The organism is Pseudomonas sp. GM25, from assembly GCF_000282255.1.
Lineage (GTDB): Bacteria > Pseudomonadota > Gammaproteobacteria > Pseudomonadales > Pseudomonadaceae > Aquipseudomonas > Aquipseudomonas aphyarum.
Genome location: NZ_AKJQ01000037.1, coordinates 1 through 57254 on the forward strand (window position 1 = coordinate 1; position 57254 = coordinate 57254).

Sequence of the window (57254 nt, forward strand, 5' to 3'; positions counted from 1 at the left end):
GGTCGCTGCGCTCCCACCCCCGGATAAATCCCTCCACTCAGCCTTCCGATGGGGCCGGCACGTCAAAAGCCTTACTCGAGCTAACGCTCATCGTGTTGAGTGGTGGGGAGCGAGAGCAGAAGCCCCTCCACCCATCGATTCAGAGGTCGCCCTAAACCTTGGCACTCACCTCACTCCGATTGACCAACCCCTCCAGCGCCGTACTCAAGCTCTGCGCCCGCTCACCCACCAGCAAGTGCCAAACACCATCTTCCAGCGCGCTCACGCCCAGACATCCAAGCTCTTTCAACCGGCTTTCCGAAAGCACCTTGCCATCGGCCAGTTGCAGGCGGATCCGGCTCATGGCGATGCAGTCGAGTTGCAGCACGTTGTCGCTGCCGCCCAGAGCGGTCAGCCATTGTTGGGCCTGGGGTGTGGAGACTGCGACGGGTTCGCTGGTTTCGACAACAGCGACAGGGGCAGCCACCACGGCTCGGCCCAATGCGGGCATCGCCAGGCGGATTTCGTCGGCAATGCTGTCGGCCATCGGCCCGACGACCACCTGCAAACTGCCGCCCTTGCCCGGGCGTACCACGGCCATTGCGCCCAGTGCTTTCAAGTCCGCATCGGAGGCTTTGTTGCGATCGACCATTTCCAGTCGCAGACGCGTGGTGCATGCGCCAACCGTAACCAGATTTTCCGCACCACCGAGTGCCTTGATGTAAGCCCCGGCGCGTTCGTTTTCGGTCAGGACCGCTTTGTCGGCGGTGGCGACGTCTTCGCGCCCCGGGGTTTTCAGGTTGAAGCGGCGGATACAGAAATCGAACACCGCGTAGTAGATGACCGCATAAACCAGTCCTACCGGTACCACCAGCCAGCCGTTGGTCGAGCGTCCCCAGCCCAGCACCATGTCGATGAAGCCGCCGGAGAAGGTGAAGCCCAGATGAATGTTCAGCGCGTTGGTGATCGCCATCGACAACCCGGTCAGCAGCGCATGCAGCAGAAACAGCAGCGGTGCGAGGAACATGAAGGCGAATTCGATGGGTTCGGTGACGCCGGTGAGGAAGGCGGTCAGGGCCATCGACAGGAAGATCCCGCCCATGACTTTGCGGCGCTCCGGCAGGGCGTTGCGGTACATCGCCAGGCAGGCGGCGGGGAGGCCGAAGATCATGACCGGGAACATGCCGGTCATGAATTGGCCGCCTTTCGGGTCGCCGGCGAAGTAGCGGGACAGGTCGCCGGTGACCAGCGCGCCGGTGGTCGGGTCGGTGAAGTTGCCGAACACGAACCACGCCATGTTGTTAAGGATGTGGTGCAGGCCGGTGACGATCAGCAGGCGGTTGAACACGCCGAAGACGAACGCGCCGAAGCTGCCGCTTTCCATCAGCAGGGTGCCGAAGCTGTTGATGCCGTGCTGGATCGGCGGCCAGATGTAGCCGAACAGCACGCCCAGGCCAACCGCGCTGAAACCGGTGACGATGGGCACGAAACGCCGGCCGCCGAAGAATGCCAGGTACTCCGGCAGCTTGATGTCCTTGAAGCGGTTGTACAGCGCGCCGGCCATCAGGCCGCTGACGATCCCGGCGAGCATGCCCATGTTGATGCTCGCGTCGAGCACCTTGAGGGTGGAGATCATCACCAGGTAACCGATCACCCCGGCGAGGCCGGCGGTGCCGTTGTTGTCCTTGGCGAAACCGACCGCGATGCCGATGGCGAAGATCATCGCCAGGTTGGCGAAGATCACCTGGCCGGCGTCGTGGATGATCGCGATGTTCAGCAGGTCGGTGTCGCCCAGGCGCAGCAGCAGGCCGGCGATCGGCAGGATCGCGATCGGCAGCATCAGTGCCCGGCCGAGGCGTTGCAGGCCTTCGATGAAGAGTTGGTACATGGCGTTTGTCCTTGTTGTTTTTGTTAGCGCAGAGGCCAATGTTGATGACAGGCATGACGCACCGCGGCGGCGCTGCTCAGCTTGAGCAAGTCCCGGGCGAGGCGTTGGCATTCGGCTTCGTGCAGCTGGCGCACGCGGTCCTTGATTTCGCCGATCTGTACCGGGCTCACCGACAGTTCGGTCACGCCCAGGCCGATCAACACTGGCGTCGCCAGCGGATCCGAGGCGAGGGCGCCGCACACGCCGACCCAGCGTTTATGCACCGCCGCGCCTTCGCAGGTCATGGCGATCAGGCGCAGCAGCGCCGGATGCAAGGCATCGACCCGCGCGGCGAGCCCGGCGTGGTCGCGGTCCATGGCCAGGGTGTATTGCGACAGGTCGTTGGTGCCGATGGACAGGAAGTCCGCGTGTTCAGCCAATTGTTCGGCCTGCAACGCGGCGGCCGGGACTTCGATCATCACGCCGATTTCCGGACGTTGATTGATGCCCAGTTCCAGGCACAGCGCATCGACCCGCTGACGGATGTGCAGCAGTTCCTCGACCTCGGTGACCATCGGCAGCAGGATCCGGCAACGCTGCAACGGGCTGACTTGCAGCAGCGCGCGCAGTTGCTGATCGAGGATTTCCGGACGGGCCTGGGCCAGGCGAATACCGCGCAGGCCGAGCACCGGGTTGGCCTCCACCGGCAGCGGCAGGTAGTCGAGTTGCTTGTCGCCGCCGACGTCGATGGTGCGGATGATCACTGACTTGTCGCCCATGGCATCGATCACCGCTTGGTAGGCGGTGCGCTGTTCTTCGACGTCCGGCGCGGTGTGGCGATCGACGAACAGGAACTCGGTGCGCAACAGGCCGACGCCGTCGGCGCCGTTGGCAAATGCATCCGCCGCTTCGTGGCTGGAAGCGACGTTGGCGACCACTTCGATGGCCACGCCGTTGCGGGTTTCGGCTGGCAGATGGGCCTGGGCCTGCTGGGCGTCACGACGTTGTTGGCGGTCGATTTGCGCCTGGCGGACTTCGGCCAGACGCTCGGCATTCGGCGTCAGTTCGAGACGACCGCCGTCGGCGTCGAGGACCACCGATTGGCCTTGCGCTTGATCGAGCAGCGCCGAGCCCAGTGCGACCATGCAAGGCAAGCCTTTGCCCCGGGCCAGAATCGCCACGTGGGAAGTTGCGCCACCTTCGGCCATGCACAAGCCGGCGACGCCTTGCGCGCTGAGTTGCAGCAGGTCCGACGGCGTCAGTTCGTGGGCGGCGACGATGGCACCGGCCGGCACTTCGTAATGCCAGGCTTCGCCGAGCAGGGCGCGCAGCACTCGTTGCTTGAGGTCGCGCAGATCGTTGGCGCGTTCGGCCAGCAGCGGGCTGCCGGTGTTTTGCAGCACTTCGCATTGCGCATCGATGGACTGACTCCAGGCATGGGTCGCAGCCGTGCCGGTTTCAATCGATTGTTGGGCGGCGTCGAGCAGGGCCGGGTCTTCCAGCAAGGCCAGATGCGCGGCGAAGATCGCTTCTTCGTCGGCATTGCGGTGTTTTTTCGCCTGGGCGAGGGTGCCGTCGATTTCGCTGCGAACCTGATTCAGCGCGGTGTCGAGGATCTGCAATTGGTGCTCGGGCTGATGATTGCCGCTGTCGGTCGGCAGGCTGATCGCGTTCAAGCGAAACAGCGGCCCGCCGACCAGACCCGGTGCGGCGCAAACACCGTGCAGCACGCCAGCCTCGGCCGGGCGATTGCGTGGGGCGGTGGCAACCGGTGCGGCGGCGTGATGATCCTCGGGCAGGGCGGTGGCCAGTGCGGTGAGCAAGGCTTGCAACGCAGCCTGTGCGTCCGGGCCCTGGCAACTGACCTGCACTTCGTCCTGCTCGCCAATCGCCAGGCCCATCAAACCGATGAGGCTGTTGCACGGCGCCGATTTTCCGGCGAAATGCAGCTGTGACTGGCTCTTGAACCCTTGCGCGGTCTGGCGGATCAACGCCGCCGGGCGTGCATGCAGACCGCCGCGATGGGCGACCTGCACGTGACCGTGAACTTCCGGGCCGCCAAGTTCTTCTGTGTTCGCCGCTGCGCTGTGACGAGCGACGATGTGCAGCAGCGGTTCGCCCACCTTCACCGTTTTCAGGGTGATGGGGCGCGCCTGGAAATCCTGGCTGTTGGTCAGGATCAGCAGGCTGACCAGGCTTTTGCACTGGCGGCCGACCTTGTCCAGGTCATAGCGCAGCAGCGGCTGGCCATTGCTGACCCGCGCGCCTTCCTTGACCAGCATCGAGAACCCTTCGCCCTGCAACTCCACCGTGTCCAGACCAAGGTGCAACAACAGCTCGGCGCCGTTGTCGGCGCGAACGGTCAGTGCATGGCCGGTGCGGGCGACGTGAATCACCACGCCGGCGCAGGGCGAATACAGGGTGTCGTTCAGCGGATCGATGGCAATGCCGTCGCCCATCGCGCCGCTGGCGAACACCGCGTCCGGAACTTTGGCGAGCGTGAGCACCGGGCCGCTGAGCGGGGCGCTTAAAGTCAGCTCTTTATTGTTGTTGTGCATGGCTCGGTCTCATCAGGAAAACGTTCGGTTCGGACTCAGTGCGTACGAGTGACTTTGCTCAGGTGTCGCGGCTGATCCGGGTCCATGCCACGGGCCACGGCCAGACCGGCCGCCATCACGTAGAAACTCTGGATCGCCAGGATCGGATCGAGCGCCGGATGCTCCGCGCGGCTGAGGGTCAGGTCGCGTTCGCTCACGTCATCCGGGGCGGCCAGCAGCACGCGGGCGCCGCGCTGGCGCATTTCGGCCGCCAGGCTCAGCAGACCGGCCTGTTCGGCACCGCGCGGGGCGAACACCAGCAACGGGTAATGTTCGTCGATCAAGGCCATCGGGCCGTGACGGACTTCGGCGCTGCTGAAGGCTTCGGCCTGGATCGCCGAGGTCTCCTTGAATTTCAGTGCGGCTTCCTGGGCAATGGCGAAACCGGCGCCACGGCCGATCACCATCAACCGCTCGCAATCGCGCAGGGCGTCGATGGCCGGGCTCCAGTCCTGTTGCGCGGCTTCGCGCAGGCCCTCGGGCAGGGCGTTGTGCGCTTCCAGCAATTCGCTGTCTTCTTTCCAGTGGGCGATCAGACGGGCACTGGCGCTGAGGGTGGCGATGAAGCTCTTGGTCGCGGCGACGCTGCTTTCGGTGCCAGCCAGCAACGGCAGGCTGAATTCACAGGCAGCTTCCAGCGGCGAATCGGCGGCGTTGACCATCGACACGCTCAAGGCGCCACGTTTGCGCAGCAGACGCAGGCTGTTGACCAGATCCGGGCTCTGGCCCGACTGGGAAAACGCGAACGCAACCTGACCGCTGACCTTCAACGGCGCCTGTTGCATGGTCACCACCGACATCGGCAACGACGCCACCGGTACGCCGAGTTGCTGCATGGTCAGGTAGGCGAAGTAGCTCGCCGCATGGTCGGAGCTGCCACGGGCAACGGTCATCGCCACTTGCGGCGGCTGACGGCGCAGGCGCCCGGCGATCTCGATCATTTGCGGGTCGAGCTGTTGCAGTTGGGCTTGCACGGCCTCGAACGAGGACAGCGCCTCCTCAAGCATTTTTGAAGTCAATGTCTTCTCCTTCGACCATGACGGCGGTCAGTGTGAGTGAGCGATCCAGCCGCACGCAGTCGGCCCAGGCGCCAGGTGCAAGGCGCCCGCGTTCGGTGATGCCGAGGTAGTCGGCGGGGAATTGCGAAAGACGTTGCGAGGCCTCGCTGATCGGCAGACCGATCTTCACCAGGTTGCGCAGGGCCTGATCCATGGTCAGGGTGCTGCCGGCCAAGGTGCCGTCCGGCAGGCGCACGCCGCCCAGGCATTTGGTGACGGTGTGGCTGCCGAGCTTGTACTCGCCATCGGGCATGCCGGCGGCGGCGGTGGAATCGGTGACGCAGTACAGGCACGGAATCGAGCGCAGGGCCACGCGGATCGCGCCGGGGTGCACGTGCAGCAAGTCCGGAATCAGTTCGGCGAATTTTGCGTGGGCCAGTGCTGCACCGACGATGCCCGGCTCGCGGTGATGCAGCGGACTCATGGCGTTGTACAAATGCGTGAAACTGGTGGCGCCGGCTTCAAGGGCGGCGACGCCTTCCTCGTAACTGCCAAGGGTGTGGCCGATCTGCATGCGGATGCCACGGCGGCTCAGTTCACGGATCAAGCCGTCATGACCGGCGATTTCCGGCGCGATGGTGATTACCCGGATCGGCGCCAGTGCCAGATAGTCTTCGACTTCGGCCATCAGCGCGGTGTGGGCGAAGTTCGGCTGGGCGCCGAGCTTGCCGGGATTGATGTACGGACCTTCGAGGTGAACGCCGAGGACCCGGGCGGCGCCTTTCGGACGCTGTTCGCAGAACTCGCCGACCTCCTTGAGCACGCTGGCGATCTCGGCACTCGGCGCGGTCATGGTGGTGGCCAGCAGCGAGGTGGTGCCAAAGCGCACGTGGGTCTTGGTGATGGTTTCGAACGCGCTGGCGCCTTCCATGATGTCCTTGCCGCCACCGCCGTGGACGTGCAGGTCGATGAAACCCGGCAGCAGATACGGCAAGTCATTGGTCGCCGGATCGCAAGGCACGCCTTCGATCGACACGACTCTGCCGTGTTCGTGGATCAGCCGGCCGCGAATCCAGCCGTCAGCGGTGAGGATGTTGTCTTCAGACATTTCGCTTCTCTCGTTTGGCCTGGCTGCTGATCAGCGGCGAAGCTCTGCAACAAAGTCGTAGTAGTCGTTGCGGCAATAGGTGTCGGTGACTTCGATCGGCGTGTTGTCTTCCAGGTAGCCGACCCGGGTCATCAGCAGCATCGCGGTGCCGGGGGCGATGCCGACCAGCGCGGCGAACTCGTCCGAGGCGTTGATTGCCTGGATGTGCTGCAAGGCGCGCACGATCGGTTTGCCGATGCTGTCGAGGTGTTCGTAGAGGGAATCGCCCACTACCTGTGGCTTGGGCATGATCGAGGCGGGCAGGGTGCTCATCTCGATGGCCATCACGGTGTCGTCGGCTTTACGCAAGCGTTTCATGCGCGCGACCTTGTCGTTCGGCGACAGGCCGAGGCGGATCAGTTCTTCGTGGGTCGGCAGGGTGATTTCCCGCTCCAGCCATTGCGAGCTGGGCACGAAGCCCTTGAGGCGCAGCATCTCGCTGAAACCCGACAGGCGCGACAGCGGTTGTTCGAGGCGTGGAGTGATGAAGGTGCCGGAACCTTGCAGGCGGCGGATCAAACCTTGATCGAGCAGGACTTCCAGCGCCTTGCGGGCGGTGACCCGGGAAATCCCCAGCATCTCGCTGAGATTGCGCTCCGACGGCATTGCCTGTTCGGCTTTCCACTGGCCGGCATGGATCGCCGCTTCCAGATTGCGCGCCAGTTGCAGGTACAGCGGCGTCGGCTGGGAGTCGTCAGGGCGCAGGGCGTGGAGATCGTTCATGCAAGGCACTTCCGGAGCTGATATTGGTTTGTTGTCGCTCGCTGTTTCGGCGAAAACTAATACCACTTGCATACCATGTCAACGCAGCGGAAAGGCCTGTAGTCCTTTGGAATCGGGTGTTTCAGGGCGGGTGGTTTCAAGTGGTATTAGCGGTGGGCTATGGAAAGCAAAAGATCGCAGTCTGCGGCAGTTCTGGCGGGTGAAAGTGGTATCACCGTTCAGACGTTGCCGCAGGCTGCGATCTTTTTGATTTATTTTTTGCGGGCGACCAATGGTCGGGAGAAAGGGCCGTTTGCGGCCCCTCGGGAGCGTGCTCCCTGGATGACAGAATCAGGGGCGGATTTCGATCATCGTGCCGTCCGGCACCAAGTTCCAGACTTCGCGCATGTCGACGTTGCGCATGGCGATGCAGCCATCGGTCCAGTCCAGGGTGTGGAACAGTTGTTCCGGGTTGTCTTCGGAGTCCGGCGTGCCGTGGATCATGATCATGCCGCCAGGCTCGACGCCTTCGCGGCGGGCGCGGGCGGAGTCGCTGATGTTCGGGTAGGAGATGTGCATCGACAGGTTGAATTTGTCGCTGGTCTTGCGCCAGTCGATCCAATAGAAACCTTCCGGTGTGCGTTTGTCGCCTTCAATCAGCTTCGGGCCTTTTTTCGCGCCCTTGCCCAGGGAAATGCGATAGCTCTTGAGGGGCTTGCCGTCGGCGATCAACTGCAGTTGATGGGCCGATTTCAGCACCAATACTTTTTCGATGAGCGGGGTGTTCGAAGGCGTCACGGTGGTCACGAATGACGCTTGGGAGACGGTGACGAACGACAGGCAGAACAGGGCAAGCAACCAGCGCATTGAAACGATTCCCCAGAAATGAAGCAGATACTTTATTTATAGATAGTGTGCAGGCGCTGTCGCGGGCTGCGTTAGCCGGTTATCGGCCGGCCGCCGTCGAAATCAAGTGATGGCCGGTTGAGCGAGCGGCGGGATCGATTCGGAGCGAACCGGATAGACCTCGACGCGCCGGTCAGCGAAGAAACATTCCAAGGTACGGCCCACCGTACGGAAAGCCAGTTCGTCCCACGGAATGTCCGCTTCTTCGAACAGTTGCACTTCCAGGCTTTCGGGGCCGGCGGCGAAGTCCAGATCCGTCAGCTCGGCGCGGAAAAACACATGCACCTGACTGATGTGCGGCACGTCGATCAGGGTGTAGATGCTCAGGTTGCGCACCCGGGCGCAGGCTTCCTCGGCGGTTTCGCGGATGGCGGCCTGTTCGATGGTCTCACCGTTCTCCATGAACCCGGCAGGCAGCGTCCAGTAACCGAGGCGTGGCTCGATGGCGCGGCGACACAGCAGGACTTTGCTGCCCCAGGTCGGCACGCAACCGGCCACGATATTGGGGTTCTGGTAGTGAATCGTCTGACAGCTGTCGCAGACGAATCGCAGCCGCGAGTCGCCTTCGGGAATGCGCTGGGTCACCGGGTTGCCGCACTGGCTGCAAAATTTCATGCTGGGGTTCCTGAATGCTGCGCCTATCTTGGCGTGCAGCGGTGTCAGTCGGCAAGTTGTCGTTTCGCGACATGACGCCTGTTCGGGGCTTGGGCGGTCGCAATGATTGGTGCATGATGCAGGGTAAGGCACCGATCGAGAACACTTATGCTGGACGAGCTACTGCACCGGGTAAGCAATCACACGCCGCGCACGCTGGAGACCGACACGCGTTTCCCCGAGGCCGCTGTCCTGGTGCCGATTACTCGCAGTGACGAACCCGAACTTGTCCTCACCCTGCGCGCCAGCGGGCTCTCGACCCACGGCGGCGAAGTCGCCTTCCCCGGTGGACGACGGGATCCGGAAGACCCGGACCTGATTTTCACCGCGCTGCGTGAAGCGGAAGAGGAAATCGGCCTGCCGCCGGGACTGGTCGAAGTGGTCGGTCCGCTCAGCCCGCTGATTTCCCTACACGGCATCAAGGTCACGCCGTATGTCGGGGTGATTCCCGATTTTGTCGAATACCAGGCCAATGATGCCGAGATCGCTGCGGTGTTCAGTGTGCCGCTGGAGTTCTTCCGCAAGGATCCGCGCGAACACACCCATCGCATCGACTATCAGGGTCGTAGTTGGTACGTGCCGAGCTATCGTTACGGCGAATACAAGATCTGGGGGCTGACGGCGATCATGATCGTCGAGTTGATCAACTTGCTCTATGACGCCAAAATCAGCCTGCATCAGCCGCCTAAAAGCTTCATCAATACCTGAAGCCATCGCTCGAATGGCCAGCCATCGTGAGCCCTGAGGAAAACAAGATGAAATACCGCCTGGGCGACGCCCGTGTCGAAACCCATCCGCAGAGCTGGGTCGCCCCCAACGCCGTGCTGGTGGGTAAAGTCAAACTGGAAGAGGGCGCCAACGTCTGGTTCAACGCCGTGTTGCGCGGCGACAACGAACTGATCCTGATCGGCAAGAACAGCAACGTGCAGGACGGTACCGTGATGCACACCGACATGGGCTACCCGCTGACCATCGGCACCGGGGTGACCATCGGCCACAACGCCATGCTCCACGGCTGCACGGTCGGCGACTACAGCCTGATCGGTATCAACGCGGTCATCCTCAACGGCGCGAAGATCGGCAAGAACTGCATCATCGGCGCCAATTCGCTGATCGGCGAAGGTAAGGAAATTCCTGACGGTTCGCTGGTGATGGGTTCGCCGGGCAAGGTGGTGCGCGAACTGACCGAGCCGCAGAAGAAGATGCTCGAAGCCAGTGCCGCGCACTATGTGCATAACTCCCAGCGCTACGCGCGCGATCTGGTCGAGCAGGAAGAATGACAACCCCGGAAAGACCTGTCGCCTCGCCGTGCGTGAGCATTTGCGCGCTGGATGAGGATGATATTTGCACCGGTTGCCAGCGCACGGTCGAGGAGATCACTCGCTGGAGCCGGATGACGAATGATGAACGCCGGGTTGTACTCGGGCTCTGTCATGAGCGGGCGAAGGCCAGTGGCCTGGTCTGGATGATCGGAAAAACGCCAGGGCAATAACCGATTTGATTGGCGTCATCGAAGGGCTGAAGTAACCTGTGCGCCAAATTGACAGGTCACGCCCATGATTTTCCTCATCGCTTACATCAGCAGTGTCGTGCTGATCAACTTCGCCTTCTCCACCGCGCCGCACCTGGACATCATCTGGTCGGCCTGGGGTGGGCTGGTGTTTGTGCTGCGCGACATGGTGCAGATCCGCTTCGGCCACGGTGCGATCGTGGCGATGCTGGCGGCGCTGGTGCTGTCCTATGTCACGTCCGATCCGTCGATTGCGCTGGCCAGCGCCACGGCATTCGCGGTCTCGGAGTGCATCGACTGGCTGGTATTCACCATCACCAAGCGCCCGTTGCGCGACCGCTTGTGGATCAGCTCGGCGCTGAGCATTCCCCTCGATACCTTCATCTTCTTCGGCATGATCGACCTGCTGACGCCGCCGGTGCTCATCACCGCGCTGGCCTCGAAGTTCGCCGGTGTGACTGCGGTCTGGCTGATCATGGCCTGGCGCGAACGCAAACAGGCTGTCGCCGGCTGAAGCCAAACCCTCAGGTTCATGTAAAATGCCGCGCTTTCTCCCCATGGAAAGCGCGTCTGGCGTTGCTTTCCTCGATGATCCGCTTCTTTGAGGACCTGAGATGACCCGTATCGGAACTCCATTGTCGCCGACCGCGACCCGCGTATTGCTGTGTGGCTGTGGTGAGTTGGGCAAGGAAGTGGTGATCGAGCTGCAACGCCTGGGCGTTGAAGTGATCGCCGTTGACCGTTACGCCAATGCGCCGGCCATGCAGGTTGCCCATCGCAGCCACGTGATCAACATGCTCGACGGCGCCGCCCTGCGTGCAGTGATCGAAGCCGAGAAGCCGCACTTCATCGTGCCGGAAATCGAAGCCATCGCCACCGCCACCTTGGTCGAACTGGAAGCCGAAGGCTTCACCGTGATCCCGACCGCTCGTGCCGCGCAACTGACCATGAACCGCGAAGGCATCCGTCGTCTGGCCGCCGAAGAGCTGGACCTGCCGACTTCGCCGTACCACTTCGCCGACACCTTCGAGGACTACAGCAAGGCCGTTGAGGACCTGGGTTTCCCGTGCGTCGTAAAACCGGTGATGAGTTCGTCGGGCAAGGGCCAGAGCCTGCTGCGCAGCGCCGATGACGTGCAGAAAGCCTGGGAGTACGCCCAAGAGGGCGGTCGCGCCGGCAAAGGTCGCGTGATCATCGAAGGCTTTATCGATTTCGACTACGAAATCACTCTGCTGACCGTGCGTCACGTCGGCGGCACGACTTTCTGTGCGCCGGTCGGCCACCGTCAGGAGAAGGGCGACTATCAGGAGTCGTGGCAGCCACAGGCCATGAGCCCGGTGGCGCTGGCTGAATCCGAGCGCGTAGCCAAAGCCGTGACCGAAGCGTTGGGCGGCCGTGGCCTGTTCGGCGTAGAGCTGTTCATCAAAGGCGATCAGGTGTGGTTCAGCGAAGTGTCGCCGCGTCCGCACGACACCGGTCTGGTGACCCTGATTTCCCAGGACCTGTCGCAGTTCGCCCTGCACGCCCGGGCAATCCTCGGTCTGCCGGTGCCACTGATCCGTCAGTTCGGCCCATCGGCTTCGGCGGTGATTCTGGTGGAAGGCCAGTCGACCCAGACCGCATTCGCCAACCTCGGCGCTGCACTGAGCGAACCGGATACCGCGCTGCGTCTGTTCGGCAAGCCTGAAGTCAACGGTCAACGCCGCATGGGTGTTGCGCTGGCGCGTGACGAGTCGATTGAAGCCGCTCGCGCCAAGGCGACCCGTGCTTCCCAGGCGGTTGTTGTAGAGCTGTAATCTCGCAACCTGATCGCTCCCGCATCGGGCGGGAGCGATCTTTGCGCTTACACCACCTGATTCAGGTCGTTATTGCGCGTTTCCTTCAGGCACAGCACAGCGATCAAGCTGAGCACCGCTGCCGCAGACACATACCCGCCGACGTAACTCAAACCACCCATCGCCACCAGTTTCTGCGCAAAGAACGGCGCCGCCGAGGCTCCGACAATCCCGCCGAGGTTGTAGGCCGCCGATGCACCGGTATACCGGACATGCGTCGGAAACAGTTCCGGCAGCAGCGCGCCCATCGGGGCGAACGTTACGCCCATCAGAAACAGCTCGATACACAGGAACAGCGCCACGCCCCAGGTCGATCCCTGAGTCAGCAGCGGCTCCATCAGAAACCCGGAAAGAATCGCCAGCACACCGCCGACGATCAGCACCGGCTTGCGCCCGTAACGGTCACTGGCCCACGCCGACAGAGGCGTGGCAGCCGCCATGAACAGCACCGCGAAGCACAGCAATCCGAGGAATGTCTCGCGGCTGTAACCCAATGTGGAGACGCCGTAGCTCAGGGAAAACACCGTCGAGATGTAGAACAGTGCGTAGCAGACCACCATGGCGGCGGCACCCAGCAGCGTCGGTGCCCAGTATTGGCTGAACAGCTCGACCAGCGGCACTTTCACTCGCTCCTGACGGGCGATGGCATTGGCGAACACAGGGGTTTCGTGAAGCTTGAGGCGCACGTACAGCCCGACCATCACCAGCACGGCGCTGAGCAGAAACGGAATCCGCCAGCCCCAGCTACGGAATTGTTCATCATTGAGCGTCATGGCCAGCGTCAGGAACAAGCCGTTGGCAGCCAGAAAGCCAATTGAAGGGCCGAGTTGCGGGAACATGCCGAACCACGCCCGTTTGCCTTTCGGGGCGTTTTCGGTGGCCAGCAGCGCTGCGCCGCCCCATTCGCCACCCAATCCCAGGCCCTGGCCGAAACGCAGCACGCAAAGCAGGATCGGCGCCCATGCCCCGATGCTGTCATAACCCGGCAGCACGCCGATCAGCGTGGTGCAGACACCCATCAGCAGCAGCGAAGCGACCAACGTCGATTTGCGCCCGATCCGGTCACCGAAGTGGCCGAACAGCGCCGAACCCAAAGGTCTGGCGAGGAAGGCGATGCCGAAGGTCAGGAACGCCGAGAGCATCTGCGCCGTGCCGGAGGTCTGTGGGAAGAACACCGGCCCGATCACCAGCGCGGCAGCAGTGGCGTAGACGTAGAAATCGTAGAACTCGATGGCCGTGCCGATGAAACTTGCCGTGGCCACGCGGGTGGCGGAGTTGGTCGGTTGGGCAGGCGTGGTGTCGCGGTAAGCGGTACTGGTCGTCATGCGGTGATCCCTGACAGTCATGAGCTCCGTTGGAGCGAATTATTATGGTCGAACACCCAGGGATGTGGGATGAGGCGCGATCGCTGCTTCAGGTAGGAACAGTCGTCGGTGTGATGCGGATATTGCCGATGAACCGGCCGGAATTTGTCGGGTGCGGGGTAAGCACGCGGTTCGGCGGGGCTTGGGTAAGCACCGCGATTATAGGAAGGTGGCTAACGATTGAACAAGGGGGCTGGCTAGCGGGCCGTGGCCAGCGCCGGGGCCGAAGAGGTGTGCCAGATCAGGACTTTGCTCACCCGGTTCTCCTCTGTTTCGAGAATCTCCAGGCGGTAGCGGCCGATCTTCAGGCAGACCGCGCTTTCCGGGATGGTTTCCAGCGCCTCGGTCACCAGGCCATTGAGGGTCCGGGGGCCGTCGCTGGGCAGGTGCCAGCCCAGGCATTTGTTCAGCTCGCGGATCGACGCTGCGCCATCGATCACCATGCGGCCATCGGCCTGTGGGTGGATGTGCGGATTGTCGAGGCTGTGCTCGCTTTCGAATTCGCCGACGATTTCTTCGAGAATGTCCTCCAGGGTGACGATACCGAGGACTTCGCCGTACTCGTCCACCACCATGCCCAGACGCCGCTGCTGCTTGTGGAAGTTCAGCAGCTGCAGCTGCAGCGGGGTGCTTTCAGGGACGAAATACGGCTCGTAACTGGCCGCCAGCAAGGCTTCGCGGGTCAGACTGCCATTGTCCAGCAGGTGACGGATCTGCCGGGTGTTGAGCACCGCTTCGACCTGATTGATATCGCTGTGGAAGACCGGCAGGCGAGTGCGCCGGTTCTTGCGTAATTGTTCGATGATTTCTTCGATCGGATCGTCGAGGTTGATGCCGTCGACATCGCTGCGCGGCACCAGAATGTCGTTGACCGTGATGTTGTCCAGCGCATGGATGCCTGAAACCGGGTGCGGACGCACCGGATGATCCGGGTCGTCATGACGCTCCGCCGGTACATCGTCTTCGCTCTGTTGCACCACCTGGGTCTTGCGGATGAACGGACGCATCAGCAAACCACTGATCCGGCTGAGCAGCCAGGCAAGCGGGTAAACGACCTTCAGCGGGACCGCCAGCAGCGTATTGCCGAACGACAACACCGCATCCGGATAACGCTGGGCGAGGGCGCGGGGGAAATAGTCGGCAAAGACCAGCAGCAGGGCGCCGGCACCGAGGCAAGCCGCCCAGGGGCCGTTTTCTTCGCAGAGAAAGATTGCCAGCAGCGTGGCCAGAATGACGGCGAGGGCGCGGCACAGGGTATTGCAGAGGATCAGGCTGTCGAGCGGGAAGCTGAGCTTTGCCAGCGGCTTGTCGCTGGCGCGGGAGGCGGTGCGTTGCGCGAGCAGGTGCTGTTGCGCCGCTTCGACGGCGGTAAACAGCCCCGACCAGAGAATCAGCAGGACAAATACCGCGAGCATCGGCCCTATGGGCAAACCGTCCATTTATGCCGCCCGTCAGATGTGCAGGATGTATTCACGAACCAGTTTGCTGCCGAAATACGCGAGCATCAGCAGGCAGAAACCGGCGAGGGTCCAGCGGATTGCCTTGTGCCCGCGCCAGCCGAGGCGGTTACGGCCCCACAGCAGGACGCTGAACACGATCCAGGCCAGGCAGGCCAGCAGGGTTTTGTGCACCAGGTGCTGGGCAAACAGGTTCTCGACGAACAGCCAGCCGGAAATCAGCGACAGCGACAGCAAAGTCCAGCCGGCCCAGAGGAAACCGAACAACAGGCTTTCCATGGTTTGCAGGGGCGGGAAGTTCTTGATCAGCCCGGACGGGTGCTTGTGCTTGAGCTGATGATCCTGCACCAACAGCAACAAGGCCTGGAACACCGCGATGGTGAACATGCCGTAGGCGAGGATCGACAGCAGGATGTGCGCGAGGATGCCCGGTTCTTCATCGATGACCTGCACCGTGCCGGTCGGCGCAAATTGCGCCAGCAGCACCGTGATCGCACCCAGCGGGAACAGCAGCACCAGCAGGTTTTCCACCGGGATCCGCGAGCAGGCCAGCAGGGTCAGGGCGATGACGGCCGCCGCAATCAGGCTCGAGGCGCTGAAGAAATCCAGGCCCAGGCCGATCGGCGTCAATAAATGGGTGAGCAGGCTGGCGCTGTGCGCCAGCACGGCGAGAACGCCGAGCGAGACCAGCAGGCGCTTGTTGGCCTTGGCGCCAGTGGCCAGGCGGGTGCCCTGATAGAGAGTCGCAGCGGCATAGAGAAGGGCGGCGGCGAGGGTGGTCAGCAAACTCGGTGACAAGGGGAGCATAAATCCTGTTAGGCAAGCCCGAAAGGGGCTGAGTTTGGCATAGAACCGCCATTGCACGAAAGACCGGCAAGCTGACAGCGAGGTGTCCGCCAGACGCAGTCTTCGCTATAATCCGCGACCTGCCCACGCCGCAGGCTCGCCGAGCACATGTTGATTCCGGTCTGGGCCGCCATTATCCCGGTCTACACAGGGCCTGAAAGGATCGCGCAATGTTTGAAAACTTAACCGACCGTCTCTCGCAGACGCTGCGCCATGTCACCGGCAAGGCGAAGCTGACCGAGGACAATATCAAAGACACCCTGCGTGAAGTGCGCATGGCGTTGCTCGAAGCCGACGTCGCTCTGCCGGTGGTCAAGGACTTCGTCAATTCGGTCAAGGAACGCGCTGTCGGCACCGAGGTGTCGCGCAGCCTGACGCCGGGTCAGGCGTTCGTGAAGATCGTCCAGGCCGAACTCGAAAGCCTGATGGGCGCGGCCAACGAAGACCTGAACCTGAGCGCCGTGCCGCCCGCCGTCATTCTGATGGCCGGTCTGCAGGGTGCGGGTAAAACCACCACCGCCGGCAAACTGGCGCGCTTCCTTAAAGAGCGCAAGAAGAAGTCGGTCATGGTCGTGTCGGCGGACATCTACCGTCCTGCTGCTATTAAACAGCTGGAAACCCTGGCCAACGACATCGGCGTGACGTTCTTCCCGTCCGACCTGAGCCAGAAGCCGGTCGACATCGCCAACGCGGCTATTAAAGAAGCAAAACTGAAATTCATCGACGTGGTCATCGTCGACACCGCCGGTCGTCTGCACATCGACGAAGAGATGATGGGCGAGATCAAGGCGCTGCACGCCGCGATCAATCCGGTTGAAACCCTGTTCGTGGTCGACGCCATGACCGGTCAGGACGCGGCCAACACGGCCAAGGCCTTCGGTGATGCGCTGCCGCTGACCGGTGTGATCCTGACCAAGGTCGACGGTGATGCCCGTGGCGGTGCCGCGCTGTCCGTTCGCGCAATCACCGGCAAGCCGATCAAGTTCATCGGTATGGGCGAGAAGAGCGAAGCGCTCGATCCGTTCCACCCGGAGCGTATCGCTTCGCGGATTCTCGGCATGGGCGACGTGCTCAGCCTGATCGAACAGGCTGAAGCGACCCTCGACAAGGACAAGGCCGACAAGCTTGCTAAAAAGCTGAAGAAGGGCAAGGGCTTCGACCTCGAAGACTTCCGCGATCAGCTGCAACAGATGAAGAACATGGGCGGCCTCGGCGGGCTCATGGACAAACTGCCGAACATCGGCGGCGTCAATCTCTCGCAAATGGGCAATGCCCAGAACGCTGCAGAGAAGCAGTTCAAGCAGATGGAAGCCATCATCAACTCCATGACCCCGGCCGAGCGCCGCGACCCTGAGCTGATCAGCGGTTCGCGCAAGCGCCGGATCGCCATGGGTTCCGGCACCCAGGTGCAGGACATCGGTCGCTTGATCAAGCAGCACAAGCAGATGCAGAAGATGATGAAGAAATTCTCCGCCAAGGGCGGAATGGCGAAAATGATGCGCGGCATGGGCGGTATGTTGCCCGGCGGCGGCATGCCAAAGATGTAAAGACTTCGCCGGTCGTCGCACCGGCGCAGACCCCGCAAGGAAGCGGGATCAACAGCAAACCCGCACTCGGCGGGAGCTGACCGGCCGTTTTGAACGACGGCCCCATATGCAAATCTGCACGGCATGCCATAGGCGCCGGAAAAAGTCATTTGCAAAAGTCCGGATATTCCTTAGAATATGCGGCCTTTCGGGCACCCATGCCCGCTGTGCATTTAGATTTGCAGCACCGACTACAGGAACGATGTTCACATGCTAACAATCCGTCTTGCCCTTGGCGGCTCCAAAAAGCGCCCGTTTTACCACCTGACCGTAACCGACTCCCGCAACCCGCGTGACGGTTCCCACAAAGAACAGGTTGGTTTCTTCAACCCTGTTGCACGTGGTCAGGAAATCCGTCTGTCCGTGAACCAAGAGCGCGTTGCCTACTGGCTGAGCGTTGGTGCACAGCCTTCTGAGCGTGTTGCTCAGTTGCTGAAGGAATCTGCCAAGGCTGCAGCCTGAGCAGTATGAGCGCGACGCCAGAAAAAGCTGATGACCTGATCGTTGTCGGCAAGATTTTTTCGGTTCACGGCGTTCGCGGCGAGGTGAAGGTCTTTTCCTTTACCGATCCGATTGAAAACCTGTTGAACTACCGCAACTGGACGCTTCGGCGCGAAGGCGTGGTAAAGCAGGTCGAGCTGGTCAGCGGCCGATCCACTCAAAAGGATCTGGTTGCCAAGCTCAAAGGCCTCGACGATCGCGATGAAGCCCGTCTTCTGAGCGGTTACGAGATTTGCATCTCGCGAAGCCTTTTGCCCAACCTGACTGGCGACGAGTACTACTGGTACCAGTTGCAGGGTCTGAGTGTCATCAACCAGAACGAAGAATTCTTCGGCAAGGTTGATCACCTGTTGGAGACCGGCGCGAACGATGTATTGGTGGTCAAGCCCTGCGTCGGCAGCCTGGATGATCGCGAGCGGTTGTTGCCCTATACGGAGCAATGCGTGCTGGCAATCGACCTGGAAGCAGGCGTGATGAGGGTGGAATGGGACGCGGACTTCTAAGCAATGGCCAGCCTGCGCGTAGACGTCATTACGCTGTTCCCCGAGATGTTCTCGGCCATCAGTGAGTACGGCATTACCAGTCGTGCGGTCAAACAGGGGCTCTTGCAGCTGACCTGTTGGAATCCGCGGGATTACACGACGGATCGGCATCACACTGTGGACGATCGCCCGTTTGGCGGTGGTCCGGGCATGGTGATGAAGATCAAGCCCCTGGAAGATGCTCTGGTTCAGGCCAAGGCAGCAGCCGGGGAGGCGGCGAAGGTGATTTACCTGTCCCCCCAAGGCCGTCAACTGACTCAGTCGGCGGTACGCGAACTGGCGAAATCGGATGCATTGATCCTGATTGCCGGTCGCTATGAAGGCATTGACGAGCGTTTTATTGATGCTCATGTCGATGAAGAGTGGTCGATTGGTGACTATGTGTTGTCTGGCGGCGAGCTGCCGGCCATGGTCATGATCGATGCGGTTACACGACTGCTGCCCGGAGCTTTAGGGCATGCGGATTCCGCTGAGGAAGATTCCTTTACGGATGGTCTGCTGGATTGCCCGCACTACACCCGACCTGAGGTGTATGCGGATCAGCGTGTTCCCGACGTGTTGCTGAGTGGCAATCACGCGCATATCCGGCGTTGGCGTTTACAGCAGTCCCTTGGTAGGACCTATGAACGACGCGCCGATCTTCTGGAAAGCCGCTCGCTTTCTGGAGAAGAGAAGAAGCTGCTCGAGGAATATATCCGCGAGCGGGACGATAGTTAACAACGTATCGATGGTAGATCAGACGATTTACCTTAGGAGCACAGCATGACCAACAAAATCATCCTTGCACTCGAAGCAGAGCAGATGACCAAAGAAATCCCTACCTTTGCCCCGGGCGACACCATCGTCGTTCAGGTGAAAGTGAAGGAAGGCGATCGTTCCCGTCTGCAAGCGTTCGAAGGCGTTGTAATCGCCAAGCGTAACCGCGGCGTGAACAGTGCGTTCACCGTTCGTAAAATCTCCAACGGTGTTGGCGTAGAACGTACTTTCCAGACCTACTCCCCGCAGATCGACAGCATGGCTGTTAAACGTCGCGGTGACGTACGTAAAGCCAAGCTGTACTACCTGCGCGACCTGTCGGGTAAAGCAGCTCGCATCAAGGAAAAACTGGCTTAAGTCCAGCTTCCGATGCAGAAAAAAGCAGCCTACGGGCTGCTTTTTTGTTGCCCGCAATTTATCCACAGCATTCCGTTTCAGGCCTGACCCATGACCCCTCGCGAGCAAGAAATCGAACGCCGCACCGAACTCTCGGTGACCCGCGTGACCAAGGCGGTTTTCCCGCCGACCACCAACCACCACAACACCCTGTTCGGCGGCACCGCGCTGGCCTGGATGGACGAAGTGTCGTTCATCACCGCCACGCGCTTCTGCCGTTTGCCGCTGGTGACCGTGTCCACCGATCGCATCGACTTCAATCACGCGATCCCGGCAGGTTCCATCGTCGAACTGGTCGGGCGGGTGATCAAGGTTGGCAACACCAGTCTCAAGGTCGAGGTGGAAGTGTTCGTCGAAAGCATGAGCTGCGACGGCCGTGAGAAAGCCATTCACGGGCAGTTCAGCTTCGTTGCGATTGATGATGACAAGCGTCCGGTGCCGGTGCTGCCGGGTTTTGCGACCTGATTCAACGTCGAGCCGCGGCATTCGCGGGCAAGCCCGCTCCCACAGATTTTGTGTTGTTCGCTGATGTTGTGTTCGGCACGGACACTGTGGGAGCGGGCTTGCCCGCGATTTGTTCTATCAGGCGCTGCCACTCTCCGGCTGAATCAGCGCCACCAGCGTCCACCCCGGCCCCGGTTTCAGCACGGTTTCCGGCGACACGACATGCACCCAGCCGCTGTCATCGCGCATGAACAGCAGCGTCGCGCGATTGCCATGCAGAGCCTGGTAATCATCCCAGCCAAACCCGTCCGTCAGCGTCGTGCTGTACAGGTCGGCGCCCTGACCCAATTGGCTGGCCAGTCTGGCGTAAGTCAGCGCCTCGCTTCCCAGTTGATTACCACGATGTTCGAGGCTGGCGCGGTGCTTGTCGCTGCGCCGGCTCTCCTGCCCACTGGCGAGCCCGAACAACCGCTGATGGCCGAAGTCATGACGAAAGCGCATGGCTGCCAGCGTATTGAGTTCGCCCGACGGTGACAGCGCCAGCAAATGCCCCAGTCCGACCAGGTCCAGATGCGCATCGGCGTGCTGCGAGGCCGGATTGCCGAAGTAGGTCGGCAAGCCATCCATGCGCGCCGCCCGGATGTTTTCCCAGCTCGAATCCGTTAGCAGCACCCGGCTGCCCAGCTGTTGCAGCGACTTGCCGAGCAGGCGAGCAGGCCCGTTCGCTCCGACGATCAGGAAGCCACTGGGCGCGGGTTCCGCAACCTTCAACAGGCGCGCCAATGGCCGGGCAGTCGCGCTTTGCAGCACGACAGTGCCGATGATCACGGCGAAAGTCAGTGGCACCAGCAACAGCGCGCCTTCATGGCCCGCTTCATCCAGGCGAATCGCAAAGATCGCCGAGACTGCCGCCGCGACGATCCCGCGCGGGGCAATCCAGCACAACAATGCACGCTCACGCCAGCTCAGACTCGAACCAGCCGTACTCAGCACCACGTTCAGCGGCCGGGCGATCAACTGGATCACCAGCAACAGAATCAGCACCAGCGGTCCGAGGCCGATCAACGCGTTCAGATCCAGTCGCGCCGCCAGCAGAATGAACAGCCCGGAAATCAGCAGCACGCTGAGATTTTCCTTGAAGTGCAGGATGTGCCGCACGTCCACGCCCTTCATGTTCGCCAGCCACATGCCCATCAGCGTCACCGCCAGCAGACCGGATTCGTGCATGACCTGGTTGGCGGCGATGAATATCCCCAGCACCGCGGCGAGCGATGCCAGATTGTGCAAATACTCCGGCAGCCATTGGCGCCGGATGATCGTGCCGAGCAGCCAGCCACCGGCGACGCCGAACGCGCTGCCACAGACAATGACCCCGCCAAACGTCAGCAGGCTCTGTTCCAGCCCATGGCCTGCGGCCCGGGCGATGATGAAGCTGTAGACCACCACCGCGAGCAATGCGCCGATCGGGTCGATCACAATCCCTTCCCAGCGCAGGATGTTGGCGATCGAAGCTTTCGGCCGCACCACCCGCAGCATCGGCACGATCACGGTCGGCCCGGTGACCAGGGTCAGGCTGCCGAACAGGATGGCGAGCAACCAGTCGAAGCCCAGCAGCCAGTGGGTCGCGACCGCAATCACTACCCAGGTCGAGAGCGCGCCGATTGTGACCAGCCGATGCACGACGCTGCCGATCTCGCGCCATTCCGACAGGTGCAGGGTCAGGCTGCCTTCAAACAGAATCAACGCTACCGCCAGCGACACCAGCGGCATCAGCAGCGGGCCGAACATTTCCTGCGGGTCGAGCCAGCCCAGCACGGGGCCCGCCAGAATGCCGGTCAGCAGCAGAAACAGAATCGCCGGCAGCTTCAGGCGCCAGGCGAGCCATTGGCAGCCCAGTGCGGCGGCACCGATACCACCGAAAGCCAACAGAATTTGCTGCTCGTTCATTGAAGCTCCCTGTTCCTTGAAATAGCGGGCTATGAAAGACTAGCGGCCATTTCAACCGTTCACTCTTTATTTGCGCGCAGTGCCAAACCTGCGTGTCTTGAGCGCCCATGCCTGCCATCGACCACCCACTGATCGACCAGTTTCTCGACGCCCTCTGGCTGGAAAAAGGTCTCTCCGACAACACTCGCGATGCCTACCGCAGCGATCTCGCGCTGTTCAATGGCTGGTTGCAGGAGAAAGGTCTCGAACTGATCAATGCCGGTCGCGAGTTGATCCTTGATCACCTGGCCTGGCGTCTGGAACAGAACTACAAACCCCGTTCCACCGCACGATTTCTCTCCGGTGTACGTGGCTTTTATCGCTACCTGCTGCGGGAAAAACTGATTTCCGTCGATCCGACCTTGCGCGTGGATATGCCGCAGCTCGGTCGGCCATTGCCCAAATCCCTGTCGGAAGCCGATGTTGAAGCGCTGCTGAAGGCGCCGGATCTGAGCGAAGCCATCGGCCAGCGCGACCGCGCCATGCTCGAAGTCTTGTATGCCTGCGGGCTGCGGGTGACCGAGCTGATCAGCCTCACCCTGGAACAGGTCAACCTGCGTCAGGGCGTGTTGCGGGTCATGGGCAAGGGCAGTAAAGAGCGCCTTGTACCGATGGGCGAGGAAGCGATTGTCTGGGTCGAGCGCTACCTGCGCGATGGCCGCGGCGAGCTGCTGGGCGGGCGCCCCAGTGATGTGCTGTTCCCCAGCCAGCGCGGCGAACAGATGACTCGGCAGACCTTCTGGCACCGTATCAAGCATCAGGCCAAGGTCGCCGGCATTGGTAAATCGCTGTCGCCGCACACCTTGCGTCACGCGTTTGCCACACACTTGCTCAACCATGGCGCCGACTTGCGGGTGGTGCAGATGCTGTTGGGCCACAGCGACCTGTCGACCACGCAGATCTACACTCACGTCGCCCGGGCGCGTTTGCAGGATCTGCATGCCAAACATCACCCGCGCGGTTGAGCGCCGTTTGTCTTGCGACAGGCGCATTCGGCCACGGGAGCCTTATGTGGTAGGCTTTGCCGGTTTGCACGATGGGCGGTTATGACCCGGTGTTCCGGCACGGGCGTTCTGATCGTTCCATTTGTCCGCCTTCAGGAGTTCTCATGCGTCTGACCCAGATTTTCGCCGCCGCAGCCATTGCGTTGGTCAGCACCTTTGCCGTCGCCGATGACGCGGCCGACAAAGCGATTCGCCAAAGCCTGGAAAACCTCCAGCTCGACGTGCCGGTGGACACCATCACCGCCAGCCCGCTGCCAGGCCTGTATGAAGTCAAGCTCAAGGGCAGCCGCGTGCTCTACGCCAGCGCCGACGGCCAGTACATCGTTCAGGGCTACATGTTCCAGCTCAAGGACGGCAAACCGGTCAACCTGACCGAGAAAACCGAGCGCCTGGGCATTTCCAAACTGATCAATGCGATCCCGGTGGCCGAGACCGTGGTTTACCCGGCCGTGGGCGAAACCAAATCGCACATCACCGTTTTTACCGACACCACTTGCCCGTACTGCCACAAGCTGCACGCCGAAGTGCCCGAGCTGAACAAGCGCGGCATCGAGGTGCGTTACGTGGCGTTCCCGCGTCAGGGCCTGGGCTCGCCGGGTGACGAACAGCTGCAAGCCGTGTGGTGCTCGAAAGACAAGAAAGCCGCCATGGACAAAATGGTCGATGGCAAGGAAATCAAGGCCGCCAAGTGCGAGAACCCGGTTTCCAAACAGTTCGCCCTCGGTCAGTCGATCGGCGTGAACGGCACACCGGCCATCGTTTTGGCCGACGGACAAGTCATTCCGGGCTACCAGCCTGCGCCACAAGTCGCCAAACTGGCGCTGGGCGCGAAGTAATTCGCATCGTCACGCTCAGGCGTTGACGAGCGTGGTCCGGCGGCAGGATTGCCGGGCCATCAACAGAGAGCCGCGAACCTGCGGTTGTTTTCACGGCCGGCCTCGTGTCGGCCGTTTTATGGGGAGTTCACAGTGAAACCGGTCAAAGTAGGCATCTGTGGGTTAGGGACCGTCGGTGGCGGAACCTTCAACGTACTTCAGCGCAACGCCGAGGAAATTGCTCGTCGTGCCGGGCGTGGAATCGAAGTGGCACAAATTGCCATGCGCACGCCAAAGCCTCAGTTCCAGACGACCGGTATTGCGATTACCAACGATGTCTTCGAAGTGGCCACGAACCCTGAGATCGACATCGTCATAGAGCTGATGGGCGGCTACACCGTTGCCCGCGAGCTGGTACTCAAGGCCATCGAGAATGGCAAGCATGTGGTCACCGCGAACAAGGCTCTGATTGCCGTTCACGGTAATGAAATTTTCGCCAAGGCACGCGAGAAAGGCGTGATCGTGGCATTCGAAGCGGCGGTCGCCGGCGGCATTCCGGTGATCAAGGCGATCCGTGAAGGCCTGTCCGCCAACCGTATCAACTGGGTCGCCGGGATCATCAACGGCACCGGTAACTTCATCCTCACCGAAATGCGCGAGAAGGGTCGCACCTTCGAAGACGTGCTGGCCGAGGCGCAAGCGCTGGGCTACGCCGAAGCCGACCCGACCTTCGACGTCGAAGGCATCGACGCCGCGCACAAGCTGACGATCCTGGCTTCGATCGCATTCGGTATACCGCTGCAGTTCGACAAGGCTTACACCGAAGGCATCACCAAGCTGACCACCGCCGACGTGAACTACGCCGAAGCGCTGGGCTACCGCATCAAGCACCTGGGCGTTGCACGCAGCACCGCCGCCGGCATCGAGCTGCGCGTACACCCGACGCTGATCTCGGCCGATCGTCTGATCGCCAACGTCAACGGCGTGATGAACGCGGTGATGGTCAACGGTGACGCTGCCGGCTCGACCCTGTTCTACGGCGCCGGCGCCGGCATGGAGCCGACTGCTTCGTCGGTGATCGCGGATCTGGTGGACGTGGTTCGCGCCATGACCTCCGACCCGGAAAACCGCGTGCCGCACCTGGCCTTCCAGCCGGACTCGCTGTCGGCCCATCCGATCCTGCCGATCGAAGCCTGCGAAAGCGCCTACTACCTGCGCATCCAGGCCAAGGACCACCCGGGCGTACTCGCTCAGGTGGCGAGCATCCTCTCGGAGCGCGGTATCAACATCGAGTCGATCATGCAGAAGGAAGTCGAGGAACACGACGGCCTGGTGCCGATGATCCTGCTGACCCACCGCGTGCTGGAACAGCACATCAACGATGCGATCGCCGCCCTCGAAGCGCTGGCGGGCGTGGTCGGTCCGGTTGTGCGGATCCGCGTCGAGCACTTGAACTAAGCCGATCTCCTTCATCGGTCCCACCAGCGGGGCCGGTGTCGTGAACACTGTCCATTGGAGTCAGTCATGCGTTACATCAGTACCCGCGGCCAGGCACCGGCCCTGAATTTCGAAGACGTCCTGCTGGCCGGTCTCGCGACCGACGGCGGTCTGTACGTCCCGGAAAACCTGCCACGTTTCACCCAGGAAGAAATCGCTTCCTGGGCCGGCCTGCCGTATCACGAGCTGGCTTTTCGCGTCATGCGCCCGTTCGTCACCGGCAGCATTCCGGACGCCGATTTCAAAAAGATTCTTGAAGAAACCTACGGTGTGTTCGCCCACAACGCCGTTGCGCCGCTGCGTCAGCTGAACGGCAACGAATGGGTGCTGGAGCTGTTCCACGGCCCGACCCTGGCGTTCAAGGACTTCGCCCTGCAACTGCTCGGTCGTTTGCTCGACTACGTGCTGGAAAAGCGCGGCGAGCGCGTGGTCATCGTCGGCGCCACCTCCGGTGACACCGGTTCGGCCGCCATCGAGGGCTGCAAGCACTGCGAAAACGTCGACATTTTCATCCTGCACCCGCACAACCGTGTGTCCGAAGTGCAGCGTCGGCAGATGACCACCATCCTCGGTGAGAATATCCACAACATCGCCATCGAAGGCAACTTCGATGACTGCCAGGAAATGGTCAAGGCCAGCTTCGCCGACCAGAGCTTCCTCAAGGGCACCCGTCTGGTGGCAGTGAACTCGATCAACTGGGCGCGGATCATGGCCCAGATCGTTTACTACTTCCACGCAGCCCTGCAACTGGGCGGCCCGGCGCGCTCGGTGTCGTTCTCGGTGCCGACCGGCAACTTCGGCGACATCTTCGCCGGATACCTGGCGCGCAACATGGGCCTGCCGATCAACCAGTTGATCGTCGCCACCAACCGCAACGACATCCTGCACCGCTTCATGAGCGGCAACCAGTACGTCAAGGAAACCCTGCACGCCACGCTGTCGCCGTCGATGGACATCATGGTCTCGTCGAACTTCGAACGCCTGCTGTTCGACCTGCACGGTCGCAACGGCGCGGCGATTGCCGGCCTGATGGATTCGTTCAAGCAGGGCGGCGGCTTCAGCGTCGAACAGGAACGCTGGACCGAGGCGCGCAAACTGTTCGACTCGCTGGCCGTGGACGATGCGCAAACCTGCGAAACCATCGCCGAAGTCTACGAGCAGACCGGTGAAGTGCTGGATCCGCATACCGCCATCGGCGTCAAAGCCGCTCGCGAATGCCGCCGCAGCCTGGACATCCCGATGGTGATTCTGGGCACGGCGCATCCGGTCAAGTTCCCGGACGCGGTGGAGAAAGCCGGTGTAGGAAAAGCTCTCGAACTACCTGCACATCTTTCTGATTTGTTTGAGAGAGAAGAGCGCTGCACTGTGCTGGCGAACGAGCTCAAAGCCGTGCAAGCCTTTGTCAGCCAGCATGGCAACCGCGGCAAGCCTCTTTAAGCCCGCAAAGCTGTCACATTTTGAAGCCCGTCTCCTGACGGGCTTTCTTGTTTTTGCATGCCACACTGCGCGCGTTTCGCCCACCAAGGACGGGCGAGTCGATGACGAAGGATGTGGCAATGCGGTTTTTTTCAGGATTGAAACCAGCTCTGTGCTGGTTGTTTTTATTGGGATGTTTCGGGTTGTCGCAGTGGATCGAAGCAGCCCATCTGACGAAGCATTCCGATGCGCTGGAGGCGGTTCAGCCCATCGAGCTGGATGAGCACGAGCGTCAGTGGATTCGAGATAACCCACGGGTGACCGTCGCCTCGGTGCAATACCCGTTGTATCTGTTTCAGGACGAGCATGGCCAGTGGAGCGGCTTGAACAACGATGTACTCAAGCACATCAGCGCCATGACCGGATTGCAGTTCGTTCATCAGGAATCGTTTTCCACCGACCACATGCTGGAACGACTCCAGAGTGGCGTGGCCGACATCAGCACGACGTTGGCAATGAACGACGAGCGCAAGGCGTTTCTGGAGTTCAGTCATGCGTTTGGCGGTGCCGGGTGGGTGTTCGTCGGTCATTCGGGCGAGCCGGCAATACGGTCGCTCGAGATGCTGGCCAAGCGGGTACTGGTGCTGCCGGCCCGACATGCGCTGGAGGACAGCATTCGACGTGACTACCCGTCGATCGAGATCCGCTCGGTAAAGACCTATGCCGAGGCTCGGGCGCTGGTCGAAAGTGGCGAGGCTTACGCCACCATCGAAAACGAGATCGGCGCTCAGCTGTTTCCCTCCGGCCTGCTCAGGGTCGGTGGTCTCGTCGAGGGCAAGTGGGAGGCCGACCATCTGGCGGTACGCAAGGGGCTACCTGAGCTTGTGAGCATCCTCAACAAAGCCTTGGGCGCTTTCTCGGCGGCCGAACTGCGTGCCATGCGCCTGAAGTGGCTGGACGGAGTCTCACCTGCGCCGGCACCGTCGTTCCGCGCTCGGCTGATCGAGTGGGGATGCTGGGGGATGGGGGCACTCGGGGTGTTAGGCCTGCTTTCGCTGCTATGGAATCGTCGACTCGCTACCGAAATAAAACAGCGAAGGGAGGCTGAAAAGCGCCTGGGTGATCAACTGGCCTTTCAACACGCATTGATCGATGCGATGCCTGACCCTGTGTTCGTTCGCGATCTGCAGGGCCGGTTGATCATGTGCAACCGCAGTTATGAAGATGCGCTGTCGGTCCGACTGGAGCAGGTGCAGGGCCGGATGCTGTTCGAATTCGATGCACTGCCACAAGCCACGGCATTGATGCTGCATGACGAATTCATGGCGCAGCTGGGTACGCGTAAAACACGCTTCAGCAAGCGGCAACTGATGTTCAAGAGCGGGCCCCGTCAGATCTATCAATGGACGGTGCCGTTTTACAGTGTCGATGGAAAATTGCGCGGCCTGCTCGGGGGCTGGACGGACATCACCGAGCGGCGGAAGGAGAGCGGGTGTCGATGTCTGCATTAAAGATGGGAAAAGTCCTATAAAACGCGGCTACTTTTCTGATGGGAGGCTTAGGACGAACACCCTAGAGTGACAAGCCACTGCGGCGTGAATCCGCGATTGTCGTTCCAGAGGTCGTCCCATGCGCTCGCTCAAGATCCTGATTCTCGAACCCAACCCGTTCCAGTTGATGGCGTTGCACCAGATGCTCAACGCCATCGGTATCTACGATGTGCTGACCGCGCCGTCGCTGGGTTCGGCAAAGCGTTCACTGGAGCGCCGCGGAACCGTCGACATCGCCGTGTGCAATCCACAGTTGCAGAGCGGCGACGGGTTGGCGCTGATCCGGCATCTGTCCGACCGGCAAGCTGCGCGGGCACTGATTATGGTGGGGGCTGTGGCACCCTCCATGCTGGATGATCTGGAAACCTTGCTGGGCGAGCACCGGATCACCTTGCTGGGCCGCCTTCACACGCCGGTCTCGGCGGTGTTGATGAGGGCGTTGCTGGACACCTACATGACCATCCCCCGGCATTGCGTCGACGCTTGAGCCCCATGGTTATTTTTCTGTCATCTTCACCATGCATGCTCCGATAGGCCGGTGACGCTCCGGGAGAGGCCGGCGGCAGGCAGAACTTTCCTCTCGGGCCGGTGGTCATTTACTGTGAACACGCCCCAGACACTGTGTTTTCGGACTATTGAGTGGAGATCGAGATGGAAAGTATCAGTCTATTGCTCGGTGAGGCTCTGAGCCCGTATCAAGTAACGTTGACCCCTCGCGGTCGCCACGGCGAATGCCTGGTGACCTTGAAGAACGGCAGCGGCGCGATCGTGGTGGAGCGCGAATTCAATCAGGCGCAATTGAGCGACAAGCGCCAGCTGACGGATGTGGTCGACGGCCTGCACCGTGACATCCTGATTGCCGAAGGCCGGCTGGAACCCTGTGTGATCGCCGCGTTGCGAAACGCAGCCCTCGACAAGCACCCGTCCCTCTGAAAACTGATTTTTCAATTGTGGGAACCTTCCTGCATCCCGATCAGTCAGACCCCGTAACAGCAGGATCAAGCATTGTGCTCCGGTGCTTGTCGCTTGCTGCTACGGGTCTTTGATACAGACCACGTTTAACCCCGAGTCGTCTCCCCACTTCTCGGGGTTTCTTTTTGCCCGGATTTCACTGCGCGGCCTGTTGCTCGAAGAAAATTCGCGCCTGTTCCAGATAATCCTCGCGCCGCTCGGGGTCGAGCCAGTCGGCGTAGAGCTGGTTGAGGTGTTCGTGGGGCAGGGTGCGCAACAGCTGATTGATCTCAGTGATCGCCTGCCGACCCGCCGTGGTATCGGTGCAACCGACATGGCCCGACAGGTACTTGCCCGTGCCGCGAATCGGGAAGAACAGCAGTTCGTCTTCGGCGATCTCGGCCTGGCGCGCCTGGTAACGGATTTCCGGCCAGTAACCCAGTACCACCTGCAAACGCCCCAGACGTTGCATCGACAGCAGGCTGCTGAGCGCATCGTTGCCGTAGTGAGGCGTCAGCGCGCCGCTCGGTGCCTGATGCAGCAATGTATCGATGTACTCGCCATAACTGCGTTCCGCTACCACTCCGACTTTTCGCTCGCCGTTCGCCAAAAACGCCGACAGATCGACTTCATCCTCGACCAGAAACGGCTCCAGCACTTCGCGATCTCTCTGACGCACCACCAGACCATTGCTGACCGCGCGAAACGCGGGAATGGAGAACGCAATCCACTGGGCGCGTTCCTTGTTCCAGATCAGCGACGGATCGCAGGCAAAGGGATGTTCATGAAGCATTTGAATGCCACGGGCGCGATTGACCCGCATCAAGGTGTGTTCGTATTGCGGCATGCCGGCAATCAGCATCGGCATCAATTGATCGATAACGCCCTGGCCCTTTTTCGGGCCTTCGAAGATCGTCAGTGGCGGCAGGTCGCGCAACAGCCAGATCAACGTCGGTTTGGCCTGCGCCCACGCCGGCAGCACCAGCAGAAATAGCAGGCCGAACAACCGCCATGTCCACCAATGGTGGGCGCGGTTCGAGGCCGAGGGCATCAGGCGCTTCAGCTCAGATGGCTCCGTCTTCGCGCAGCCGGGCGATCTGCTTCTCGTCGTAGCCAAGATCGTGGAGTACCTGCGCATTATGTTCACCGAGCTGCGGTCCGACCCATTCGGACGTGCCGGGTGTATCAGAGAGTTTCGGCACGATGCCCGGCATCTTGAAGGGTTTGCCGTCCGGCAGTTTGGCGTGCAGGAACATTTCCCGGGCCAGGTACTGCGGATCGTTGAACATGTCTTCGGCGCTGAAGATCCGGCTGGCTGGCACTTCGGCCTGATTCAGCAGATCCAGCACGGTTTGCAGCGGCAGCGAATTGACCCAGCGGTCGATCACGCCGTACAACTCGTCACGGCGGGTGTCGCGCCCATCGTTGCTGGCCAGCGCCGGGGCATTGGCCAGATCTTCACGGCCGATGATCAGCATGAAGCGCTTGAAGATCGCATCGCCATTGGCGCCAATCTGCACGTGTTTGCCGTCGGCGCTGGTGTGGATCGAGGAGGGCGTGATGCCCGGCATGATGTTGCCAGTGCGCTCACGAATGAATCCGAACACATCGAACTCCGGCACCATGCTTTCCATCATGGCGAAGATCGCTTCATACAGCGCCACATCCACCACCTGGCCGAGGCCGCCGTTGACCTCGCGATGACGCAGGGCCATCAACGCGCCGATCACGCCCCACAGAGCGGCAATCGAATCGCCAATGGAAATTCCGGTGCGTACCGGCGGCCGGTCTTCGAAACCGGTGATGTAGCGCAGGCCACCCATGGATTCGCCGACTGCACCAAACCCAGGCTGATCCTTCATCGGCCCGGTCTGGCCGAAACCGGACAGACGCACCATCACCAGTTTCGGGTTCAGCGCATGCAGGGTTTCCCAGCTCAGGCCGAGTTTTTCCAGCACGCCCGGGCGGAAGTTCTCGATCAGGATGTCGGCTTCACCCAGCAGTTTTTTCAGGATCGCCAGGCCATCGGGGTGTTTCAGGTTCAGCGTCAGGGACTTTTTGTTGCGTGCCTGGACGAACCACCACAGCGAGGTGCCTTCGTACAACTTGCGCCATTTGCGCAGCGGATCCCCGCCGTCCGGCGACTCGATCTTGATCACTTCGGCGCCGAACTCGCCGCAGATGCGCGAGGCAAACGGCCCGGCAATCAAAGTACCCAATTCAATGACTTTCAGACCGCTGAGCGGTTTGTTGGCGAACGGCATGCGAGATCCTGTAGGACAAGGCTGAGCGGATACAGCGTTTTAACATAGCCGGCTGTCAGTCGCGCAAGGTTGATCGCCATCAATTCGTGGATTGCCTACAGCATCGGTTAGACTTGCCGACTTTCCTCGTATCAAGAAGCCCGTTCATGGCCCAGCCGTCCACTACCTACAAATTCGAACTGAACCTCACCGATCTCGACCGCAGCGTCTACGAGAACGTGAAGCAGACCATCGCCCGTCACCCTTCGGAAACCGAAGAACGCATGACCGTACGCCTGTTGGCCTACGCGCTCTGGTACAACGAGCAACTGTCGTTCGGTCGTGGTCTGTCGGACGTGGATGAACCTGCGCTGTGGGAAAAGAGCCTGGATGACCGTGTCCTGCACTGGATCGAAGTCGGCCAGCCGGACGCGGATCGCCTGACCTGGTGCTCCCGTCGCACCGAGCGCACCAGCTTGCTGGCCTACGGCAGCCTGCGTGTCTGGGAAGGCAAGGTCATTCCGGCGATCAAAAACCTGAAGAACGTCAACATTGCCGCTGTTCCTCAGGAAGTGCTGGAAACCCTGGCCCAGGACATGCCCCGCGTCATCAAGTGGGACGTGATGATCAGCGAAGGTACGATCTTCGTCACCGACGACCGTGGCCAGCACGAAGTCCAGCTCACCTGGCTGCAAGGCGAGCGCGGTTAAGTCCGCGCTACCCACGAAAAATCCCACGTATCCAAGAGAAGCTCCTGTCACCCCATGCGTATCGATCCTCGCCCGTTGCCCGCCACTCTGCCGTTTCTCGGTGAACTGCCACCGCTGCTGACCCGCTTGTACGCGGCACGGGGCGTGCAGTCCGAGGCGGAGCTGGACAAGAGCCTGGCGCGGCTGATTCCGTTCCAGCAGCTCAAAGGGATCGATGCGGCGGTGGACCTGCTGGTGACGGCACTGGAGCAGCGTCAACGGATCCTGATCGTCGGCGACTTCGACGCCGACGGCGCGACGGCCAGCACCGTGGGCGTGCTCGGTTTGCGCCTGTTGGGCGCGGCGCACGTCGATTATCTGGTGCCGAACCGCTTCGAATACGGCTACGGCCTGACCCCGGAAATCGTCGAAGTCGCGATGACCCGCGAGCCGCAACTATTGATCACCGTCGACAACGGTATTTCCAGCGTGGAAGGTGTGGCGGCTGCGAAACGTCACGGTCTGAAGGTCTTGATCACCGACCACCACTTACCCGGCGATGAACTGCCGCAGGCCGATGCGCTGGTCAATCCGAACCAGCCCGGCTGCGAGTTCCCGAGCAAGGCGCTGGCCGGTGTCGGGGTGATTTTCTATGTGTTGATGGCGTTGCGCGCGCGCCTGCGCAGCCTCGGCTGGTACGAGAGCAAGCCACAACCGAACATCGGCGAACTGCTGGATCTGGTGGCACTGGGCAGCGTCGCCGACGTGGTGCCGCTGGATGCCAACAACCGGATCCTGGTGCACCAAGGCCTGGAACGAATTCGCGCCGGACGTGCGCGGCCGGGGATCAAGGCGATCCTGGAAGTGGCCAAGCGCGAAGCCTCGCGCATTACTTCTACCGACCTCGGTTTCATCGTCGGCCCGCGTTTGAACGCGGCGGGGCGTCTGGATGACATGAGCCTGGGTATCGAGTGCCTGCTGACCCACGACGCTGCGCTGGCCCGGGAAATGGCTGCGCAACTGGACGGCATGAACCAGGATCGCAAATCCATCGAGCAGGGCATGCAGCGTGAAGCGCTGGCCCAGCTCAAGGACTTGCCGGTCGAGTCGATGCCGTTCGGGTTGTGCCTGTTCGATCCGGAATGGCATCAGGGTGTCATCGGTATTCTGGCGTCGCGGATGAAAGAGCGGTATTTCCGCCCGACCATCGCCTTCGCCGATGCTGGCGACGGTTTGCTAAAGGGCTCGGGGCGTTCGGTTCAGGGCTTTCATATCCGTGATGCGCTGAGCGTGGTTGCGGCGCAACATCCGGATCTGATTGCCAAGTACGGCGGCCACGCGATGGCGGCCGGTCTGACCTTGCCGCAGGAGAATTTTCCATTGTTTGCCGAGGCATTTGACGCCGAAGTGCGTAGGCAGCTTCGCGAAGAAGACCTGACCGGGCGCCTGCTGTCGGACGGCACATTGGCGGTCGAGGAGTTTCATCTGGAACTGGCTCGCGCCCTGCGTCACGCCGGGCCTTGGGGCCAGCATTTCCCGGAGCCGTTGTTTCACGGCGTGTTCCAGTTGGTCGAGCAGCGAGTGGTCGGCGAGCGGCACCTGAAAGTGGTGCTGAAAACCGAATGCGGTTCGGTGAAACTCGACGGCATCGCCTTCGGGATTGATCGCGATATCTGGCCGAACCCGACGATCAAATGGGTCGAACTGGCCTACAAACTCGATTTGAACGAGTTTCGCGGCAATGAAACCGTGCAACTGATGATCGCCCACATCGAACCGCGCTAAAGGTCGTTGCGCCCCTTGCTGAAGGGGCGCAGGCAGCTTCAATTGTCCTGTTTCATTTCTGAACCCTCCCTCATCCCCGGATGTCGACTAGGCTCTAAGCACTGCTTGATTGGCCTTGTGACGTCTTGTCGAATTTTTTGCCCGCGGGGGCGGGTGCTGCACCTTTTTCCTGTCACTCGTCGACTTTTCAAACAGAACCCTGGAGCCTGCCCACTGATTTGAGAGGTGCCCCATGAGTCTGCTGCTTGAACCCTTTACCCTTCGCCAACTGACCCTGTCCAACCGCATCGCCGTGTCGCCCATGTGCCAGTACTCCAGCGTCGATGGTCTGGCCAACGACTGGCATCTGGTGCACCTCGGCAGCCGTGCCGTGGGGGGCGCTGGCCTGGTATTTACCGAAGCCACGGCGATCACGGCCGACGGGCGGATCACCGCCGAAGACCTGGGCCTGTGGAACGACGAACAGATCGCACCGCTGCAACGCATTACCCGTTTCATCAACGCGCAGGGCGCAGTGGCCGGCATTCAACTGGCCCACGCCGGGCGCAAGGCCAGCACCCACCGGCCGTGGATCGGCAAGCATGGCAGCGTCAAACCGGACGACGGTGGCTGGACGCCGGTCGGTCCTTCGCCCATTGCCTTCGACCCCCAACACACCCAACCCAAACAGCTTGATGAGGGGCAGATCGCCCAAGTCATTCAGGACTTCGTGGCAGCAGCCAAACGCGCGCTGACCGCCGGTTTCAGTGTGGTCGAGGTGCATGCGGCGCACGGTTATCTGTTGCACCAGTTTCTATCGCCATTGAGTAACCAGCGCCGCGACCAGTACGGCGGTTCGTTCGAAAACCGCATTCGTCTGGTGCTGCAAGTGACCGAAGCGGTGCGCGCGGTGTGGCCAGAAGAACTGCCGGTGTTTGTGCGCCTGTCGGCTACCGACTGGGTCGAGGACGGCTGGAACCCCGATGAAACCGTGGAGTTGGCGCGACGCCTGAAAGCCTTGGGGGCTGATCTGATCGACGTGTCATCGGGCGGCACGGCGGTTAACGCCGAAATTCCTGTGGGGCCGGGTTATCAGACGCGCTTCGCCGAACGGGTGCGCAAGGAGTCGGGCATTGCCACCGGCACCGTGGGAATGATTACCGAGCCGGCCCAGGCCGAGCACATCCTGCGGACCTGTCAGGCCGACATCATCTTCCTCGCCCGTGAACTGCTGCGTGATCCGTACTGGCCGCTGCATGCCGACGATGACCTGGGCGGACGCAAAGCGGTGTGGCCGGCGCAGTATCAACGTGCGACCCATCGAGATCAGCCGATTCACGAGTCTGATCTGCGGGATTGATTCCGACCGGTCGCAAAGCCTATAAAACCCGCCATTGAACCGGCGGGTTTTTTCTTGCCTGTCGTTTGGAATCGCAAAGGAATGGATCGCAATGTTGATCGAACGAGAGCTGACTGAATCGGACTTGCCTCTGCTGGCGCTGATCGACCGCAGTGAGTTGGTCGAAGAGTGCTATCGCGTGGAAAACGGTGAGCTGGTTCTGTATCCGGCGCGTTTCGACATGCGCGGATGGCCCGAAGGTGAGGCGGAGGAGAATGCGCGCGTACTGGAAAAATGCTGGCGCAGCGGCGGATGGCTACACGGGCTTTTCTATGGTGAAACACTGGTGGCGGCAGTGGTTGTGGATAACCGGGTTATTCAAAATCAGAGCCTGAAGATGCGGCAGTTGAAGTTTCTGCACATCAGCCGCACCTGGCGCGGGCAGGGATTGGGCGGGCGCTTGTTTGCACTGGCTTGCGAGCATGGCCGACAGGTAGGTGCCGAAGCGTTGTACGTCTCTGCGACCGAGTCGCGCAATACCGTGGAGTTCTATCAGCGCCAGGGTTGCCGGTTGCTGACGCAACCGGACCCCGAGCTGTTTGATCTGGAACCCCACGATATCCACTTGTACTGCCCGTTGGCCTGACGGCTCAACGCATCAAGGATACTTGCGCTTGTCCGGCGCCGGCGGGAAGTACTGGTACAACCAGGTCTCGCTCAACGTGCGGTCGTTGGTGCGGATGAACAGTCGCAGCTCCACCGGCTCCACGCTGTCATTGGTCGGGTACCAGTCGAACAGGATCCGGTAACCCTTGATGTCATCCAGCACCAGCACGCTGAAATCCTGCACCTTGCCGTTGGAGCAGGTCACCACCGGTTCGATCCCGGTGCCCTGCGGCAGGCGATCCAGACCGCCACCCGTGAAGTCCACGGCAAAACGACGGGCCCAGACTGGCGGGTAATGCTCGCCCGGTGCCCAGCCTTCGACGAATCCACCCATGCCCGAACGGGTCGCATGCACCCGCGCCAGCGGCGTACCGACCGGCGGCAGAGCGCTCCAGTAGAGCTTGTAGCCGTAGTTCAGCGAGTCGCCAGCCGCTACCGGTTTCTTCGGCGTCCAGAACGCAACGATGTTGTCGAGGGTTTCACCGGTTGTAGGAATTTCCAGCAGATCGATGGAGCCTTCGCCCCACGCGGTTGTAGGTTCTACCCACAGGCTCGGACGCTTGCTGTACCAGTCGACAGTGTCCTGATAGTTGGCGAATTCATGGTCGGTCTGCACCAGACCGAAACCTTTCGGATCGGTGTCGGCGAAGGCATTGAATTGCAGGGTCGCCGGGTTGTTCAGCGGGCGGCAGATCCACTCGCCGTTGCCGCGCCACATGGCCAGACGATCCGAGTCGTGGATTTGCGGATGGATGGTGTCGCACATCCGGCGCTCGTGGGTGCCGCAGCTGAACATGCTGGTCATCGGCGCGATGCCCAGTTGTTCGATGGCGGTGCGGGCATTGATGTGGGCATCGACTTCCATCACCACGCGCTCGGCCTGGCAATCGATGTCGAAGCGATAGGCGCCGGTCGCGCTCGGCGAATCGAGCAGGGCGTAGACCACAAAGCGGGTCGCGTTCTGGTCCGGAGTTTCGAACCAGAACTTGGTGAAATCAGGGAATTCTTCGCGTTTCTTGGCGTAGGTGTCGACGGCCAGGCCACGGGCGGAGAGGCCATATTGGCCAGTGGCATCCACCGCGCGGAAGTAGCTGGCGCCGAGGAACGACACCACGTCATGCCGGTCCAGTTCCGGTGCCTTGAACAGCTTGAAGCCGGCAAAACCCAGGTCGCCCTTGAGCTGCTGGGTGTCGACCGAGGTGTTCTCATAGTTGAACAGCTGAGGGCGGAAATGCACCTCGCGGGCCGTGCGGGTCTTCGGATCGACGCTGTACATGCGCACCGGCTGACGGAAACCCATGCCGACGTGGAAGAACTGCACATCGAGCTGACCCTTGTTCTCCTTCCACAGCGAATGCTCGCCGTCGTAGCGGATCGCATTGAAGTTCTGCGGGGTCATGGTCGCCAGGGTCGGCGGCAGCACCTGTTTGGTGTCCTGATACGCGCTGCCGGCCAGTTGCTTGGCCTGGCGCTTCAGCGTTTCAAAGTCGAAAGCCTGGGCTTCACCGTCGGCGGCACCGCCAGAGGCGGCCCAGGCGCGTGCGGCGAGCAGGCCGGAGGCGGAAAGGCCGGTGTAAGCCGCAATGGCCATGGACGCTTTGAGCAAATTCCTGCGGTGCATAGATACAACCTGTCGTGGACAATCCCGCGCCGTTCCTGGCACGTACTGGATCAGAAATTACGGTTCGGACAAGCCTTCGGCCAAACGCTACGGACTAGTAACAGATGCCCGCTAGCTTAATCCGTTCGCTGATTTTGCAAAATTCATTGATAGCACGACGACAGCGTCTCAATGAAACAAGACGTTACGGTTACTTATCCCACAGCCTTTTCTGATTTATAGGGCATATCTGCTTTTTTCGACTAATTACTCTAAAAACAGCTTTTCAGCGCCGATTTAATTTCTATTCTATGGGCATGGCCGGTCACGACCCATCCGACCGGCAGGGCTCAAATCGCTGCTTAAAGGAGCAGGGCGATGCGGTTTTCGAAAATTTCTGACGTACTGGAAAAGGACATCGTCCATGACAAAAGGACAAGGCATCACCGAAATGTTGGGCATCTTTCCCTGCCTCACCAACGTCCGGCGAAGACGCCGGCTCAGTCCTGACGAACTGAAACTGGTGGAGCGTTACCGCGAGTTGTCGGAAAGCGACCGGATTGCGATGAGGTATCTGGTGGATGCGATGAGGAGTGTTTCGCGATTTTGAAGTGAAAAACCAAAGGGGCGGACTGTGAAGTCCGCCCCTTTTTCATTCTTGGGGCTTACCGTGGACGCTGCGGTTGCATCAACCCCTTTGAAAATTTGGGTGGCGAACCGAGTGGCGTTCGAAGTCGGGATACTTCCCGTCAACACGGCAAAACCGGAAGGCCCGCGCCACGCGGCCCGCCATAACGCAGAACTGCAGTTCGGAATAACCACAGTTCAATGAAGGGCAAACACCGTGTTGACAGATTTCCGGCTTCGACCTCAGCTACTAATTGGGCTGCAACGGGACAAAGCCTATCGGTCAGGCGCTAGCGGTGCCAGGTCTACTCTGACGACGCTGGTTGTAGGAATTGAAGATCCTTCTCGTAAGCAGCATCTGTAGGAATTTCCTGTTTTTGCATGTCCTGCAGAGAGGCAGCCCCTAAGCGGCAGTTTTTCCTTTATTTATTCGAATTCCAGGAATGAACTGCAGGTTTTCTACATGCTGATCGAATTTTCGGTTTCCAATTACCGCTCGTTTCGGGACAGGCAAACCCTGTCCATGGCGGCCACTCCTCGTTTGAGCAAATCGAGTAATACCTTCAAACCTCCCATCACTGCTGAAAGACTCCCTGATTTATTGAAGGTCGCGGCAATCTACGGCCCGAACGCTGCCGGGAAATCTTCATTGATCCGCGCAATGGGGATCGTGGGACGCTTGATGGCGGTTCCTTCGGGATCAAATGACGATGCACTGCCGGTTTCACCTTTCCGGTTTGACCGGGCTTTGAATGATGCCCCCAGCTTCTTTGAGTACGACTTTATACAAGCCGGGCTGCGCTATCGGTTCGTGCTCGGACTGACTGCCCGGAGAGTTGTTCAGGAGCAATTGCTCGTCTATCCCAAAGGAAAGGAAACCCTGCTCTATCGCCGCCAGTTTGATGCGGAGGGCGAACACTATGTGTTTGGTAAAACCCTTGAGGGTGGCAAGGAAGTACACAATGCCTGGCGTCGATTAACCAGTCCGAAGATGTTGTTTATCGCGCAAGCCGTTGCCAATAGCAGCGAAGAGTTGAGCCAGTTGCGCTTACCGTTCAGTTGGTTTCAAACCGGGTTGCTGGTAGTGGAACAGAACAACATGCTTGGTTTGTCCACAGCGTCGATTCGGTTTCTGAAAATGGTCAAGAACCATACGAGTGATCTTCGCGACTTTCTCAAGGCTCTGGATATTCCTGTATCGGCCATTCAACTCAACGCGGACGAAGACATAGCGACCTCGGGCAATGGAAAACTGACTTTGAAAGAGTTCGTCGCGGCGGCGCAAAAGGACAAGCTGACCCTTACGCATTCCAGTGTTTCAGGTGACGCCGAATTCGATTTTTCTGAAGAGTCGTGTGGCACAAAGAATCTGATCGGCTTCTGGCTACCCTGGTTCATGATGAATCAGGCCGGGGGCAGCGGGGTTTTGTGTGTCGATGAACTGGACAGCAGCCTTCATCCTGAAATCGTGGCTGACTTGATTGGCAAGCACTTGAGCAGTGGTCTGGACACTCAGTTGATCTTTACCACTCACGACACGCATCTGATGAATGAAAAGATTCTCAGGCGGGATCAGTTCTGGATCACCGAACGCGATGCCCACGGCGCTACCTGCCTGTTTTCCGTGCACGATTTTGAGGGACGGGAAAGTGAGGATGTCGAGAAGCGCTACTTCGAAGGCCGCTATCGCGGATTGCCGCTGATAAGGCGGGATTGAGAATGGTGGGTTCGAACAGGTCGTTTGATCGAAAGGCTTCACGTTTCAAGGCGCAGCCGAAAGTGTTGGTCTTGTGTGAGGACAGTAAGTCAGGGAAGCGTTATCTGGAGGAGGCCGCGTTTTATTTTCGGGCCAAGGCACAAGTTGAAATCGTTCATTGCGGCATTACGCATCCGAGCGGGATAGTCGAGCGCGCGGTTGTGCGACAAAAGCAGTTCGACAAAGTGTTCTGCGTGTTGGATCGTGATACTCACTTGTGCTTCGAGCGGGCACTGAATGTTGCGAGGTCTCATCCCAGGATCACAGTCATCGCCTCGTATCCATGTTTTGAGTTTTGGCTTCTGCTGCACTTTGGTTTCAATCGAAAGCCTTTCAGGGCGGTCGGCAAAAACTCTCCGGGTGATCTGGTTACCAAGAGCCTGAGAGCGAAGCCCGGCATGTTTAGATATGAAAAGGGAAAGGACATCAGCTATTTCACTCAACTGCTTGGAGAACCATTCAATATGGCGAGAACGCTGGCACCGAAAATCCTGGAGGATGTTTCTGTCAGTGGTGAGCCCAACCCAAGTACCGAAATCCATTTACTGATGGACGAATTTGAAACTCTCTCCAAACCTCAGTTGATCTAGTCATGCGAACCATGCCCGCATCCTTGCGGGCAGGTTGTGCTCTGTTACCGACCCACCTTCCACGCATCCCCAGCCGGCGCCTTCCCATGGTCATACGGCTTGCCAATCCACATGTAAATCAACCCCAGCCCAATCACGATCGCCGTGCTCAGCACCATCGCGTAGTTGATGTACCACGCTGCATCCGGCGTGCGTGGCCAGGCCATGTTGATGATTGCGCCGACGCCGTACACCAGCGCGCCGATGTTCACCGGCCAGCCCCAGGCGCCGAGGGTGAATTTGCCGCTCGGTTTCCAGCCTTTGCTGCGGGCGTACAGGGCGGCGAGGACGATCATTTGAAACGCGAGGTAGATGCCGATGGCGGCGAAGCTGACGATGGTGGCCACGGCGTCTTGCAGGAAGAAGCCGAGGGCGATGATCAGGCCGGGCAGGACGCCGGACACGAACAGGGCGGCAACTGGAACCTGCGTCGTAGGAGAAATCTTTTTCAGCAGTCGGCTGCCGATGACCATTTCATCGCGAGCGTAGGAATACAGCAGACGACTCGCCGCCGCCTGCAGGCTGATGACGCAGGAGATGAAGGAAATCATCACCACGCCCATCACCACTTTCGAACCGACCGGGCCGAAGGCGTTGTTGAGGATGGTGGTGACCGGGTCCTTGTCGGTGCCGTTGATCACCGCTTGCATGTCCGGTACGGCGAGGATCAGCGCCAGGCAAGCGAACATCGCCGCGATGCCGCCGATGTAGATGGTCATGCGCATAGCCACCGGGATTTTCTTGCTCGGGTTCGGGGTTTCTTCGGCCACATCGCCGCAGGCCTCGAAGCCGTAGTAGAGGAACATCCCCGCCAGCGACGCGGTGAGGAACGCCGGAAGATAGGAGCCGTCGACGCTGATGTCGAAGGTGTTGAACAGCACGCTGATCGGCTGGTGACGCTCGAAAATCAGCAGGTACACGCCGACGATCACCGCGCCCACCAGTTCGCAGAGGAAGCCGAACATGGCGATCCGCGCCAGCACTTTAGTGCCGCTGAGGTTCACCAGCGTGGCGAACAGCGTCAGCACCAGGGCGATGACGATGTTGGTGTTGTTGCTGGGCTCAAAACCCAGCATGGCGGCGAGGTACGGGCCGGCGCCGACCGCAACGGCGGCGATGGTCACGCACAGGGCGATGGAGTAGATCCAGCCGACCATCCATGCCCATTTCTTGCCCACCAAGCGACGTGCCCACGGGTAGACGCCGCCGGAAATCGGGAACTGCGACACCACTTCGCCGAAGATCAGGCACACCAGCAATTGCCCGCAACCGACCAGCAAATAGGCCCAGAACATCGGTGGCCCGCCGGCGGCCAGGCACAGGCCGAACAGGGTATAAACCCCTACGACCGGTGACAGATACGTGAAGCCCAACGCGAAGTTTTCCCACAGGCTCATGCTGCGGTTGAAGTTGGAGGTGTAGCCCAGCTGGCGCAGTTGTTCGGCATCGCTGTCGGCAACGGCGGCTGAGAGATCGGGTGATGCACTCATGTGTGTTTGCTCCGTGAAATCGGCAGATTTCGGATGGCCGAAGCCGTGGCGGGGCTTTGTGAGCGCCGCCCGGATCGGTAGTTATTGTTTTGAATGCCTGGTGATGCGGATGACCGGTTTCTGCCTTGAAGCCGGGGGATACCTTTAGTGCTTGAACATCACATGCCGAACCGTGGTGTAGTCCTCCAGCCCGTACATGGACATGTCCTTGCCGTAGCCGGACAGTTTCTGACCGCCATGAGGCATTTCGCTGACAAGCATGAAGTGCGTGTTCACCCAGGTGCAGCCGTACTGCAACCGCGCAGACAGTCGATGCGCACGTCCTACATCCGCCGTCCACACCGAAGACGCGAGGCCGTAGTCCGAATCGTTGGCCCACTCCAGCGCCTGAGCCTCATCGGTGAACTTGGTCACCGAGACCACCGGCCCGAACACTTCGCGGCGGACGATCTCATCGTCCTGCTGGGCGTCGGCCAAAACGGTTGGTTCGAAGAAGAAACCGTTGCCGTCCACAGCCTTGCCGCCAGTGATCAAGCGAATGTGCGGTTGCGCCACGGCGCGTTCGACAAACCCGGCCACGCGGTCGCGATGCTGGGCGGTGATCAGTGGCCCGAGCTCGGTCGACGGATCATCTTGCAAGCCGTACTTGATGCTGCTGACCGCTGCGCCGAGCTTCTCGACGAACTTGTCGTAAATGCCTTGCTGGGCGTAGATCCGGCACGCGGCGGTGCAGTCCTGGCCGGCGTTGTAGAAGCCGAAAGTGCGAATACCTTCGACCGCCGCATCAATGTCGGCATCGTCGAAGATGATCACCGGCGCCTTACCGCCCAGTTCCATGTGCATGCGTTTGACGCTGTCGGCGGTGCTGGAAATGATGTTCGAACCGGTGGCGATGGAACCGGTCAGCGACACCATGCGCACTTTCGGATGGGTTACCAGCGGACTGCCCACGCTCGGCCCACGACCGAACACCAGATTGAGTACACCGGCAGGGAAAATATCCGACGCCAGTTCGGCCAGACGCAACGCGGTCAGCGGGGTTTGTTCCGACGGCTTGAGCACCACGGTATTACCGGCGGCGAGGGCCGGGGCGATTTTCCAGGCGACCATCATCAGTGGGTAGTTCCACGGCGCGATGGAGGCGATCACGCCCACCGGGTCGCGGCGGATCATCGAGGTGTGGCCGGGCAGGTATTCGCCGCCGGCCGAACCGCTCATGCAACGGCTGGCGCCGGCGAAGAAACGGAACACGTCGGCAATCGCCGGAATCTCGTCATTCAGCGCGGCGCTGTAGGGTTTGCCGCAGTTGTCCGATTCCAGTTTGGCCAGTTCTTCGCCGTGGGCTTCGATGGCGTCGGCGAGTTTCAGCAGCAACAGCGAACGGTCCTTCGGCGTGGTCTGCGACCATTCGGCGAAAGCACTGTCGGCGGCGCGCACGGCGGCATCAACCTGGGCCTCGGTAGCTTCGTTGATTTCCACCAGCACTTCACCGCGCGCCGGGTTGAGCACCGGTTGCGCCGGGCCTTCGCCGTTGACCAGTTGGCCGTTAATCAAGAGTTTGGTTTGCATGTTGTTGTCCTCTTTCTACTGCAAATTCAGGGTGGGAAAGGTCAGGGGAAATCATTTGCCGCCGCTGCCGGCCACGCTCTCGCCACCCCGGGTCAGGTAGTAGGCGCCGAGGATCGGCAGCATGGTCACCAGCATCACGAGCATCGCCACGACGTTGGTCACCGGCACGTCCCGTGGGCGGCTCAGTTGATTGAGCAACCACAGCGGCAAGGTGCGTTCATGGCCGGCGGTGAAAGTGGTGACGATGATTTCGTCGAACGACAGCGCAAATGCGAGCATGCCGCCGGCGAGCAACGCCGAGCCGAGGTTCGGCAGGATGATGTAGCGGAAGGTCTGCCAGCCGTCGGCGCCGAGGTCCATCGACGCCTCGATCAGGCTGTGCGAGGTACGGCGCAAACGGGCGATGACGTTGTTGTAGACGATCACCACGCAGAAGGTCGCGTGGCCGACGATGATGGTGAACATCCCCGGCTCGATCCCCAGCGTCTTGAAGGTCGCCAGCAGCGCAATCCCGGTGATGATCCCCGGCAGTGCAATCGGCAGGATCAGCATCAGCGAAATGCCCTGTTTGCCGAAGAAGTCCCGGCGGTACAGCGCCGCCGAAGCCAGCGTGCCGAGCACCATCGCAATCAGCGTGGCGATGGCCGCGATCTGCAGCGACAGCTTGATCGCTTCCAGCACGTCCGGCCGCGAAAACGCCACGCTGAACCAATGCAGCGTGAAGCCTTTCGGTGGAAAGCTGAACGCCGCATCTTCGGTGTTGAAGGCGTAGAGGAAGATGATCAGGATCGGGAAGTGCAGAAACACCAACCCGCCCCAGGCTGCAATGCGCAAGCCTATTGAAGCCTTTTCAGAGTGCATCGAAGGCCCCCAGTCGTTTGACGATGGACAGGTAAATGGCGATCAGCACGATCGGCACCAGCGTGAACGCCGCGGCCATCGGCATGTTGCCGATTGCGCCCTGCTGCGCGTAAACCATGCTGCCGACGAAGTAGCCCGGCGGGCCCACCAGTTGCGGCACGATGAAGTCGCCCAACGTCAGCGAAAACGTGAAGATCGAACCGGCAGCAATCCCCGGAACCGACAGCGGCAGAATCACTTGCATGAAGGTCTGACGCGGCTTGGCTCCAAGGTCGGCAGAGGCTTGCAGCAGCGACGGCGGAAGGCGTTCCAGCGAGGCCTGGATCGGCAGGATCATGAACGGCAGCCAGATGTAGACGAACACCATGAACCGCCCCAGATGCGAGGTCGACAAGGTGCTGCCGCCGACCCCGGGAATCCCCAGAATGAACTGCAGAACCGGCTCCAGCCCCAGGTGCTGAACGAACCACTGCGCGACGCCGCCCTTGGCCAGCAGCAGCGTCCATGCGTAAGCCTTGACGATGTAACTGGCCCACATCGGCATCATCACCGCGATGTAGAAAAACGCCTTGGTCTTGCCGGTGGTGTAGCGCGCCATGTAGTAGGCAATCGGGAACGCGACGATGGCGCTGGCGATCGACACCACGACCGCCATGCTCAGGGTGCGCAGAATGATGTCGAAGTTCGATGGCTGAAACAGCGCGGCGAAGTTGGCCAGGGTCAGGTCCGGAGTGACCGCCATGGTGAAGTCGTCGAAGGTGTAGAAACCTTGCCACAACAGCACCAGCAGTGAGCCTAGATAGATCGCGCCAAACCACAACAGCGGCGGCACCAGCAGCATCGACAAGTACAAGTTAGGCTTGCGATAGAGCAGGTTGGAAAACCTGCGCAACGGTGCCGATTGAGGGAGGGCGAGGGCGGTCATGTCACACCCCGCTCGCAACGGTGTCGTGCAGCGGAATCATCGCTTCCCGCGCCCAGCGTGCGCTGATTCGCTGGCCGGTCTGGTGCTGCGCGCTGCTGTCGATCCACTGATTATTGGCCTGGCTGATGCTCAGGGTCTGGCCGTTTTCCAGGGTCAGTTCATAGCGCGTGGCGCTGCCCTGATACTGGATGTCGTGGAGCAGGCCGCTGACTTCGATTTCATGGCTGGCCAGCGGGCCTTCGGCGAAACGCACGTGTTCCGGGCGGATCGAAAACGGCTGCGGATGACCACTGAGCTGGCGCGCCAGATCACCGCGAATCACGTTCGATGTGCCGACGAATTCGGCGACGAACGTCGTGGTGGGTTTCATGTACAGATTGCGGGGGGTGTCGACCTGTTCGATACGACCCTTGTTGAACACGGCCACGCGGTCGGACATCGACAGCGCTTCAGTCTGATCGTGGGTGACGAAGATGAAGGTGATGCCGAGCTGGCGTTGCAGCTTTTTCAGTTCGCTCTGCATCTGTTCCCGCAGCTTCAGGTCGAGGGCGCCCAGCGGCTCGTCGAGCAACAGCACTCGCGGACGATTGACCAGGGCGCGGGCGAGGGCGACACGTTGGCGCTGACCGCCGGACAACTGCACCGGTTTACGGGCGCCGTAGCCGCCGAGGGCGACCATGTCCAACGCTTCTTCGGCGCGTTTGTGGCGCTCGTTTTTGCTCACACCTTTGACTTTCAAACCGTAGGCGACGTTGTCCAGCACGTTCATGTGCGGGAACAGCGCGTAATCCTGAAACACCGTGTTTACATCGCGTTGATAGGGCGGCAGGCCGGCGGCTTCGGCACCGTGAATGCGGATCGAGCCAGCGCTCGGTTGCTCGAACCCGGCGATCAGGCGCAGGCACGTGGTCTTGCCCGAACCGGAGGGGCCGAGCATGGAAAAGAACTCGCCGTCCTGGATATCGATGGAAACCCGGTCAACGGCCTTCACCTCGCCGAACTGCCGGGAAACGTTGGTGAACTGGACTGCAAGCGTCATGATGCGGTGCTCCGAAAAGGCGAAGGCCGTCGCAGCGGCCCTGCCTGGACTTCTGAAAAACAGTATTCGAATTGATCGTTCCCACGCAGAGCGTGGGAACGATCGGGCTAGAGCGGCGTGTCAGCGACCGCCCATAATCGCAATGTAGTCCTGCGTCCACCGGCTATACGGCACAAACTTCCCACCCTCAGCCTGCGGTGTTTTCCAGAAAGCGATCTTGTCGAACTGATCAAACCCGTTGGTCTTGCAACCCTCGGCGCCGAGCAGCTCACTGCCCTGGCAAGCCGCCGGAACCGCCGGCAACGAACCGAACCACGCCGCCACATCACCCTGGACTTTCGGCTGCAGCGACCAGTCCATCCACTTGTACGCGCAGTTCGGGTGCTTGGCTTCGGCGTGCAGCATGGTGGTGTCGGCCCAACCGGTGGCGCCTTCTTTCGGCACGGTTGAAGCGATGGGCTGTTTCTCGTTGATCAGGCCGTTGACCTGATACGGCCAGGCGCTGGACGCGACCACGCCTTCGTTCTTGAAGTCGCTCATCTGCACGGTGGTGTCGTGCCAGTAGCGGTGGATCAGTTTCTGCTGCACTCGCAACAGTTCCAGCACAGCCTTGTACTGATCTTCGGTGAGCTGGTACGGGTCCTTGATCCCCAGCTCAGGCTTGGTGGATTTCAGATAGAGCGCCGCGTCGGCGATGTAGATCGGGCCGTCGTAGGCCTGCACGCGACCCTTGTTCGGCTTGCCGTCAGGCAGGTTCTGCGCGTCGAACACCACGTTCCAGCTGGTCGGCGCGGTCTTGAACACGTTGGTGTTGTACATCAGCACGTTCGGGCCCCACTGGTACGGGGTGCCGTAGGTCTGGTTGTTGACCACGTACCACGGCGCGTCTTTCAGGCGCGGGTCGAGGGATTTCCAGTTCGGGATCAACGCGGTGTTGATCGGTTGCACACGCTTGCCGACGATCAACCGCAGCGAGGCATCGCCCGACGCCGTCACCAGGTCGTAACCGCCCTTGGCCATCAGGCTGACCATTTCGTCAGAGGTGGCGGCGGTTTTCACATTGACCTTGCAGCCGGTTACCTTCTCGAAACCGGTCACCCAGTCGTAGGCCTTGTCGCTTTCACCGCGTTCGATGTAGCCGGGCCAGGCGACTATATCCAGCTGGCCTTCGCCGGCGCCGACGGCTTTCAGCGGCTCGGCGGCCTGCAGGCTGGCGCTGGCCAGCAGGGCCGTGGTGATTGCACTGAGCAGTGCGGTCTTGTGCACGAACATGGTGAACCCTCTTCTTTAAATTATGGTCGGGGCAGTTGTGAACGCGGTGAAGCATACCGTGGTCGGCTTGTTATTAGCGTAGTCAGAGATGCTGGCCGTGGCGGGCCATGATGTGCCGCACCACGCTGTAGTCCTGTAGCGAATCGCTGGATAAGTCTTTGCCGTAACCCGATCGTTTCAGCCCGCCGTGGGGCATTTCGCTTACCAGCATGAAATGGCTGTTGATCCAGGTGCAGCCGTACTGCAGGCGTGCGGCGACCTGCATCGCCTTGTCCAGGTTCTGGGTCCAGACCGACGAGGCGAGGCCGTATTCCGAGTCATTGGCCCAGTCCACCGCTTGCGCCAGTTCGTCGAAGCGGGTCACGGTCACCACCGGGCCGAAGACTTCGCGCTGGACGATTTCATCGCTCTGTTTGCACCCGGCCAGCAGGGTTGGCTGATAGAAGAACCCTGCGCCGGAATGGACCGCTGCGCCGGTCACCCGCTCGATGTGCGGCTGACCGAGGGCGCGCTCGACGAAGCTGGCCACGCGGTCGCGCTGACGGGTGCTGATCAGCGGGCCGATTTCGTTGTCGGCATCGCGTTTGCCAGCGAAGCGCAAACTGCTGACCGCTGCGCCGAGTTCAGCCACCAATTTGTCGTGAATCCCGGCCTGGGCGTAAATCCGGCAAGCCGCCGTGCAATCCTGCCCGGCGTTGTAATAGCCATAAGTGCGCACGCCTTCGACCACGGCTTTGAGATCCGCATCGTTGCACACGATCACCGGGGCCTTGCCGCCGAGTTCGAGGTGGGTGCGCTTTAGGGTTTTGGCAGCGGCCTGGAGGATTTTCTGGCCGGTGACGATATCGCCGGTCAGCGACACCATCCGTACTTTCGGATGCCCGACCAAGTGACTGCCAACGCCTTCACCGCCGCCACAGACGATGTTGATCACCCCGCGCGGCAGGATCTCGGCCAGCGCTGGCGCCAGCGCCAGAATCGACAACGGTGTGTGCTCGGACGGCTTGAAAACCAGCGTATTGCCGGCGGCGAGGGCCGGAGCGATCTTCCACGCGGCCATCATGATCGGGTAGTTCCACGGCGCAATCGAGGCGACGACGCCAATTGGATCGCGGCGCACCATGCTGGTGTAGCCCGGCACGTATTCGCCGCTGAGCTGACCGGTCTGGCAGCGCACGGCGCCGGCGAAGAAGCGGAATACATCGACGGTGGCGGTCAAATCGTCCTGCCGCGCCAGATGCAGCGGCTTGCCGCAGTTCAGGGCTTCGAGGCGGGCGAGGTGATCGGCGTGTTTCTCGACGGCGTTGGCGATTTCCAGCAGGTAATTCGAGCGTTGTTGCGGGGTGGTGCGTGACCACTCGGCAAAGGCGCGGTGGGCGGCGAGGATGGCGGCTTCGACTTGCTCGGTGCTGGCTTCGGCGATCTGGGTCAGGACTTCGCCGGTGGCCGGGTTGAGGATCGGTTCGACAAAACCCTGGCCGGCGACCAGTTCGCCGTCGATCAGCAACGCGGTGTGCATGTGGGTCTGCGCGCCAGCCATTTTCCGGGATCTCTTTTCTTGTATGGCCATGTTGCTCCCTGTTCCGGGAGCCGACCGTCTTATAGATGCAGCAAGACTAGTGCGCGGCTCCGGGGTCGACAAATTCTAAATACTGAAGGTGGCATTCGATTAAATAGATGGCTTGCGTCCGCCGTGAGGCTGCTCGCGGGCCACGGTCAGGAAAGGATCGACCAGCGCGGGGCGGGCGGTGCCGCGACGCCAGGCCAGACCGACGTCGAGGGTCTGGTTGAGGTCGGCAATTGGCCGCGCCTCGATGATGTCGCCTTCCAGCGACCACGGGCGGTAGGTCATGTCCGGTTGGATCGACACGCCGAGACCCGCCGCGACCAGACTTCGTACGGCCTCGGTCGAGGCAGTTCTGAGGGTGATCTTCGGTTGCAGTCCGGCCCCGCGCCACAGGCGCTGGGCGTTGCGATCCATTTCGTCGACGTTCAGCTGAATCAACGGCTCACGGGCCACATCGGCGAGGTTGATGCTGTCGTGTTCCAGCAGCGGATGCTGGGCCGGCAGCCACAAACGGTGCGGCGAGTGGGTCAGCACTTCGGTCTGCAACGCGTGGCGGTCTTCGAGGTTGGAGAGGATCAGCACCCCGACATCGATCTCGCCGCTGACCAGCAGATGCTCGATGTACGGCCGCTCGTCCTCCATCACCCGGATCTCGACATTGGGGTAGGCGCGCTGGAAACGGGTCAGCAAATCCGCCAGGTAATAACCGGCCACCAGGCTGGTCACGCCGACGATCAACTGCCCGGCAACCTGATCGGTGCTTTGTTGCAGGCTGCGTTTGGCGTTGTCCACGGTCGCCAGAATCAGGTGCGCCTGGCGCAGGAACTGGTGGCCCTGATGGGTAAGGGTCATGCCCTTGGCGTGGCGATTGAACAGGCTGACGCCGATTTCTTCCTCCAGTTGCTGGATGGCCAGGGTCAGAGTCGATTGGGAAATGAACGCGGTTTGCGCGGCGGCAGAGATCGAGCCGGTCTCGGCCACGGCGATGAAATGGCGGATCTGACGCAAGGTCATCATGGAAGGAATACCCGGTGGGCGGTTTTTATAGATTGCCTCGAGTGTATATCTATTTTCGCGAAGGGCTGCGGTGGGCCAGGCAACATCTGGAAGCACACTCGCACCCAAGTGACGGGCACTTTCGAACTAGGCTGAGGGCCTTATTGATCCGGATAACCCCAGTTTGGAGACGGAACATGAACACCCGTGGATTGCTCGATCAACTCCTCAAGTCCGGCCAGGATCTGCTGCAGAACAAGGCGGGCGGGGCGCAGAACAAACCGGCTGCCGGTGGTCTGGGCGGCTTGCTGGGCGGATCTTCCAGTAATGGCGCACTCGGCGGTTTGCTGTCAGGCGCAGGCGGCGGTGCTCTGGCAGCCGGCGCCATGGGCTTGTTGCTGGGCAGTAAAAAGGCCCGCAAGGTTGGCGGTAAAGTCGCCATCTACGGCGGCCTCGCCGCACTGGGCGTGATCGCTTACAAAGCCTATGGCAACTGGAACGCCCAAAAAGGCACCGCCCCGCAAAGCGAACCGCAAACCCTCGATCGCCTGCCACCGGCGCAAGTCGAACAACACAGCCAGGCCATCCTCAAAGCCCTGGTCGCCGCCGCCAAGGCCGACGGCCACATTGACGACCGCGAACGCCAACTGATCGAAGGCGAATTCACCAGACTCGACAACGATCAGGAGCTCAAACACTGGCTCCACGCCGAACTCAACAAACCCCTCGACCCCACCGACGTCGCCCGCGCAGCGAGCACGCCGGAGATGGCCGCCGAAATGTACGTGGCGAGTGTGATGATGGTGGATGAGGAGAACTTCATGGAGAAGAGCTATCTGGATGAACTGGCGCGGCAACTGAAGCTGGAGCCAGGGTTGAAGGTGGAGTTGGAGAAGCAGGTCCGTGTAGCTACCCAATAGAATCGCTGTCAGCGATATAAGAACCCGCGATCCTGCACAGGATGGCGGGTTCTTTCGTTGCGGCAGCTGAAATGGCCGATCCATCGCCCCTTTTTGCCAATGCGCCACTGGCACGCTGACCGCTGATTGCCGGAAAGTCCCAGTCCAGAGCCCATCGCGTTTCATGACCGAAAGGCCTGAGCGCGGCAAACCGTCTTATAAATGAAACACCGCCCTCAGCTATACTCCCCCGCATTTCCACCCGCCCCGAGGACTGACTGTGAAGAACTGGACGTTGCGCCAACGCATTTTGGCGAGCTTTGCGGTGATTATCGCCATCATGCTGCTGATGGTGGTCGTCTCGTATTCGCGGCTGCTGAAGATCGAAGCCAGTGAAAACAGCGTCCGTGACGACGCGATTCCCGGCGTCTATTACAGCTCGATGATTCGTGGGGCGTGGGTCGACAGTTATCTGCAGACCCAGGAGTTGCTCGGCCTCAAGCAGGGCGAGGGCATCAGCACTGAAGATGCGGCGGACTACAAGGCGTTCGAAACCCGCTTGCAGGAGCAGATGGCCAACTACCGCAGCACTATGGCGACGGATGAAGACCGTAACGAATTCGCTGCTTTCGAGAAGTATCACGAGGCTTACATGCAGATCCAGAACTCGGTTCTGGACTTGCACAAACGCAATCTGGAAGCCGATGCGGTCAAGCTGTTCAATGAGAAACTGACGCCGACCTGGTACAGCGGCCGGATGAAACTCAACGACATCATTGGCGAGAACAAGAAAGTCGCCGATCAGGCCATGGTCAACATTGACGAAGCGGTATCGGCGGCCAAGGTCAGCATGTTCATCTCGTTGCTGATCGCCGTGCTGGCGGCCGGCCTCTGCGGTCTGCTGCTGATGCGCGCGATCATGGCGCCGATGAACCGCATCGTGCAGATCCTCGAAATCATGCGCACCGGCGACCTCAGCAGCCGCTTGAACCTCGACCGCAAGGACGAGTTCGGCGCCGTGGAAACCGGCTTCAACGACATGATGGCCGAGCTCACTTCGCTGGTGTCCCAGGCCCAGCGCTCGTCGGTGCAGGTCACCACGTCGGTGACCGAGATCGCCGCTACGTCCAAGCAACAACAGGCGACCGCCACCGAAACCGCCGCCACCACGACTGAAATCGGCGCGACGTCCCGCGAGATCGCGGCGACCTCCCGTGACCTCGTGCGCACCATGACCGAAGTCTCCACCGCCGCCGATCAGGCCTCGGTGCTGGCGGGTTCCGGGCAGCAAGGCCTGGCGCGCATGGAAGACACCATGCATTCGGTGATGGGCGCGGCGGATCTGGTGAACGCCAAACTGGCGATCCTCAACGAGAAGGCCGGCAACATCAATCAGGTGGTCGTGACCATCGTCAAGGTCGCCGACCAGACCAACCTGTTGTCCCTGAACGCCGCGATCGAAGCGGAGAAGGCTGGCGAGTACGGTCGCGGTTTCGCCGTGGTCGCCACTGAAGTGCGGCGTCTGGCGGATCAGACCGCTGTCGCCACCTATGACATCGAACAGATGGTCCGCGAGATCCAGTCGGCAGTGTCCGCCGGGGTGATGGGCATGGACAAGTTCTCCGAGGAAGTGCGTCGCGGCATGGCCGAAGTGCAGCAGGTCGGCGAGCAGCTGTCGCAGATCATCCATCAGGTGCAGGCGCTGGCGCCGCGGGTGTTGATGGTCAACGAAGGCATGCAGGCCCAGGCCACCGGCGCCGAACAGATCAACCACGCGCTGGTGCAGTTGGGTGATGCCAGCAGCCAGACGGTCGAGTCGTTGCGTCAGGCCAGTTTCGCCATCGACGAACTGAGCCAGGTGGCCGTGGGCCTGCGCAGCGGCGTTTCGCGATTCAAAGTCTGATGAGCGAAATCACCGCCAAACGCAGCGCTGCACCGGTGGCGAAGCAGGCGTTGTTCCTGCTGTTTCGCATCGGCAGCGAACGCTACGCCTTGCGTGCCACGGAAGTGGCCGAAGTGCTGCCGCGCCTGCCGTTGAAACCAATTGCCCGGGCGCCGCACTGGGTGGCGGGGGTGTTCGCCTATCGCGGCACGGTGGTGCCGGTGATCGACCTCAGTGCCCTGACGTTCGGCCATCCTGCCGAAGCGCGCACCAGCACACGGCTGGTGCTGGTGCATTACCGCGCGGATGACTCGCAAACCTCGCAATGGCTGGGCCTGATCCTCGAACAGGCCACCGATACCCTGCGCTGCAACCCGGATGATTTCCAGCCGTACGGCCTCGACAATCGTCAGGCGCCGTACCTCGGCCCGGTGCGTGAAGACGCCCAAGGGCTGGTGCAGTGGGTGCGGGTCAACGACTTGCTGGACGAGTCGGTGCGCACGCTGTTGTTCCCGACACCGCCGCTGGATCCGGCGCGGCTTGAGGAGCAGCCATGAGCAGCGACCAGCGCTTCTTCGATTTCCTCAAAGAACGCATCGGCCTCGACGTCGCCTCCGTCGGGCCGGCGATCATCGAGCGGGCCGTGCGCCAGCGCATCACCCTGTCGCAAACCGTGAATGCCGATGAGTACTGGCAGACGCTGCAAGGCTCGCGGGATGAACAGCAGGCGCTGATCGAAGCGGTGATCGTCCCCGAGACCTGGTTTTTCCGTTACCCGGAATCCTTCGCCACCCTCGGCAAACTGGCGCGCAAACGTCTGGGCGAACTGAACAACATGCGTGCGCTGCGCATCCTCAGCCTGCCGTGTTCCACCGGGGAAGAACCCTATTCGATTGCCATGGCCTTGCTCGATGCGGGCCTCAAGCCCCATCAATTCAAAGTCGATGGCATGGACGTCAGCCCCTTGTCAGTGGACAAGGCGCGGCGCGCGCTATACGGCAAGAACTCGTTTCGCGGCCAGGAACTGGACTTTCGTGAGCGGCATTTTTTCGCCGAGAACGAAGGCTATCGGGTGAATGAAATCGTCCGCGAGCAGGTGCGCCTGCATGTCGGCAACGTGCTTGATCCTTCATTGCTGGTCAACGAGCCGCCGTTCGATTTCGTGTTCTGCCGCAACCTGCTGATCTATTTCGATCAGCCGACCCAGCAGCAGGTATTCGCCGTGCTCAAGCGCCTGACCCATGTCGATGGCGTGCTGTTTATCGGCCCGGCCGAGGGCAGTCTGCTCGGGCGGTTGGGCATGCGTTCGATCGGGATTCCGCAGTCCTTCGCCTTCAGCCGTCACAGCGAACCGCAGCCCGAACCGTTGCCGATGCCGACCGCGATTCCGGTGCCGTTGCCTGTGCGCCAACCGGTGCGCAGCACGCCACCGCCGCCGGTGCGCAACCGCCCGTTTGCTGGCGTGACGCCGTTGCCCGCGACGGCTAAAAGCACCAACCCTGACGCCGCGACGTTGCTGGCCAACATCGCCGCCCTGGCCAACGAAGGCAAAAGTGCCGAGGCCCGGGCCGCGTGCGAACAGTATTTGCGCAGCCATGAACCGGTGGCTCAGGTGTTTTACTGGCTCGGCCTGCTGAGCGATGTCGCCGGCAGCGCCCTCGAAGCCCAGGGCTTTTACCGCAAGGCGCTGTACCTCGAACCGCAACACCCCGAAGCCCTGATGCACCTGGCCGCGCTGCTGCAGGCCCAGGGCGACACGGCCGGCGCCAGACGATTGCAGGAGCGCGCCGCCCGCAGCGACCGTACTGCCGACAGTGAGCGTAAACGATGATCCCGTCCGACACCTTGAACGTCACCCACGAAGACGCCCGGGCCATCGACGATTGCTGGAATCGCATCGGCATCCACGGCGACAAGTCCTGTCCGCTGCTGGACGAGCACATCCATTGCCGCAATTGCTCGGTGTATTCCGCCGCGGCCACGCGTTTGCTCGACCGCTATGCGTTGCAGCAGGACGAGCGCGATCCGGTGGCGACTCAGGTCGAAACCGAGCTGAAGACCCGTTCGCTGCTGATGTTCCGCCTTGGCGAAGAATGGCTCGGCCTGGCCACGCGCAGTCTGGTGGAGGTCGCGCCGTTGCAGGCGATTCACTCGCTGCCGCACCAGCGCTCCCGAGCCTTGCTCGGCGTGGCGAACGTGCGCGGTGCGCTGGTGGCGTGCCTGTCGCTGGTCGAACTGCTCGACCTCGACAGCAACGCAGCCCCGGCGACCGGCGCGCGGATCATGCCGCGCATGCTGATCATCTCGGCCCAGGGCGGGCCAGTGGTGGTGCCGGTGGACGAAGTCGACGGGATTCACGCCATCGATGAGCGAATCCTCGATGCCGCGTCGCGGTCCGGCGCACAGGCCAGCGCCAAATACACCCGAGGCGTGCTGCCTTTCAAAGGTCGCAGCCTGCGTTGGCTGGATGAAGAACAGCTGTTGTCCGCCGTGTCCCGGAGCCTCACATGACCCCCGAGCAAATGCGCGACGCCTCCTTGCTCGAGCTGTTCAGCCTCGAAGCCGAAGCCCAGACCCAGGTGCTCAGCGCCGGGCTGCTGGCGCTGGAGCGCAACCCGACCCAGGCCGATCAGCTCGAATCGTGCATGCGTGCGGCGCACTCGCTGAAAGGCGCGGCGCGGATCGTCGGCATCGACAGCGGCGTCAGCGTCGCCCACGTAATGGAAGATTGTCTGGTCAGCGCCCAGGAAGGGCGGTTGTTCCTGCGCCCGGAACATATCGATGCGCTGTTGCAGGGCACCGACTTGCTGATGCGCATCGCCACCCCGGCCAATGGCCCGCAGCCTGCGGACATCGAGGCTTACGTGGCGTTGATGGGCGGTTTGCTCGATCCGACGGCACCGGCCGTGGTGCCCGCCGCTCCGAGTGCTCCAGTGATGGCGGAGTTGCAGCTTCAGCCACCGCCGGTGGTTGAGCCCGCGCCCGTTGAAATCCCGGTTGAGGTTGCCGAGCCGGAACCCGCGCCGCGCAAGAGCAAGCGCACCACCGAAGGTGGCGAGCGGGTGCTGCGGGTCACCGCCGAACGCCTGAATAGCCTGCTCGATCTGTCGAGCAAATCCCTGGTGGAAACCCAGCGCCTCAAGCCGCACCTGGCCACCATGCAGCGTCTCAAGCGCATGCAGAACAACGGTCTGCGGGCGCTGGAAAGTCTCAACGTTCATCTCAAGGAACACGCCCTGAGCCTTGAGGCCCAGGAAGCGCTGGAAGACGCGCGCCGTTTGCTTGCCGAATCCCAGCAACTGCTGGCCGAGAAAAACGCCGAACTCGACGAATTTGCCTGGCAAGCGAGTCAGCGCGCACAAGTGCTCTACGACACCGCGCTGGCCTGCCGCATGCGGCCGTTCGCCGATGTGCTGTCCGGGCAAGTGCGGATGGTGCGGGACCTCGGTCGCAGTCTTGGCAAGCAGGTGCGGCTGGAGATCGAGGGTGAGAAGACTCAGGTCGACCGCGATGTGCTGGAAAAACTCGAAGCACCGCTGACGCACCTGCTGCGCAACGCGGTCGATCACGGCATCGAAACCCCGGAAGAACGCTTGCTCAAAGGCAAGTCCGAAGAGGGCCTGATCCGTCTGCGCGCCTCGCATCAGGCCGGTCTGCTGGTGCTGGAATTGAGCGACGACGGCAACGGCGTGGATCTGGAAAAGGTCCGCCGCAGCATCGTCGAACGTCAGTTGTCGCCAGCGGAAACCGCCGCCCAGTTAAGCGAAGAAGAACTGCTGACCTTCCTGTTCCTGCCGGGGTTCAGCCTGCGCGACAAAGTCACCGAAGTGTCCGGTCGCGGGGTCGGCCTCGATGCGGTTCAGCACATGGTCCGCCAGTTGCGCGGCGCGGTGGTGCTGGAGCAGACGGCGGGCGAGGGCAGTCGCTTCCATCTGGAAGTGCCGCTGACCCTGTCGGTGGTGCGCAGCCTGGTGGTGGAAGTCGGCGACGAGGCTTACGCCTTCCCGCTGGCGCACATCGAGCGCATGTGCGACCTGGCGCCGGAGGACATCGTGCAGGTCGAAGGGCGCCAGCATTTCTGGCACGAAGGCCGGCACGTCGGGCTGGTTGCGGCCAGTCAGTTGTTGCAGCGTCC

The 57254-nt window shown here is 61.2% G+C and carries 53 protein-coding genes (1 of these 53 running past the window's edge); 31 read left to right on the top strand and 22 right to left on the bottom strand.

Annotated elements, in window-relative coordinates; genetic code table 11:
- Positions 1-151: 151 nt before the first annotated feature.
- The 7 genes from nagE to PMI24_RS13135 all read right to left on the bottom strand — a co-directional run bounded on the left by nagE (position 152) and on the right by PMI24_RS13135 (position 8811).
- On the bottom strand, positions 152-1867 hold the full coding sequence (gene nagE, locus PMI24_RS13105; protein ID WP_007954604.1) for an N-acetylglucosamine-specific PTS transporter subunit IIBC: 1716 nt from the start codon (positions 1865-1867) through the stop codon (positions 152-154).
- A 23-nt stretch (positions 1868-1890) separates the two neighbouring features.
- A complete protein-coding gene (ptsP, locus tag PMI24_RS13110) occupies positions 1891-4404 on the bottom strand; it encodes a phosphoenolpyruvate--protein phosphotransferase (protein WP_007954610.1) in 2514 nt (837 codons plus the stop codon).
- Positions 4405-4439: 35 nt separating this feature from the next.
- Positions 4440-5462 (bottom strand): SIS domain-containing protein, encoded by a 1023-nt coding sequence (locus PMI24_RS13115; protein ID WP_007954611.1) that lies wholly within the window; start codon positions 5460-5462, stop codon positions 4440-4442.
- On the bottom strand, positions 5443-6549 hold the full coding sequence (gene nagA / locus PMI24_RS13120) for an N-acetylglucosamine-6-phosphate deacetylase (protein WP_007954612.1): 1107 nt from the start codon (positions 6547-6549) through the stop codon (positions 5443-5445). Before nagA ends, PMI24_RS13115 begins: the two co-directional genes overlap by 20 nt.
- A 30-nt stretch (positions 6550-6579) precedes the next feature.
- Complete coding sequence (locus PMI24_RS13125) at positions 6580-7311, bottom strand: GntR family transcriptional regulator (protein ID WP_007954613.1); 732 nt, start codon at positions 7309-7311, stop codon at positions 6580-6582.
- A gap of 330 nt (positions 7312-7641) precedes the next feature.
- Positions 7642-8157 carry a L,D-transpeptidase family protein gene (locus PMI24_RS13130; protein WP_007954614.1) on the bottom strand — a complete coding sequence of 172 codons (516 nt, stop codon included), beginning with the start codon at positions 8155-8157 and terminating at the stop codon, positions 7642-7644.
- 102 nt (positions 8158-8259) lie between these two features.
- Positions 8260-8811 carry an NUDIX hydrolase gene (locus PMI24_RS13135; protein ID WP_007954615.1) on the bottom strand — a complete coding sequence of 184 codons (552 nt, stop codon included), beginning with the start codon at positions 8809-8811 and terminating at the stop codon, positions 8260-8262.
- Positions 8812-8958: 147 nt separating this feature from the next.
- On the opposite strand from PMI24_RS13135, the gene PMI24_RS13140 reads away from it, so the two are divergent.
- The 5 genes from PMI24_RS13140 (at position 8959) to purT (ending at position 12156) form a co-directional block, all read left to right on the top strand.
- Entirely contained in the window at positions 8959-9558 is a 600-nt protein-coding gene (locus tag PMI24_RS13140) for a CoA pyrophosphatase (protein ID WP_007954616.1), read from the top strand.
- 47 nt (positions 9559-9605) lie between these two features.
- Entirely contained in the window at positions 9606-10130 is a 525-nt protein-coding gene (locus tag PMI24_RS13145; RefSeq protein ID WP_007954617.1) for a gamma carbonic anhydrase family protein, read from the top strand.
- Positions 10127-10342 (top strand): DUF1289 domain-containing protein, encoded by a 216-nt coding sequence (locus PMI24_RS13150; RefSeq protein WP_007954618.1) that lies wholly within the window; start codon positions 10127-10129, stop codon positions 10340-10342. Before PMI24_RS13145 ends, PMI24_RS13150 begins: the two co-directional genes overlap by 4 nt.
- A 64-nt stretch (positions 10343-10406) precedes the next feature.
- Positions 10407-10874, top strand: a complete 468-nt coding sequence (locus PMI24_RS13155) for a preQ0 transporter (protein WP_007954619.1) — start codon at positions 10407-10409, stop codon at positions 10872-10874.
- 100 nt (positions 10875-10974) lie between these two features.
- Entirely contained in the window at positions 10975-12156 is a 1182-nt protein-coding gene (purT, locus tag PMI24_RS13160) for a formate-dependent phosphoribosylglycinamide formyltransferase (RefSeq protein WP_007954620.1), read from the top strand.
- Between the two features lie 47 nt (positions 12157-12203).
- Here the strand turns inward: purT and PMI24_RS13165 are convergent, their stop codons facing one another.
- From PMI24_RS13165 to PMI24_RS13175, 3 genes are all read right to left on the bottom strand, one after another.
- A complete protein-coding gene (locus PMI24_RS13165; RefSeq protein ID WP_007954623.1) occupies positions 12204-13520 on the bottom strand; it encodes an MFS transporter in 1317 nt (438 codons plus the stop codon).
- A 236-nt stretch (positions 13521-13756) separates the two neighbouring features.
- On the bottom strand, positions 13757-14998 hold the full coding sequence (locus tag PMI24_RS13170; RefSeq protein ID WP_007954624.1) for a transporter associated domain-containing protein: 1242 nt from the start codon (positions 14996-14998) through the stop codon (positions 13757-13759).
- A gap of 12 nt (positions 14999-15010) precedes the next feature.
- Positions 15011-15823, bottom strand: coding sequence for a cytochrome C assembly family protein (locus PMI24_RS13175; protein ID WP_007954625.1), 813 nt, complete (start codon positions 15821-15823; stop codon positions 15011-15013).
- 209 nt (positions 15824-16032) lie between these two features.
- Between PMI24_RS13175 and ffh the strand changes: the two genes are divergently transcribed.
- The 6 genes from ffh to PMI24_RS13205 all read left to right on the top strand — a co-directional run bounded on the left by ffh (position 16033) and on the right by PMI24_RS13205 (position 20108).
- Positions 16033-17409 (top strand): signal recognition particle protein, encoded by a 1377-nt coding sequence (gene ffh, locus PMI24_RS13180; protein WP_007954627.1) that lies wholly within the window; start codon positions 16033-16035, stop codon positions 17407-17409.
- A 249-nt stretch (positions 17410-17658) separates the two neighbouring features.
- Positions 17659-17910, top strand: a complete 252-nt coding sequence (rpsP, locus tag PMI24_RS13185; protein WP_003185073.1) for a 30S ribosomal protein S16 — start codon at positions 17659-17661, stop codon at positions 17908-17910.
- A 5-nt stretch (positions 17911-17915) separates the two neighbouring features.
- On the top strand, positions 17916-18452 hold the full coding sequence (gene rimM / locus PMI24_RS13190; protein ID WP_007954628.1) for a ribosome maturation factor RimM: 537 nt from the start codon (positions 17916-17918) through the stop codon (positions 18450-18452).
- A gap of 3 nt (positions 18453-18455) precedes the next feature.
- Positions 18456-19208 carry a tRNA (guanosine(37)-N1)-methyltransferase TrmD gene (gene trmD / locus PMI24_RS13195; protein ID WP_007954629.1) on the top strand — a complete coding sequence of 251 codons (753 nt, stop codon included), beginning with the start codon at positions 18456-18458 and terminating at the stop codon, positions 19206-19208.
- Between the two features lie 45 nt (positions 19209-19253).
- Positions 19254-19604: a 50S ribosomal protein L19 gene (gene rplS / locus PMI24_RS13200; protein ID WP_003175895.1), complete on the top strand. Its 351-nt coding sequence runs from the start codon at positions 19254-19256 to the stop codon at positions 19602-19604.
- Between the two features lie 90 nt (positions 19605-19694).
- Positions 19695-20108, top strand: coding sequence for an acyl-CoA thioesterase (locus tag PMI24_RS13205; RefSeq protein ID WP_007954630.1), 414 nt, complete (start codon positions 19695-19697; stop codon positions 20106-20108).
- Between the two features lie 117 nt (positions 20109-20225).
- Here the strand turns inward: PMI24_RS13205 and PMI24_RS13210 are convergent, their stop codons facing one another.
- Positions 20226-22034, bottom strand: a complete 1809-nt coding sequence (locus PMI24_RS13210; RefSeq protein ID WP_007954631.1) for a cation:proton antiporter — start codon at positions 22032-22034, stop codon at positions 20226-20228.
- A gap of 107 nt (positions 22035-22141) precedes the next feature.
- On the opposite strand from PMI24_RS13210, the gene xerD reads away from it, so the two are divergent.
- The 7 genes from xerD to PMI24_RS13245 all read left to right on the top strand — a co-directional run bounded on the left by xerD (position 22142) and on the right by PMI24_RS13245 (position 29288).
- Positions 22142-23038 carry a site-specific tyrosine recombinase XerD gene (xerD, locus tag PMI24_RS13215; protein WP_007954632.1) on the top strand — a complete coding sequence of 299 codons (897 nt, stop codon included), beginning with the start codon at positions 22142-22144 and terminating at the stop codon, positions 23036-23038.
- A gap of 143 nt (positions 23039-23181) precedes the next feature.
- On the top strand, positions 23182-23913 hold the full coding sequence (dsbC, locus tag PMI24_RS13220; RefSeq protein WP_007954633.1) for a bifunctional protein-disulfide isomerase/oxidoreductase DsbC: 732 nt from the start codon (positions 23182-23184) through the stop codon (positions 23911-23913).
- A gap of 132 nt (positions 23914-24045) precedes the next feature.
- On the top strand, positions 24046-25350 hold the full coding sequence (locus PMI24_RS13225; RefSeq protein WP_007954635.1) for a homoserine dehydrogenase: 1305 nt from the start codon (positions 24046-24048) through the stop codon (positions 25348-25350).
- 66 nt (positions 25351-25416) lie between these two features.
- On the top strand, positions 25417-26826 hold the full coding sequence (gene thrC, locus PMI24_RS13230) for a threonine synthase (RefSeq protein ID WP_007954636.1): 1410 nt from the start codon (positions 25417-25419) through the stop codon (positions 26824-26826).
- Positions 26827-26945: 119 nt separating this feature from the next.
- Positions 26946-28316, top strand: coding sequence for a transporter substrate-binding domain-containing protein (locus PMI24_RS13235; RefSeq protein ID WP_007954637.1), 1371 nt, complete (start codon positions 26946-26948; stop codon positions 28314-28316).
- Between the two features lie 118 nt (positions 28317-28434).
- On the top strand, positions 28435-28842 hold the full coding sequence (locus PMI24_RS13240; RefSeq protein WP_007954639.1) for a response regulator: 408 nt from the start codon (positions 28435-28437) through the stop codon (positions 28840-28842).
- Positions 28843-29006: 164 nt separating this feature from the next.
- Positions 29007-29288, top strand: coding sequence for a DUF3509 domain-containing protein (locus PMI24_RS13245; RefSeq protein ID WP_007954641.1), 282 nt, complete (start codon positions 29007-29009; stop codon positions 29286-29288).
- A gap of 175 nt (positions 29289-29463) precedes the next feature.
- Here the strand turns inward: PMI24_RS13245 and PMI24_RS13250 are convergent, their stop codons facing one another.
- Positions 29464-30357 (bottom strand): TIGR02285 family protein, encoded by an 894-nt coding sequence (locus PMI24_RS13250; RefSeq protein WP_238553825.1) that lies wholly within the window; start codon positions 30355-30357, stop codon positions 29464-29466.
- Positions 30358-30370: 13 nt separating this feature from the next.
- Positions 30371-31570 carry a CaiB/BaiF CoA transferase family protein gene (locus PMI24_RS13255; protein WP_007954644.1) on the bottom strand — a complete coding sequence of 400 codons (1200 nt, stop codon included), beginning with the start codon at positions 31568-31570 and terminating at the stop codon, positions 30371-30373.
- A gap of 146 nt (positions 31571-31716) precedes the next feature.
- Here PMI24_RS13255 and PMI24_RS13260 point away from each other — a divergent pair, with 146 nt between their 5' ends.
- The 4 genes from PMI24_RS13260 (at position 31717) to PMI24_RS13275 (ending at position 35987) form a co-directional block, all read left to right on the top strand.
- Positions 31717-32259, top strand: coding sequence for a YaeQ family protein (locus PMI24_RS13260; protein WP_007954646.1), 543 nt, complete (start codon positions 31717-31719; stop codon positions 32257-32259).
- Positions 32260-32313: 54 nt separating this feature from the next.
- Positions 32314-34023 (top strand): single-stranded-DNA-specific exonuclease RecJ, encoded by a 1710-nt coding sequence (recJ, locus tag PMI24_RS13265; protein WP_007954648.1) that lies wholly within the window; start codon positions 32314-32316, stop codon positions 34021-34023.
- A 232-nt stretch (positions 34024-34255) separates the two neighbouring features.
- The gene (locus PMI24_RS13270) at positions 34256-35362 is read left to right on the top strand and encodes an NADH:flavin oxidoreductase/NADH oxidase (protein WP_007954650.1); all 1107 of its coding nucleotides are present in this window, start codon (positions 34256-34258) and stop codon (positions 35360-35362) included.
- 91 nt (positions 35363-35453) lie between these two features.
- Complete coding sequence (locus PMI24_RS13275) at positions 35454-35987, top strand: GNAT family N-acetyltransferase (RefSeq protein ID WP_007954652.1); 534 nt, start codon at positions 35454-35456, stop codon at positions 35985-35987.
- Positions 35988-35999: 12 nt separating this feature from the next.
- Here the strand turns inward: PMI24_RS13275 and PMI24_RS13280 are convergent, their stop codons facing one another.
- A complete protein-coding gene (locus PMI24_RS13280) occupies positions 36000-37628 on the bottom strand; it encodes a glucan biosynthesis protein D (protein WP_007954654.1) in 1629 nt (542 codons plus the stop codon).
- 403 nt (positions 37629-38031) lie between these two features.
- Between PMI24_RS13280 and PMI24_RS13285 the strand changes: the two genes are divergently transcribed.
- From PMI24_RS13285 to PMI24_RS13295, 3 genes are all read left to right on the top strand, one after another.
- On the top strand, positions 38032-38217 hold the full coding sequence (locus PMI24_RS13285; protein ID WP_007954656.1) for a hypothetical protein: 186 nt from the start codon (positions 38032-38034) through the stop codon (positions 38215-38217).
- 480 nt (positions 38218-38697) lie between these two features.
- On the top strand, positions 38698-39951 hold the full coding sequence (locus tag PMI24_RS13290) for an AAA family ATPase (RefSeq protein ID WP_007954658.1): 1254 nt from the start codon (positions 38698-38700) through the stop codon (positions 39949-39951).
- Between the two features lie 2 nt (positions 39952-39953).
- Entirely contained in the window at positions 39954-40580 is a 627-nt protein-coding gene (locus PMI24_RS13295; protein WP_007954659.1) for an RloB family protein, read from the top strand.
- A gap of 44 nt (positions 40581-40624) precedes the next feature.
- Here the strand turns inward: PMI24_RS13295 and PMI24_RS13300 are convergent, their stop codons facing one another.
- The 8 genes from PMI24_RS13300 to PMI24_RS13335 form a co-directional block, all read right to left on the bottom strand.
- Entirely contained in the window at positions 40625-42109 is a 1485-nt protein-coding gene (locus tag PMI24_RS13300; RefSeq protein WP_007954661.1) for an APC family permease, read from the bottom strand.
- 144 nt (positions 42110-42253) lie between these two features.
- The gene (locus PMI24_RS13305; protein WP_007954662.1) at positions 42254-43678 is read right to left on the bottom strand and encodes a gamma-aminobutyraldehyde dehydrogenase; all 1425 of its coding nucleotides are present in this window, start codon (positions 43676-43678) and stop codon (positions 42254-42256) included.
- A 51-nt stretch (positions 43679-43729) separates the two neighbouring features.
- A complete protein-coding gene (locus PMI24_RS13310) occupies positions 43730-44539 on the bottom strand; it encodes an ABC transporter permease (protein ID WP_007954663.1) in 810 nt (269 codons plus the stop codon).
- A complete protein-coding gene (locus tag PMI24_RS13315) occupies positions 44529-45464 on the bottom strand; it encodes an ABC transporter permease (protein ID WP_007954664.1) in 936 nt (311 codons plus the stop codon). The genes PMI24_RS13310 and PMI24_RS13315 overlap by 11 nt, the downstream gene beginning before the upstream one ends.
- Before the next feature lies 1 nt (position 45465).
- Positions 45466-46503: an ABC transporter ATP-binding protein gene (locus PMI24_RS13320; protein ID WP_007954665.1), complete on the bottom strand. Its 1038-nt coding sequence runs from the start codon at positions 46501-46503 to the stop codon at positions 45466-45468.
- A 120-nt stretch (positions 46504-46623) separates the two neighbouring features.
- Positions 46624-47775 (bottom strand): putative ABC transporter substrate-binding protein YdcS, encoded by a 1152-nt coding sequence (gene ydcS / locus PMI24_RS13325; RefSeq protein ID WP_007954666.1) that lies wholly within the window; start codon positions 47773-47775, stop codon positions 46624-46626.
- Between the two features lie 82 nt (positions 47776-47857).
- On the bottom strand, positions 47858-49345 hold the full coding sequence (locus PMI24_RS13330) for a gamma-aminobutyraldehyde dehydrogenase (protein ID WP_045121745.1): 1488 nt from the start codon (positions 49343-49345) through the stop codon (positions 47858-47860).
- 99 nt (positions 49346-49444) lie between these two features.
- The gene (locus tag PMI24_RS13335) at positions 49445-50359 is read right to left on the bottom strand and encodes a LysR family transcriptional regulator (RefSeq protein ID WP_007954670.1); all 915 of its coding nucleotides are present in this window, start codon (positions 50357-50359) and stop codon (positions 49445-49447) included.
- Positions 50360-50535: 176 nt separating this feature from the next.
- Here PMI24_RS13335 and PMI24_RS13340 point away from each other — a divergent pair, with 176 nt between their 5' ends.
- The 6 genes from PMI24_RS13340 to PMI24_RS13365 all read left to right on the top strand — a co-directional run.
- The gene (locus PMI24_RS13340) at positions 50536-51258 is read left to right on the top strand and encodes a tellurite resistance TerB family protein (protein ID WP_007954672.1); all 723 of its coding nucleotides are present in this window, start codon (positions 50536-50538) and stop codon (positions 51256-51258) included.
- Between the two features lie 259 nt (positions 51259-51517).
- A complete protein-coding gene (locus PMI24_RS13345) occupies positions 51518-53140 on the top strand; it encodes a methyl-accepting chemotaxis protein (RefSeq protein WP_007954673.1) in 1623 nt (540 codons plus the stop codon).
- A complete protein-coding gene (locus PMI24_RS13350; protein WP_007954675.1) occupies positions 53140-53676 on the top strand; it encodes a chemotaxis protein CheW in 537 nt (178 codons plus the stop codon). Before PMI24_RS13345 ends, PMI24_RS13350 begins: the two co-directional genes overlap by 1 nt.
- Positions 53673-54950, top strand: a complete 1278-nt coding sequence (locus PMI24_RS13355; RefSeq protein WP_007954677.1) for a CheR family methyltransferase — start codon at positions 53673-53675, stop codon at positions 54948-54950. The genes PMI24_RS13350 and PMI24_RS13355 overlap by 4 nt, the downstream gene beginning before the upstream one ends.
- Complete coding sequence (locus PMI24_RS13360; RefSeq protein ID WP_007954679.1) at positions 54947-55630, top strand: chemotaxis protein CheW; 684 nt, start codon at positions 54947-54949, stop codon at positions 55628-55630. The genes PMI24_RS13355 and PMI24_RS13360 overlap by 4 nt, the downstream gene beginning before the upstream one ends.
- On the top strand, positions 55627-57254 hold the 5' portion of the coding sequence (locus tag PMI24_RS13365; protein ID WP_007954681.1) for a hybrid sensor histidine kinase/response regulator. It continues 667 nt past the right edge of the window; only the first 1628 of its 2295 coding nucleotides appear in the window; the start codon lies at positions 55627-55629; the stop codon falls past the right edge of the window. The genes PMI24_RS13360 and PMI24_RS13365 overlap by 4 nt, the downstream gene beginning before the upstream one ends.

Bases quoted from the DNA above. Each gene is read 5' to 3' on its own strand.
- PMI24_RS13290 (WP_007954658.1), top strand. From the start codon at position 38,698: ATGCTGATCGAATTTTCGGTTTCCAATTACCGCTCGTTTCGGGACAGG.
- PMI24_RS13140 (WP_007954616.1), top strand. From the start codon at position 8,959: ATGCTGGACGAGCTACTGCACCGGGTAAGCAATCACACGCCGCGCACG.
- PMI24_RS13130 (WP_007954614.1), bottom strand. From the start codon at position 8,157: ATGCGCTGGTTGCTTGCCCTGTTCTGCCTGTCGTTCGTCACCGTCTCC.
- PMI24_RS13285 (WP_007954656.1), top strand. From the start codon at position 38,032: ATGACAAAAGGACAAGGCATCACCGAAATGTTGGGCATCTTTCCCTGC.
- PMI24_RS13145 (WP_007954617.1), top strand. From the start codon at position 9,606: ATGAAATACCGCCTGGGCGACGCCCGTGTCGAAACCCATCCGCAGAGC.
- PMI24_RS13330 (WP_045121745.1), bottom strand. From the start codon at position 49,345: ATGGCCATACAAGAAAAGAGATCCCGGAAAATGGCTGGCGCGCAGACC.
- PMI24_RS13305 (WP_007954662.1), bottom strand. From the start codon at position 43,678: ATGCAAACCAAACTCTTGATTAACGGCCAACTGGTCAACGGCGAAGGC.
- rimM (WP_007954628.1), top strand. From the start codon at position 17,916: ATGAGCGCGACGCCAGAAAAAGCTGATGACCTGATCGTTGTCGGCAAG.
- ydcS (WP_007954666.1), bottom strand. From the start codon at position 47,775: ATGTTCGTGCACAAGACCGCACTGCTCAGTGCAATCACCACGGCCCTG.
- rpsP (WP_003185073.1), top strand. From the start codon at position 17,659: ATGCTAACAATCCGTCTTGCCCTTGGCGGCTCCAAAAAGCGCCCGTTT.
- PMI24_RS13235 (WP_007954637.1), top strand. From the start codon at position 26,946: ATGCGGTTTTTTTCAGGATTGAAACCAGCTCTGTGCTGGTTGTTTTTA.
- PMI24_RS13360 (WP_007954679.1), top strand. From the start codon at position 54,947: ATGATCCCGTCCGACACCTTGAACGTCACCCACGAAGACGCCCGGGCC.
- PMI24_RS13315 (WP_007954664.1), bottom strand. From the start codon at position 45,464: ATGACCGCCCTCGCCCTCCCTCAATCGGCACCGTTGCGCAGGTTTTCC.
- PMI24_RS13335 (WP_007954670.1), bottom strand. From the start codon at position 50,359: ATGATGACCTTGCGTCAGATCCGCCATTTCATCGCCGTGGCCGAGACC.
- PMI24_RS13310 (WP_007954663.1), bottom strand. From the start codon at position 44,539: ATGCACTCTGAAAAGGCTTCAATAGGCTTGCGCATTGCAGCCTGGGGC.
- PMI24_RS13165 (WP_007954623.1), bottom strand. From the start codon at position 13,520: ATGACGACCAGTACCGCTTACCGCGACACCACGCCTGCCCAACCGACC.
- PMI24_RS13240 (WP_007954639.1), top strand. From the start codon at position 28,435: ATGCGCTCGCTCAAGATCCTGATTCTCGAACCCAACCCGTTCCAGTTG.
- PMI24_RS13250 (WP_238553825.1), bottom strand. From the start codon at position 30,357: ATGCCCTCGGCCTCGAACCGCGCCCACCATTGGTGGACATGGCGGTTG.
- recJ (WP_007954648.1), top strand. From the start codon at position 32,314: ATGCGTATCGATCCTCGCCCGTTGCCCGCCACTCTGCCGTTTCTCGGT.
- PMI24_RS13205 (WP_007954630.1), top strand. From the start codon at position 19,695: ATGACCCCTCGCGAGCAAGAAATCGAACGCCGCACCGAACTCTCGGTG.
- trmD (WP_007954629.1), top strand. From the start codon at position 18,456: ATGGCCAGCCTGCGCGTAGACGTCATTACGCTGTTCCCCGAGATGTTC.
- dsbC (WP_007954633.1), top strand. From the start codon at position 23,182: ATGCGTCTGACCCAGATTTTCGCCGCCGCAGCCATTGCGTTGGTCAGC.
- PMI24_RS13270 (WP_007954650.1), top strand. From the start codon at position 34,256: ATGAGTCTGCTGCTTGAACCCTTTACCCTTCGCCAACTGACCCTGTCC.
- rplS (WP_003175895.1), top strand. From the start codon at position 19,254: ATGACCAACAAAATCATCCTTGCACTCGAAGCAGAGCAGATGACCAAA.
- PMI24_RS13320 (WP_007954665.1), bottom strand. From the start codon at position 46,503: ATGACGCTTGCAGTCCAGTTCACCAACGTTTCCCGGCAGTTCGGCGAG.
- PMI24_RS13155 (WP_007954619.1), top strand. From the start codon at position 10,407: ATGATTTTCCTCATCGCTTACATCAGCAGTGTCGTGCTGATCAACTTC.
- xerD (WP_007954632.1), top strand. From the start codon at position 22,142: ATGCCTGCCATCGACCACCCACTGATCGACCAGTTTCTCGACGCCCTC.
- PMI24_RS13300 (WP_007954661.1), bottom strand. From the start codon at position 42,109: ATGAGTGCATCACCCGATCTCTCAGCCGCCGTTGCCGACAGCGATGCC.
- purT (WP_007954620.1), top strand. From the start codon at position 10,975: ATGACCCGTATCGGAACTCCATTGTCGCCGACCGCGACCCGCGTATTG.
- PMI24_RS13260 (WP_007954646.1), top strand. From the start codon at position 31,717: ATGGCCCAGCCGTCCACTACCTACAAATTCGAACTGAACCTCACCGAT.
- nagE (WP_007954604.1), bottom strand. From the start codon at position 1,867: ATGTACCAACTCTTCATCGAAGGCCTGCAACGCCTCGGCCGGGCACTG.
- PMI24_RS13255 (WP_007954644.1), bottom strand. From the start codon at position 31,570: ATGCCGTTCGCCAACAAACCGCTCAGCGGTCTGAAAGTCATTGAATTG.
- PMI24_RS13275 (WP_007954652.1), top strand. From the start codon at position 35,454: ATGTTGATCGAACGAGAGCTGACTGAATCGGACTTGCCTCTGCTGGCG.
- PMI24_RS13170 (WP_007954624.1), bottom strand. From the start codon at position 14,998: ATGGACGGTTTGCCCATAGGGCCGATGCTCGCGGTATTTGTCCTGCTG.
- PMI24_RS13295 (WP_007954659.1), top strand. From the start codon at position 39,954: ATGGTGGGTTCGAACAGGTCGTTTGATCGAAAGGCTTCACGTTTCAAG.
- PMI24_RS13340 (WP_007954672.1), top strand. From the start codon at position 50,536: ATGAACACCCGTGGATTGCTCGATCAACTCCTCAAGTCCGGCCAGGAT.
- PMI24_RS13210 (WP_007954631.1), bottom strand. From the start codon at position 22,034: ATGAACGAGCAGCAAATTCTGTTGGCTTTCGGTGGTATCGGTGCCGCC.
- PMI24_RS13175 (WP_007954625.1), bottom strand. From the start codon at position 15,823: ATGCTCCCCTTGTCACCGAGTTTGCTGACCACCCTCGCCGCCGCCCTT.
- ptsP (WP_007954610.1), bottom strand. From the start codon at position 4,404: ATGCACAACAACAATAAAGAGCTGACTTTAAGCGCCCCGCTCAGCGGC.
- PMI24_RS13280 (WP_007954654.1), bottom strand. From the start codon at position 37,628: ATGCACCGCAGGAATTTGCTCAAAGCGTCCATGGCCATTGCGGCTTAC.
- PMI24_RS13350 (WP_007954675.1), top strand. From the start codon at position 53,140: ATGAGCGAAATCACCGCCAAACGCAGCGCTGCACCGGTGGCGAAGCAG.
- nagA (WP_007954612.1), bottom strand. From the start codon at position 6,549: ATGTCTGAAGACAACATCCTCACCGCTGACGGCTGGATTCGCGGCCGG.
- PMI24_RS13245 (WP_007954641.1), top strand. From the start codon at position 29,007: ATGGAAAGTATCAGTCTATTGCTCGGTGAGGCTCTGAGCCCGTATCAA.
- PMI24_RS13150 (WP_007954618.1), top strand. From the start codon at position 10,127: ATGACAACCCCGGAAAGACCTGTCGCCTCGCCGTGCGTGAGCATTTGC.
- ffh (WP_007954627.1), top strand. From the start codon at position 16,033: ATGTTTGAAAACTTAACCGACCGTCTCTCGCAGACGCTGCGCCATGTC.
- PMI24_RS13125 (WP_007954613.1), bottom strand. From the start codon at position 7,311: ATGAACGATCTCCACGCCCTGCGCCCTGACGACTCCCAGCCGACGCCG.
- PMI24_RS13355 (WP_007954677.1), top strand. From the start codon at position 53,673: ATGAGCAGCGACCAGCGCTTCTTCGATTTCCTCAAAGAACGCATCGGC.
- thrC (WP_007954636.1), top strand. From the start codon at position 25,417: ATGCGTTACATCAGTACCCGCGGCCAGGCACCGGCCCTGAATTTCGAA.
- PMI24_RS13135 (WP_007954615.1), bottom strand. From the start codon at position 8,811: ATGAAATTTTGCAGCCAGTGCGGCAACCCGGTGACCCAGCGCATTCCC.